The sequence below is a fragment of the Mesorhizobium sp. M6A.T.Ce.TU.002.03.1.1 genome (genome assembly GCF_003997275.1).
Classification (GTDB): Bacteria; Pseudomonadota; Alphaproteobacteria; order Rhizobiales; family Rhizobiaceae; genus Mesorhizobium; species Mesorhizobium mediterraneum.
Genome location: NZ_RZTI01000002.1, coordinates 69,355 through 126,466, shown reverse-complemented (window position 1 = coordinate 126,466; position 57,112 = coordinate 69,355). Strand labels below are relative to the sequence as shown.

54 protein-coding genes (2 of these 54 running past the window's edge) are annotated in these 57,112 nt (G+C 63.5%); 30 read left to right on the top strand and 24 right to left on the bottom strand.

The genetic code is table 11. The annotated features are described in order from the left end of the window. The 5 genes from EOC93_RS01510 to EOC93_RS01490 form a co-directional block, all read right to left on the bottom strand. On the bottom strand, nucleotides 1–1,071 hold the 5' portion of the coding sequence (locus EOC93_RS01510; protein ID WP_127203674.1) for an ABC transporter ATP-binding protein. It extends 48 nt beyond the left edge of the window; 1,071 of the gene's 1,119 nt are visible here — the first part of the coding sequence; its start codon is at nucleotides 1,069–1,071; its stop codon lies beyond the left edge, outside the window. A gap of 5 nt (nucleotides 1,072–1,076) precedes the next feature. Then, a complete protein-coding gene (locus EOC93_RS01505) occupies nucleotides 1,077–1,934 on the bottom strand; it encodes a carbohydrate ABC transporter permease (RefSeq protein ID WP_127203673.1) in 858 nt (285 codons plus the stop codon). Nucleotides 1,935–1,943: 9 nt separating this feature from the next. After that, nucleotides 1,944–2,867, bottom strand: a complete 924-nt coding sequence (locus tag EOC93_RS01500; protein ID WP_127203672.1) for a sugar ABC transporter permease — start codon at nucleotides 2,865–2,867, stop codon at nucleotides 1,944–1,946. Between the two features lie 205 nt (nucleotides 2,868–3,072). After that, the gene (locus EOC93_RS01495; protein ID WP_127203671.1) at nucleotides 3,073–4,518 is read right to left on the bottom strand and encodes an extracellular solute-binding protein; all 1,446 of its coding nucleotides are present in this window, start codon (nucleotides 4,516–4,518) and stop codon (nucleotides 3,073–3,075) included. 44 nt (nucleotides 4,519–4,562) lie between these two features. Beyond that, nucleotides 4,563–5,537, bottom strand: a complete 975-nt coding sequence (locus tag EOC93_RS01490) for a sugar-binding transcriptional regulator (protein ID WP_127203670.1) — start codon at nucleotides 5,535–5,537, stop codon at nucleotides 4,563–4,565. 218 nt (nucleotides 5,538–5,755) lie between these two features. On the opposite strand from EOC93_RS01490, the gene EOC93_RS01485 reads away from it, so the two are divergent. From EOC93_RS01485 to EOC93_RS01445, 8 genes are all read left to right on the top strand, one after another. Then, nucleotides 5,756–6,814 carry a substrate-binding domain-containing protein gene (locus EOC93_RS01485; RefSeq protein ID WP_127203669.1) on the top strand — a complete coding sequence of 353 codons (1,059 nt, stop codon included), beginning with the start codon at nucleotides 5,756–5,758 and terminating at the stop codon, nucleotides 6,812–6,814. 37 nt (nucleotides 6,815–6,851) lie between these two features. After that, complete coding sequence (locus tag EOC93_RS01480; protein ID WP_127203668.1) at nucleotides 6,852–8,117, top strand: ABC transporter substrate-binding protein; 1,266 nt, start codon at nucleotides 6,852–6,854, stop codon at nucleotides 8,115–8,117. A 76-nt stretch (nucleotides 8,118–8,193) separates the two neighbouring features. Further along, entirely contained in the window at nucleotides 8,194–9,039 is an 846-nt protein-coding gene (locus tag EOC93_RS01475; RefSeq protein WP_127203667.1) for a sugar ABC transporter permease, read from the top strand. Continuing rightward, on the top strand, nucleotides 9,036–9,878 hold the full coding sequence (locus tag EOC93_RS01470) for a carbohydrate ABC transporter permease (protein ID WP_095483834.1): 843 nt from the start codon (nucleotides 9,036–9,038) through the stop codon (nucleotides 9,876–9,878). Before EOC93_RS01475 ends, EOC93_RS01470 begins: the two co-directional genes overlap by 4 nt. Nucleotides 9,879–9,899: 21 nt before the next feature. Beyond that, on the top strand, nucleotides 9,900–10,940 hold the full coding sequence (locus EOC93_RS01465) for an ABC transporter ATP-binding protein (RefSeq protein ID WP_127203666.1): 1,041 nt from the start codon (nucleotides 9,900–9,902) through the stop codon (nucleotides 10,938–10,940). 59 nt (nucleotides 10,941–10,999) lie between these two features. Further along, on the top strand, nucleotides 11,000–12,373 hold the full coding sequence (locus tag EOC93_RS01460; protein ID WP_127203665.1) for a trehalase family glycosidase: 1,374 nt from the start codon (nucleotides 11,000–11,002) through the stop codon (nucleotides 12,371–12,373). 186 nt (nucleotides 12,374–12,559) lie between these two features. Further along, nucleotides 12,560–13,978 carry an FAD-binding oxidoreductase gene (locus EOC93_RS01450; protein WP_127203663.1) on the top strand — a complete coding sequence of 473 codons (1,419 nt, stop codon included), beginning with the start codon at nucleotides 12,560–12,562 and terminating at the stop codon, nucleotides 13,976–13,978. Then, a complete protein-coding gene (locus EOC93_RS01445) occupies nucleotides 13,975–17,445 on the top strand; it encodes an indolepyruvate ferredoxin oxidoreductase family protein (protein ID WP_127203662.1) in 3,471 nt (1,156 codons plus the stop codon). The genes EOC93_RS01450 and EOC93_RS01445 overlap by 4 nt, the downstream gene beginning before the upstream one ends. Here the strand turns inward: EOC93_RS01445 and EOC93_RS01440 are convergent, their stop codons facing one another. From EOC93_RS01440 to EOC93_RS35285, 5 genes are all read right to left on the bottom strand, one after another. Further along, on the bottom strand, nucleotides 17,446–19,572 hold the full coding sequence (locus EOC93_RS01440; RefSeq protein ID WP_127203661.1) for an acetate--CoA ligase: 2,127 nt from the start codon (nucleotides 19,570–19,572) through the stop codon (nucleotides 17,446–17,448). It lies immediately after the preceding gene. 3 nt (nucleotides 19,573–19,575) lie between these two features. Beyond that, a complete protein-coding gene (locus EOC93_RS01435) occupies nucleotides 19,576–20,397 on the bottom strand; it encodes an enoyl-CoA hydratase/isomerase family protein (RefSeq protein WP_127203660.1) in 822 nt (273 codons plus the stop codon). 70 nt (nucleotides 20,398–20,467) lie between these two features. After that, nucleotides 20,468–21,397 (bottom strand): pseudouridine-5'-phosphate glycosidase, encoded by a 930-nt coding sequence (locus EOC93_RS01430; RefSeq protein ID WP_127203659.1) that lies wholly within the window; start codon nucleotides 21,395–21,397, stop codon nucleotides 20,468–20,470. Between the two features lie 30 nt (nucleotides 21,398–21,427). Then, the gene (locus EOC93_RS01425; protein WP_095483825.1) at nucleotides 21,428–22,537 is read right to left on the bottom strand and encodes a carbohydrate kinase; all 1,110 of its coding nucleotides are present in this window, start codon (nucleotides 22,535–22,537) and stop codon (nucleotides 21,428–21,430) included. 139 nt (nucleotides 22,538–22,676) lie between these two features. Continuing rightward, entirely contained in the window at nucleotides 22,677–22,811 is a 135-nt protein-coding gene (locus tag EOC93_RS35285; RefSeq protein ID WP_280953349.1) for a hypothetical protein, read from the bottom strand. On the opposite strand from EOC93_RS35285, the gene EOC93_RS01420 reads away from it, so the two are divergent. From EOC93_RS01420 to EOC93_RS01400, 5 genes are all read left to right on the top strand, one after another. Then, a complete protein-coding gene (locus tag EOC93_RS01420; RefSeq protein WP_127203658.1) occupies nucleotides 22,810–23,793 on the top strand; it encodes a 2-oxoglutarate and iron-dependent oxygenase domain-containing protein in 984 nt (327 codons plus the stop codon). The two genes, EOC93_RS35285 and EOC93_RS01420, sit on opposite strands and share 2 nt — an antisense overlap. Nucleotides 23,794–23,859: 66 nt before the next feature. After that, a complete protein-coding gene (locus EOC93_RS01415) occupies nucleotides 23,860–24,897 on the top strand; it encodes an ABC transporter substrate-binding protein (RefSeq protein WP_095483823.1) in 1,038 nt (345 codons plus the stop codon). A 94-nt stretch (nucleotides 24,898–24,991) separates the two neighbouring features. Next, a complete protein-coding gene (locus EOC93_RS01410) occupies nucleotides 24,992–26,053 on the top strand; it encodes an ABC transporter ATP-binding protein (protein ID WP_095483822.1) in 1,062 nt (353 codons plus the stop codon). Then, nucleotides 26,050–26,916, top strand: a complete 867-nt coding sequence (locus tag EOC93_RS01405) for an ABC transporter permease (RefSeq protein ID WP_127203657.1) — start codon at nucleotides 26,050–26,052, stop codon at nucleotides 26,914–26,916. The genes EOC93_RS01410 and EOC93_RS01405 overlap by 4 nt, the downstream gene beginning before the upstream one ends. Next, entirely contained in the window at nucleotides 26,913–27,695 is a 783-nt protein-coding gene (locus EOC93_RS01400) for an ABC transporter permease (RefSeq protein WP_095484012.1), read from the top strand. The genes EOC93_RS01405 and EOC93_RS01400 overlap by 4 nt, the downstream gene beginning before the upstream one ends. Before the next feature lie 39 nt (nucleotides 27,696–27,734). On the opposite strand, the gene EOC93_RS01395 is transcribed toward EOC93_RS01400, so the two are convergent. Then, nucleotides 27,735–28,592: a MurR/RpiR family transcriptional regulator gene (locus tag EOC93_RS01395; RefSeq protein ID WP_127203656.1), complete on the bottom strand. Its 858-nt coding sequence runs from the start codon at nucleotides 28,590–28,592 to the stop codon at nucleotides 27,735–27,737. Nucleotides 28,593–28,771: 179 nt separating this feature from the next. Between EOC93_RS01395 and murA the strand changes: the two genes are divergently transcribed. The 9 genes from murA (at nucleotide 28,772) to EOC93_RS01350 (ending at nucleotide 39,626) form a co-directional block, all read left to right on the top strand. Continuing rightward, nucleotides 28,772–30,028: a UDP-N-acetylglucosamine 1-carboxyvinyltransferase gene (gene murA / locus EOC93_RS01390; protein WP_127203655.1), complete on the top strand. Its 1,257-nt coding sequence runs from the start codon at nucleotides 28,772–28,774 to the stop codon at nucleotides 30,026–30,028. Further along, entirely contained in the window at nucleotides 30,025–30,915 is an 891-nt protein-coding gene (locus tag EOC93_RS01385) for an N-acetylglucosamine kinase (RefSeq protein WP_127203654.1), read from the top strand. Before murA ends, EOC93_RS01385 begins: the two co-directional genes overlap by 4 nt. 191 nt (nucleotides 30,916–31,106) lie before the next feature. Continuing rightward, nucleotides 31,107–32,030, top strand: coding sequence for an N-acetylmuramic acid 6-phosphate etherase (gene murQ, locus EOC93_RS01380; RefSeq protein ID WP_127203653.1), 924 nt, complete (start codon nucleotides 31,107–31,109; stop codon nucleotides 32,028–32,030). 113 nt (nucleotides 32,031–32,143) lie between these two features. After that, nucleotides 32,144–33,682, top strand: a complete 1,539-nt coding sequence (locus EOC93_RS01375) for an ABC transporter substrate-binding protein (RefSeq protein WP_127203652.1) — start codon at nucleotides 32,144–32,146, stop codon at nucleotides 33,680–33,682. Between the two features lie 43 nt (nucleotides 33,683–33,725). Continuing rightward, a complete protein-coding gene (locus EOC93_RS01370) occupies nucleotides 33,726–34,685 on the top strand; it encodes an ABC transporter permease (RefSeq protein WP_127203651.1) in 960 nt (319 codons plus the stop codon). After that, the gene (locus EOC93_RS01365) at nucleotides 34,685–35,524 is read left to right on the top strand and encodes an ABC transporter permease (protein WP_127203650.1); all 840 of its coding nucleotides are present in this window, start codon (nucleotides 34,685–34,687) and stop codon (nucleotides 35,522–35,524) included. The genes EOC93_RS01370 and EOC93_RS01365 overlap by 1 nt, the downstream gene beginning before the upstream one ends. Beyond that, entirely contained in the window at nucleotides 35,521–37,266 is a 1,746-nt protein-coding gene (locus EOC93_RS01360; protein WP_127203649.1) for an ABC transporter ATP-binding protein, read from the top strand. Before EOC93_RS01365 ends, EOC93_RS01360 begins: the two co-directional genes overlap by 4 nt. Before the next feature lie 232 nt (nucleotides 37,267–37,498). Next, nucleotides 37,499–38,503 carry a serine hydrolase gene (locus EOC93_RS01355; protein WP_127203648.1) on the top strand — a complete coding sequence of 335 codons (1,005 nt, stop codon included), beginning with the start codon at nucleotides 37,499–37,501 and terminating at the stop codon, nucleotides 38,501–38,503. Nucleotides 38,504–38,510: 7 nt separating this feature from the next. Further along, nucleotides 38,511–39,626: an anhydro-N-acetylmuramic acid kinase gene (locus EOC93_RS01350; protein ID WP_127203647.1), complete on the top strand. Its 1,116-nt coding sequence runs from the start codon at nucleotides 38,511–38,513 to the stop codon at nucleotides 39,624–39,626. Nucleotides 39,627–39,728: 102 nt separating this feature from the next. On the opposite strand, the gene EOC93_RS01345 is transcribed toward EOC93_RS01350, so the two are convergent. Further along, nucleotides 39,729–40,154: a GNAT family N-acetyltransferase gene (locus EOC93_RS01345; RefSeq protein ID WP_127203646.1), complete on the bottom strand. Its 426-nt coding sequence runs from the start codon at nucleotides 40,152–40,154 to the stop codon at nucleotides 39,729–39,731. Nucleotides 40,155–40,316: 162 nt separating this feature from the next. Further along, entirely contained in the window at nucleotides 40,317–41,489 is a 1,173-nt protein-coding gene (locus EOC93_RS01340; protein WP_095483809.1) for an MFS transporter, read from the bottom strand. A 48-nt stretch (nucleotides 41,490–41,537) separates the two neighbouring features. Between EOC93_RS01340 and EOC93_RS01335 the strand changes: the two genes are divergently transcribed. After that, on the top strand, nucleotides 41,538–42,077 hold the full coding sequence (locus EOC93_RS01335; protein ID WP_127203645.1) for an Lrp/AsnC family transcriptional regulator: 540 nt from the start codon (nucleotides 41,538–41,540) through the stop codon (nucleotides 42,075–42,077). Nucleotides 42,078–42,141: 64 nt separating this feature from the next. Here EOC93_RS01335 and EOC93_RS01330 read toward each other — a convergent pair whose 3' ends face one another. From EOC93_RS01330 to EOC93_RS01305, 6 genes are read right to left on the bottom strand one after another with little or no spacing between them, the layout of a single operon-like run. After that, on the bottom strand, nucleotides 42,142–43,401 hold the full coding sequence (locus EOC93_RS01330; RefSeq protein ID WP_127203644.1) for an ABC transporter substrate-binding protein: 1,260 nt from the start codon (nucleotides 43,399–43,401) through the stop codon (nucleotides 42,142–42,144). Between the two features lie 53 nt (nucleotides 43,402–43,454). Continuing rightward, on the bottom strand, nucleotides 43,455–43,883 hold the full coding sequence (locus EOC93_RS01325) for a DUF4440 domain-containing protein (RefSeq protein WP_127203643.1): 429 nt from the start codon (nucleotides 43,881–43,883) through the stop codon (nucleotides 43,455–43,457). A gap of 8 nt (nucleotides 43,884–43,891) precedes the next feature. After that, a complete protein-coding gene (locus EOC93_RS01320; protein ID WP_127203642.1) occupies nucleotides 43,892–44,947 on the bottom strand; it encodes an aldo/keto reductase in 1,056 nt (351 codons plus the stop codon). Beyond that, nucleotides 44,944–45,303, bottom strand: coding sequence for a TIGR04076 family protein (locus EOC93_RS01315; protein WP_095483805.1), 360 nt, complete (start codon nucleotides 45,301–45,303; stop codon nucleotides 44,944–44,946). The genes EOC93_RS01320 and EOC93_RS01315 overlap by 4 nt, the downstream gene beginning before the upstream one ends. Continuing rightward, nucleotides 45,304–45,792: a DUF3830 family protein gene (locus tag EOC93_RS01310; RefSeq protein ID WP_127203641.1), complete on the bottom strand. Its 489-nt coding sequence runs from the start codon at nucleotides 45,790–45,792 to the stop codon at nucleotides 45,304–45,306. Then, nucleotides 45,789–46,526: a GntR family transcriptional regulator gene (locus EOC93_RS01305; protein ID WP_095483803.1), complete on the bottom strand. Its 738-nt coding sequence runs from the start codon at nucleotides 46,524–46,526 to the stop codon at nucleotides 45,789–45,791. Before EOC93_RS01305 ends, EOC93_RS01310 begins: the two co-directional genes overlap by 4 nt. A gap of 128 nt (nucleotides 46,527–46,654) precedes the next feature. Here EOC93_RS01305 and EOC93_RS01300 point away from each other — a divergent pair, with 128 nt between their 5' ends. The 7 genes from EOC93_RS01300 (at nucleotide 46,655) to EOC93_RS01270 (ending at nucleotide 52,423) form a co-directional block, all read left to right on the top strand. Next, nucleotides 46,655–47,455: an ABC transporter ATP-binding protein gene (locus EOC93_RS01300; RefSeq protein ID WP_127203640.1), complete on the top strand. Its 801-nt coding sequence runs from the start codon at nucleotides 46,655–46,657 to the stop codon at nucleotides 47,453–47,455. Continuing rightward, nucleotides 47,452–48,219 (top strand): ABC transporter ATP-binding protein, encoded by a 768-nt coding sequence (locus EOC93_RS01295; RefSeq protein WP_127203639.1) that lies wholly within the window; start codon nucleotides 47,452–47,454, stop codon nucleotides 48,217–48,219. The genes EOC93_RS01300 and EOC93_RS01295 overlap by 4 nt, the downstream gene beginning before the upstream one ends. Further along, nucleotides 48,216–49,124, top strand: coding sequence for a branched-chain amino acid ABC transporter permease (locus EOC93_RS01290; protein WP_095483800.1), 909 nt, complete (start codon nucleotides 48,216–48,218; stop codon nucleotides 49,122–49,124). The genes EOC93_RS01295 and EOC93_RS01290 overlap by 4 nt, the downstream gene beginning before the upstream one ends. Continuing rightward, a complete protein-coding gene (locus EOC93_RS01285) occupies nucleotides 49,121–50,098 on the top strand; it encodes a branched-chain amino acid ABC transporter permease (protein ID WP_164759010.1) in 978 nt (325 codons plus the stop codon). Before EOC93_RS01290 ends, EOC93_RS01285 begins: the two co-directional genes overlap by 4 nt. Next, nucleotides 50,095–51,393, top strand: a complete 1,299-nt coding sequence (locus tag EOC93_RS01280; RefSeq protein WP_127203637.1) for an FAD-binding oxidoreductase — start codon at nucleotides 50,095–50,097, stop codon at nucleotides 51,391–51,393. Before EOC93_RS01285 ends, EOC93_RS01280 begins: the two co-directional genes overlap by 4 nt. 183 nt (nucleotides 51,394–51,576) lie before the next feature. Beyond that, nucleotides 51,577–51,771, top strand: a complete 195-nt coding sequence (locus tag EOC93_RS01275) for a hypothetical protein (RefSeq protein ID WP_127203636.1) — start codon at nucleotides 51,577–51,579, stop codon at nucleotides 51,769–51,771. Then, entirely contained in the window at nucleotides 51,764–52,423 is a 660-nt protein-coding gene (locus EOC93_RS01270) for a GDSL-type esterase/lipase family protein (protein WP_127203635.1), read from the top strand. The genes EOC93_RS01275 and EOC93_RS01270 overlap by 8 nt, the downstream gene beginning before the upstream one ends. Nucleotides 52,424–52,577: 154 nt before the next feature. Here EOC93_RS01270 and EOC93_RS01265 read toward each other — a convergent pair whose 3' ends face one another. From EOC93_RS01265 to EOC93_RS01240, 5 genes are all read right to left on the bottom strand, one after another. Further along, entirely contained in the window at nucleotides 52,578–53,414 is an 837-nt protein-coding gene (locus tag EOC93_RS01265) for a GNAT family N-acetyltransferase (RefSeq protein ID WP_095484009.1), read from the bottom strand. A gap of 5 nt (nucleotides 53,415–53,419) precedes the next feature. Continuing rightward, on the bottom strand, nucleotides 53,420–54,166 hold the full coding sequence (locus EOC93_RS01260) for an aspartate/glutamate racemase family protein (protein ID WP_095484008.1): 747 nt from the start codon (nucleotides 54,164–54,166) through the stop codon (nucleotides 53,420–53,422). Nucleotides 54,167–54,174: 8 nt separating this feature from the next. Next, nucleotides 54,175–54,993, bottom strand: coding sequence for an ABC transporter permease (locus EOC93_RS01255; RefSeq protein ID WP_095483797.1), 819 nt, complete (start codon nucleotides 54,991–54,993; stop codon nucleotides 54,175–54,177). Between the two features lie 4 nt (nucleotides 54,994–54,997). Next, complete coding sequence (locus tag EOC93_RS01250) at nucleotides 54,998–55,912, bottom strand: ABC transporter permease (RefSeq protein ID WP_095483796.1); 915 nt, start codon at nucleotides 55,910–55,912, stop codon at nucleotides 54,998–55,000. 245 nt (nucleotides 55,913–56,157) lie between these two features. Beyond that, a protein-coding gene (locus EOC93_RS01240; protein WP_095483794.1) for a PotD/PotF family extracellular solute-binding protein crosses the window boundary here: on the bottom strand, nucleotides 56,158–57,112 show its 3' portion. It continues 335 nt past the right edge of the window; only the last 955 of its 1,290 coding nucleotides appear in the window; the start codon falls outside the window, past its right edge; the stop codon is at nucleotides 56,158–56,160.

Below are 57,112 nucleotides of genomic sequence, written 5' to 3'. Positions count from 1 at the left end.
GCGATCGCCGCTTGCACGATCGAACAGCAAGGCGCTTTTGCCGTCGACGGCGATATGGGCCCTGCCCTCGCTCTGACCCGGTGTTCCGGCCGGCCGCGAGACCAGGATTTCGCGGCCGCGCACGGTGCGCACGAGCGTGACGATCTTTTCGTTGAGCGGCGTCTCGGCCTCGACCGTCACCGGAATGGCGGCCGGCGTGCCTTCATCGACAAAGCTCAGCGCTTCCGGCCGCAAGCCGATCACGCAATCGTGGCCGACCGTCGCATCATAGGCGCCCGTCAGATGGACCTGGACGTTCGACAGGCCGACATAGATGCCCTTGGCATCGCGCGACGGCTTGACGTCGAGCAGGTTGATGGTTGGATCGCCAAACAGCCGCGCGATCTCGATGTTCGCCGGCTCACGATAGATCTGCTCGGGCGTGCCGAGCTGCTTGATGACGCCTTGCGACATCACCGCGATGCGATCGCCGAGCGCCATGGCCTCCTTATAGTCCTGGGTGACGTAGACGACGGTCGCGCCACGGTCGGCCAAAAGCCTTGGCAATTCGAGCCGCATTTCGAAGCGCAGTTTGGCATCGACGTTGCGTAGGGGATCGTCGAGCAGGAGCACCGGCGGCGAGCCGACCAGAGCGCGGGCGAGCGCGGTGCGCTGCTTCTGGCCGTTGGACAGCGCCCGTGGCTTGTGGCTGAGCACATGGCTGATCTTGAGCAGCTTGGCGACGCTTTGGACGCCCGCCTTGATCGCACTTTGCGACGAACGGCTGGCTTCCAGCGGTGTCGCAATATTGTCGAAGGCGGTCATGTGCGGAAACAGCGCGAAATTCTGGAACGCCATGCCGACGCCACGGAACTCGGCATCGAGGTCGGTCATGTCTTCGCCGCCGATGAAGATCTTTCCTTCATCGGGGTCGATGACGCCGGCGACCAGCCGCAGCAGCACTGTCTTGCCGGCGCCGGACGGTCCGAACAGGACCAGGGTTTCGCCGTCGGCGACGGTCAGTGACAGATTGTCGAGAACAGTCTGGCTCTTGTAGCGCTTGACGACGTTTCGCAGTTCGAGGCTGGCCATGAGAACTATCCCTTTACCGCGCCGAGCGACAGGCCTTCGACGAGATAGCGCTGCGCATAGAGGGCGAGCGCCAGCGTCGGCGTGATCGACAGCACGATCGCCGCCGAGATCTGGCCATACTGGATGCCGGAGGAGGTGATGAAAGCCAGCGCGCCGACCGTCACCGGCTGCTTGTCGGCCGAGGCGAGCACCAGCGCGAAGACGAAATTGTTCCAGGCGAAGATGAAAGCGAGCAGGCCGGCAGCCGCAATACCCGGGCCGGCAAGCGGCAGCGCGATCTTGCGGAAGGTGGCGAACCAGGAATGACCGGCAATGCGATAGGCGTATTCGATATCGGCCGGGATGTCCTCGAAATAGCCGCGCACGATCCACAGGATCAACGGCAGGCAGATCAGCTGATAGACCCAGATCAGCCCGATATAGGTGTTGGCCAGTCCAAGCTTCTGGAAATAGAGGGTCAGCGGCAGGAGCACCAGCAGCGCTGGCGCAAACCTGAACGACAGCAGCGTGAAGGCGATGTCTTCCGAGCCGCGAAACTTATGCCGCGCAAAGGCGTAGGCCGCGGGAACGCCGAGCAGCAGCGCGACAGCGACCGAGGTGACCGACAGGAACACCGAATTCCACAGGTTGCGCATGAAGGCGATGTCGAGCGTGCCGGCCGCCGTCGTCAGCTTTCCGGTGATCAGCGCAGTGTAGTTGGCCAGCGTCGGCTTGAAGACAAGCTGCGGCGGAATCCGCAGGATGGTCTCGTTGGTCTGGAACGACATCATGAAGATCCAGACGATCGGGAACATGAAGAAGATCACGACCAGCGTCAGTGCTATGCCGCGCAGGATGCGTTCGAGAAGCGAGGTGTGTTCCATCTCAGCCTCCTATGCCTGGCCGCGGGCGCGTTCGCGCAGGCGCAGCCAGTTCTTGATGAAAATATTCGACAGGAAATAGGTGATCGCCCACAGGATGATCATCAGCGCCGCCGAGCGGCCGACATTGGTCGACTGGAAGAAGTTGAGGTAGGCCTCGACCTGGAAGACGGTCAGCGTATCGCCCGGACCGCCCTGCGTCATGGCATAGATGATGTCGAACTGCTGGATGGAATCCAGCAGCCTGAACAATGTCGCCGTCAGGATGTAGGGCGTCAGCATCGGCAAGGTGATGCGGAAGAACACGAAACTCCTCGGCACACCGTCAAGTGCCGCCGCCTCGAAGGGCTGCGTCGGCAGGCTGCGCAGCCCGGCAAGCAGCAGGATCATGATGAAGGGCGTGTAGACCCAGATGTCGACAAGAACCACGGTGAAAAGTGCGGTCGACGGCGACGAGGCCCAGCGGAAATCCTGCAGTCCGATCAGGCCGGCGAGATAGCTCAGCACGCCGAAGCCGGGATTGGTCATCAGCTTCCACATCAGCGCGGCAAGCGCCGGCGCCGTCATCAGCGGCATCAACAGCATGATCGAGATGAAGTTGTTCAGCGTCGAGCGCTTCTGCAGCAGCAGGGCGATGCCGAGACCGAGGAGCAGTTCGAGCAGGACGGTGATACCGGCATAGAGCAGCGATATCTCCAGCGTGTTCCAGAACCTCGGGTCAGTGAAAAAGGAGATATAATTGTCGCCCCAGTTGAACTGCCGCGCCCAGGGCTGGCTCAGCCGGTAGCGCTGGAACGAATAGACGACCGATGTGAAGAACGGGATCAGGATGCCGATGCAGACGAGCAAGGCCGGCAGGCTGAGCACATAGGGCAGCACCCTCTTGCTGATCCTGAATCCGGAAGGCCTGTTTCTTTGCATTGTCGCCGCAGTCATCGTGGTGTTCCGTCATCTCTGTTGCTTCGCCCTGCCGGCCGCCCAGGGAGCTAGGCAGCCGGTTGGGCGAGTGGCGGCACCGCCAGTATTTGAGCATCGGATTTTCCCAAAACCGGTTTCCACTTTTGGGTCCGATGCTCTAGGCGCCGCTTCGCAGTGGAATGGCCGGCTGGCCCGCAAAAGCGGGCCAGCCGTTCGCCAGGACTCAGCCGAGCCCGGCTTCCTTGAGCTGGCCGTCGACGCTGGTGGCCAGCATGTCGAGGCCTTCGTCGACCGGCACTTCCTTGGCCACCATCTTCTGCAGCGTCGCCGCCCATTCGGTGGTCAGATCGAAGAACAGCGGCTGCGGAGTGAACTTGATGCTGGCGCCCGGCGCCGAGACGTCGAACATCTCAACATAGCCCGGATAGCTTTTGTTGAGCTTCTCGCGGAACATCTCGTCCTTCCAGACCGACTGACGGACCGGATTGACGAAATCCATCTTGGTCGCGCCGAACAGCGCATGCTCGGGCCCTGATGCCCATTGCATGAAGTACCAGGTGGCGTCCTTGTCCTTCGAGAAATTGGACATCGACAGCGACCAGATCCAGATGTTGGGCGTCGGCGCCTTGGCGGCGGGATTGGCCTTGAAGGCGGAAAAGGCGAGCTTGCCGGCCATCTTGTTGTCGCCGCCGTTCATGAAGTAGCCGAGGATGTCGGCGTCGAAGATCATTGCCGAGGCGCCCGCACCGAGATCGGTGCCGACCTGATACCAGGTGTAGGTCGACCAGTCCTTGGGGCCGCTCTCCTGGATCATCTGGACCCACTGCTTGTGGAAGGCCTTGGATTCGGCGGTGTTCATCGCGGCCGACAATTTGCCGTCAGCCGAGACATTCAGGTCCTTCTGGTCGAAGTTGGCGTAAGCCGACAGGAAGCCGGGATGGATCGTCGCCCAGGAGCGCGAGCCGCGCACGCCGATGCCGTAGACGCCGCCACCAACATCCTTGGTGAGCTTCGCCGCCGTAGCGACCATCTCGTCCATATTGCCGGGAACGCTGACGCCGACCTTGTCAAACATACCCTTGTTGTAGGTGATGTTGTTCTGTTCGAAGCCCCACGGAATGCACCACTGCTTGGCGTCGTCGGAGCCGAGCACGCCGCCAGGCTGGCCGTTCCAGGCGCAGGACTTCCTGACACCGGGCAGAAAGTCGTCCCAGGCATAGTTCACGTTGGTCTTGGTCGGATCCTTGATCCACTCGTTGAGGTCGGTGATCCAGCCGGCCGGGCCGTAGGTCCAGGTCATGTAGGCGCCGGTCATGAAGGCATCGTATTCGGGCGAGCTGGCCGACAGCGCAGCGGTGACCTTGTCGAAATAGACGTCTTCTGGAAACACGTCATAGACGACTTCCATGCCGGTCAACTTCTTGAAGTTTTCGAGGTTGGCGATCATCGCATCCGCATAAGGATGCTTGTTGAGCAAGAGCTTGATGGTCTTGCCCTTGTGCGCCTGCCAGTCGAAATCCGCGGCGAGCGCGCGGGTCTGCCCCATATTGAGCAGCGTGCCGGCCGTGCCGGCGGCAAGGCCCATTGCGCCAAGGCCCTTGATCAGCCCACGACGATCGACTTGTCCGCGCAGGAACGCATCGATCAGGTCTTTTTCTTTCTCATGCATTTGTCTTCTCCTCCACAGGGTAGTTTCAATCGAATGGTTGCCGGCTACCCGACCGGCGTCTGCTCCACGAGTGATCGCGCCGTCCGCTCATCGGTGACCAAGCCCTTGAGATAGCGGCCCTCCAACACCGATTTGATGGCACGAACCTTCACCTTGCCGCCGGCAACGGCGACAATCCTGCGATTGCTGATATCTTCTCGCGCCAGCGCCAGCGCCCGGTTGGAAAGCGTCGTCTCGACCGCTTTTCCAGCATCGTCGAAGAAATGGCCGAGTAATTCGCCAACGCCCCCCTTGCGACGGATCTCCTCCATTTCGCCCTTCTCGATCATGCCGGTGGCGACCAGCGACGCCTCGCGCTCGGCAGTGCCGATACCGGCAATGAGCAGGTCGGCGGCCTTGCCGAGATCGAAGACCTCGCTGATGCCCTTCTGCCCGAGCAGCACGGTTCGATCCTCGACCGTGTTGGCGAACATCGGCACCGGCATCACATAGGCTTCCGCGCCGGTCCGTTCGGCCAGGCGGTGAATGACATCGTGAGGATTGGCCGAGAACTTGCGCGTCAGTCCGCCAAGCAGCGAGACGAAGCGGGTCCTTTCGGCCGATATGCGCGGCAGATACTCCACGCAGGCGGCGAGCGTGCGGCCATGGCCGACGCCGATCAGCGTATCCTCGCCACGTTCGATCTCACGCTTGAGAAACTGCGCGCCGGCGATGCCGAGCGCCTTGAGGGGCAAGTCTTCGCCATCGAAGTCGGGAACGACCTCGCAGTAATCGAGGCCGTAGCGGCTGGACAACTCGTCTTCGAGCGCCACGCATTCCGACACTTCGCCGTCGATATAGACTTTGACCAACCCTTCCTGATTGGCCTTGGTGATGAGGCGATGCGCCTTGAGGCTGGTCAGGCCCAACCGCTTGGCGACCTCCGACTGGGTCAGGCCGCCAGCATAATGAAGCCAGGCGGCACGCGTCGCCATGCTGGTTTCATCGTCGCGCAGGAGGCCGTTCCCAAAACCAACCATTTCCACCCTAAGATATTTTTATCAGTTGGTGCAAAATTTTTCACAAGGCGTCGCCGGAGTCAAGCGCCACGTGGTTCAAATCACGCTAAGTGGCCAAAAACCGGCCATTGGCTGCCGTGGAGCGAAAGACCCTCAATTGACTCGGCTTGGATTTAAAACGTTTGCAATCTGACTGAAACGCATTACAAACGCTTCAAACACTTCGATCTGGAGGAACGGTGCCGGCCCGCGTCACCACGCTCAAGGAACTTGCAGCGCAGCTCGACCTGTCGATCACCACGGTGTCGCGGGCTCTTGCCGGCCATCAGCAGATCGCCTTGAAGACGCGCGAGCGCGTCACTGAAGCCGCGCGCCAGGCGGGCTACGTGCCCAACACGGCGGCCCGCACGCTGGTCTCCGGTCGCAGCGGTTTTGTCGGCATCGTGCTGCCGGTCCGCGGCTCCAATCTCGTCGATTCCTTCCTCGGCGAATTCGTCACCGGGCTTGGCGAAGGGCTGGTTTCGCATGGCACCGACCTGATCCTCGCCGCCGTGGCGCAAGGCCAGTCGGAACTTTCCGTGCTTCGCCATGTTGTCGGATCCGGACGTGCCGATGGCGTCGTCGTCACCCGCATCGCCGAGGTCGACGAACGGCTCGCCTATCTGCGCCAACGCAATTTCCCGTTCGTCGCCCATGGCCGGCTGCTTGACACCGACTTCGCCTACAACTGGCTCGACACCGATGGCGCGCACGCCTTCGGTGAAGCCTTCGATATGCTCTACGATCTCGGGCACCGCCATTTCGGCCTGGTGACGATCGCCGAGCCGATGACGTTTCGCCATCTGCGGCAAGACGGGCTCGCCGCAGCGATCGCGCGCCGAGGCGATCCGTCGGTCAGGCTCGATGTGGCGACGGCGCCGCGCTTCGATCGCGGCGCCCGCATCCAGGCCATCAACCGGCTGTTGCATGCTGACGAGCGGCCGACGGCCATCGTCGCGCTGTTCGACGAACTGGCGCTCAATGTCATGGAAGAGGCCACCCGCGCCGGCCTGACCATCCCTCGCGACCTCTCGGTCATCGGCTTCGACAACATCGCCGCCTCGGCCTATGCGCCGCCGGGCCTCACCACATTCGATGCCTCGATCCGCCAATGCGCGCGCGAGATCGGCGAGATGCTGTTGACCGTCATCGGCGACGGGTCCGCCGCGCCGCTGACGCGGCTGATCCGGCCGACCTTGGTTTCGCGGGCAAGCCATGGCCCAGCACCCACAGGACCGGCACCCATAGGAAAAAACTGATGCCGGGGGCGGCGCACAACCAGTGAGGAAGACCAAGATGAATGCGTTGAAGATATTGGCCGGCGCCGCACTCGCGCTGTCGATCGCGATCGGCGGCGCGCAAGCCCAGGTGCTGTTCTGGTCGACGCAGGCGCGGCCTGTGGAGGAGACACAGAAAATGCGCAGCGAAGTGCTGAAAGCGTTTGACGGCCAAGTCGACTACCAAGTCGCCGAGGACGGGCCGTGGCTCACCCGCCTTCAGGCCGAGCTGCAGGCCGGCTCCGGCACCATCGGCGTGCTTGGCGGGCTGCACGGCGACTTCTCCACGGTCGGTGCGGACCTTGTCGATCTGTCCGGCGTCGATGTGGGGGGTGTCAAGCTCAACGAAGCCTACAAGAAGCTCGGCGTGCTCGGCACAGGCGAACAGAAATATCTGCCGTGGATGCAGGCCACCTTCCTGATGGCAGCCAACAAGCAGGCGCTGCAATATCTGCCGGCAGGAACCGATCTCAACACCATCACCTATGACCAACTGATCGAATGGGCGAAGAACATCGCCGAGAAGACTGGCTCGCCGAAATTCGGCTTCCCGGCCGGACCGAAGGGGCTGAAGCACCGTTTCTTCGAGGGTTTTCTCTACCCATCCTACACCGGCTCGATGGTGACGAAGTTCCGCTCGGCGGAGGCAGAGACCGCGTGGAACAAGTTCAAAGAATTGTGGCAGTACACCAACCCGAATTCAACCAACTATGCCTTCATGCAGGAGCCGCTGCTGACCGGTGATGTGTGGGTGGCGTTCGACCATGTGGCGCGGCTTGCCGATGCGTTCAACCAGAAGCCCGACGAGTTCGTCGCCTTCCCAGCGCCGGCCGGCCCAGCGGGTCGCGGCTACATGCCGGTGGTCGCCGGCGTCGCCATTCCGAAGACCTCGCCGGACGTGGACAAGGCCAAGGCACTGGTCGCCTACATGATGAAGCCGGAAACGCAGATCGCGACGCTCAAGGCCACCAACTTCTTCCCCGTGGTCGACGTCAAGCTGCCCGACGACATGCCGGCCTCTGTGAAAGCCTTTGGCCCGGTGATCGCCACCATGACCGGCGCTCCGGATGCGCTGCCGGCGCTGCTGCCAATGGGGCTCGGCGATCTCGGCGGCAAGTTCAACCAGGTCTACACAGACAGTTTCGAGCGCATCGTGCTCGGCGGCCAGGATGTGCGTGGCGTGCTCGAGGAACAGGCGACGGCGCTCAAGGCGCTCATCGACCAGTCCAAGGCACCGTGCTGGGCGCCCGACAAGCCATCCGAAGGCGCCTGCCCGGTCGACTAGAATCCTCCCGAGGGGCGTCCGGAAGCTGTTGCGCTCCGGGCGCCCACCCTTTCATACGCCGCACCGAGAACACACCATGCACGGCAAGGCCCTGCCCTATCTGCTGCTGATGCCGGCGACGCTGTTTCTGTGCGTCTTCTTCCTCTACCCGTTCGCGCTGGTCGCCTTTGAGGCTTTCACCCGCGATGGCGGCTTCACGCTGGACAATTTTCGCACCATGACCGGCAACTGGAAATTCCCGGTCGCATTCTGGAACACAATCCTGCTCGCAGCTATCGTCGTACCGATCCAGCTGGTCATGGCGCTGTTGATGGCCACGGTGGTGTCTAGGCTCGAAACCGGGCGGGGTGCGGCGCTCTACATCTTCGCCATTCCGCTCGGCATCTCCGATCTCGCCGCCGGGCTGATCTGGCTGGCCATCTTCGACCAGTCGGGCTTCCTCAACACGCTGCTGTCGAACCTCGGCCTCGTCGACAGGCCTGTCATGTTCCTCGGCTACCAGAGCAAGCTATCCATCTTCATTGCCGTGATACTGGCCGAGATTTGGCGCGCGACGGCAATCATGATGGTCATCCTGGTCGCTGGCATGGGGTTCATCCCCCGGGAATATCACGAGGCAGCCGAAGTCTTTGGCGCGAGCCCGTGGAAGCGCTTCGTCAAGATCACGCTGCCCTTGTTGCGCCCCAGCCTGCAGACGGCGATCATCCTGCGCGTCATCCTCGCCTTCGAGGTTTTCGCCGTGGTGGCGGCGCTCGGCGGCACCAATTTTCCGGTGCTGATGGGTGAGACCTACAACTGGCAATTCTCGTTGCAGGACCGCAACGTTGCCGCCGCTTTCGCGCTGCTCATCCTTGCCATCTCGGTCGGGCTCACGCTGTTCTTCCTGCGAGTGCTGCGCGTGCCGAAGGAAGCACGCATATGAGCGCCGTCGCAGAGATGCCAATCGCCGCGCCCGCGGCCCGTAAGGCCGGCAACTGGCTGCTGGTCGCCACCGTCATCCTGCTCTCCGTCTGGGTGCTGCTGCCGATCTATCTTCTGATGGTCAACGCCTTGTCGTCGCCGGAAGAGGTCACTGCCTTTCCGAAACGCTTCTTCCCTTCCTTCGATTTCGGCAGCCTGTCTTTCTTCATCAATTTCGCCGGCGTCGGCAGGGCGCTGTGGAACTCGGTCCTCGTCGCCACGCTGACGATGATCCTCTCGATCGGCTTCGGCGCGCCCGCCGGCTACGCGCTGTCGCGCTTCGATTTTCCGGGCAAGGGCACGTTCCGTTTCCTGGTGCTGATGACCCGCGCCTTTCCGCTGCCGCTGCTGGCGCTGCCACTTGCGGTGATGTTCATCCGCACCGGCCTCGACGACACCGCCATCGGGCTGGCGCTGGTCCACACCACGCTGGCGCTGCCCTTCGCGGTGCTGATCACCTTTTCACTATTCTCAGGCATTCCGGTAGAGCTCGAGGAAGCGGCTTGGACGCTCGGCTGCACCCGCCTACAGGCTTTTCGCAAAGTCATCCTGCCGCTGGCACTGCCCGGCATCGCGGCCTCGGCGGTCTTTGCCTTCACCATCTCCTGGAACGAGGTGTTTGCCGCCGCCGTGCTCACCATAGAGAACCGGACGCTGACCGCCTTCCTGCTGCAGAGCCTCGGCGAGTCGCCGCTCTATCTCAAATTCGCCGGTGGGGCGGCACTGGTCATCCCAGCGCTGATCTTCATCTTTGCCGTCCGCAAATACCTGTTCGCCATGTGGGGGATCGCCAACCGATGACGCGCGAGAGGGAGAAAGCCGATGGCTGAGATCGCCATAAAACAGGTGGCCAGACGCTTCGGCGGCTTCACCGCGCTGCATTCGATAGACCTCACCATCGCCGACCAGGAATTCATGGTGCTGCTCGGCGCCTCGGGCTGCGGCAAGACGACATTGCTCAGGATCGTCGCCGGATTGGAAACGCCGAGCCAGGGCGAGATTTGGATCGGCGGCCGTCGCGTCGATCATCTGCCGCCGCGCGACCGCGGCATCGCCATGGTGTTCCAGAACTATGCGGTCTTCCCGCATCTGACCGTATTCGAGAACATCGCTTTCGGTTTGCGCATGAAGAAATTGCCGCAGCAAGAGGTCGAACGCCGCGTCACCCGCACCGCCGAGCTCATGCATATCGAGCAATTGCTGAAACGCTATTCGGGCCAGCTTTCCGGTGGCCAGCGCCAGCGTGTAGCGGTGGCGCGCGCTCTCGCCATGGAGCCCGACGTCATCCTGATGGACGAGCCGCTGTCCAACCTCGACGCGCTGCTCCGGCTCGAAATGCGCGCCGAGCTCAAGGGCGTGCTCGCTGCATCGAAGACCACCACCATCTATGTCACTCACGATCAGGTCGAGGCGATGAGCCTCGCCGACCGCATCGCCGTCATGCATCAGGGCCACATCGTCCAGGCCGCCTCGCCGGTCGAGGTCTATCGCAACCCGGCCGCACGCTTCGTCGGTTCCTTCATCGGCAACCCGCCGATGAATTTCATCCCCGCGACGAAGACTGCGAACGGAAGCTGGACCGTCGCCGGCCTGACGCTGCCCGGCCCGAAATCGGACAAGCACAAAATTGAATTCGCCATTCGCCCCGAAGATGTCGACGCAGGTGACGAGGGGCTGCATGCCACCGTGCGCGTCGTCGAGCCGCTCGGTCCGCATACGCTGGTCACCTGCGACGTTGAGGGTGGGCTGTTTCGCGCCATCCTCGAATCGAGCGCTGCGATCGCCGTCGGCGACCACCTGCGACTTGCGCCCAAAGCCGATCGCATCCGCTGGTTCGACCCTGAAACCACCAACGCCCTTTGATCCCGCCAACGCCCTTCAATCTGCCAACGCCCTTCAATCGCGAAAGTACGAACGCTTCAATGATCTCTCTTGCCGTCAACGAAACCATCGCCCGTGCCGTCGAGGTGCTCAGGGAAAACGACCACGGCGACTACACCATCCCGACCAAGGGCCTCTATCCTTTCCAGTGGAATTGGGATTCCTGCCTGACCGCTCTCGGTCTTGCCCACTATGACGAGGCGCGCGCCTGGACGGAGATCGAGACGCTGTTCGCCCATCAATGGCCGGACGGCATGGTGCCGCATATCGTGTTCCATGTCCTGAACGACAGCTATTTCCCCGGGCCGGAGGTCTGGAGAACCAACCGCCCGACTGCCACCTCCGGCATCACCCAGCCGGCGGTGGCGGGCTTTGCCGTGCGCCGCCTGTTCGACCGGGCCAAGGATAAGAAACTGGCGGCCGAGCGCGCCCGCGCGCTGCTGCCGAAGATCGACGCCTGGCATCGCTGGTTCTACGAAAACCGCGATCCAAGGGGCGAAGGACTGGTCGCCATTATCCATCCTTGGGAGTCCGGCCGCGACAATTCCATCGACTGGGACGACGCCTTCGAGCGCGTGCCGACCGAAGGCGTCGAGCCTTACACGCGCCGCGACACCCTGCATGCCGACCCGGCGCACCGGCCGACCAAGGCGCAATATGACCGCTACCTCTGGCTGCTGCAGCATTTTCGCGCACTTGGCTGGGACAATGCAAAGCTGCACGATGCCTCACCCTTCCAGATCGTCGATCCCGGCTTCAACGCCATCCTGATCCGCTCAGCGGCCGACCTTGCCGATCTCGCCGAGACGCTTGGCGAAATGGAGATCGCAAAAGCCAATCGCGCCCGCGCCGAAAAAGGGCTTTTGGCGATGGAGCGGCTGTGGAGCGATGCGCACGGCCAATATCTCTGCCTCGACCGCGTCATCGGAAAGCTCGTCGACAGCGCTTCGGTGGGCGGCATCCTGCCGGTCTTCTCGGCCATCCCGAAACCCCGTATCGCTGCAATCGCCGCCACCATCGAGCGTATCGCCGGCAAGGCACGCTATATCGTCCCGTCGCACGACCTCGATGATCCGCGCTTCGACGCCAAGCGCTATTGGCGCGGGCCGGTCTGGCTGGTGGTCAACTACATGATCGCCGACGGCCTTGCCGCCTCTGGCCACACGCAGGTTGCGCAGCGGATCACGCGGTCGAGCGTCGACCTGATCGCCGAGAGCGGCTTTGCCGAATATTACGATCCGCTCAGCGGCGAACCGCTCGGCGGCGGCCGTTTCACCTGGACGGCGGCAATGGTGATCGAGTTCCTGAGGGTGAGAGATGAGTCAAATGGGGTTCTTGCCAAAGACCCCATTTCAGCGTGCCATCCAGAATGGCCGAGCGGATGCTGTCGGCAACCTGCTTTGCTGCCCCCATAGGTTTGACAAATAGCAGGCCGCGCCTATGGTCGACCTGTTACAGGAGCGACGCATGACGAAGACAACCGGCTGGATTTTTGGCGGGTTTTCCGCTCGTTTGCCGGACGACAGAAATCGGTCGCAGCCCTCGCCCTTCCCTCTTCCGGCCGTGCCGCTGCGTCCGGCCTATTTGCGTCCTTGAGCCTCATGTCCCAAAGGATTGCCGAACTCCTGTCGAGACTGGAAAAGCGGCTGGACAGGTCAGCGATTGTTTCGGCCGAAGAGGCCGGACCGCGCTATCAGGAAGACCCGGACGGCAAGGACGGCGCCCCGCCGGCGATCGTCCTGCGTCCGCGCACGGCCGGCGAAGTGTCCGACATTCTGCGCCTGTGCAATGAGGTCGGGCAGCGGCTTGTCGTCCAGGGCGGCCGGACCGGGCTTGCCGGTGCGGCGCGCATCCAGCCCGGCGAAGCGGTGCTGTCGCTGGAGCGCATGACGGCGATCGAGGCTCCCGACCGCGAAGCGGCGACGATCATCGCCGAGGCCGGCGCGCCGCTGCAGATGTTGCAGGACGCGGCCGATGCGGCCGGCTTGCTGTTCGGCGTCGACATCGGCGCGCGCGGCACGGCCACGGTCGGCGGCAATGTCGCCACCAATGCCGGCGGCATCCGCGTGCTGCGCTACGGCATGTACCGCGCGCAGGTGCTCGGCCTGGAAGCGGTGCTTGCCGACGGCAGCGTGCTCACGTCGCTCAAGGGCTTGCCCAAGGACAATTCCGGCTATGATCTCAACCAGCTCTTCATCGGCAGCGAAGGCACACTCGGCGTCGTCACGCGCGCCTGCCTGCGGCTGCACCCAAAGCCGGCCACCGAGGTCAATGCCTTCTGCGCGCTCGCCTCGCTGGATGCGGCGATCGCGCTGCTCGGGCTGCTCAGGCAGAAGCTCGGACCGTTGCTCTCGGCCTATGAGGTCAATTTCGCGCCGCTCTACGGCGCCATGGTCGCCGGCATGGATGCGCCGGCGCCACTGCCGGTCGGCTCGCCCGTCTACGTGCTCGCCGAGATACAGGGCCACGAGCCCGACCGCGACGGCGAACGGTTTGCCGCGGTGCTGATGCAGGCGGTTGAAGACGGCGTGATCGACGACGTGGTCGTCTCGCAGTCGCCGCGCGAATTCCGCGCGCTCTGGGCGGTGCGAGAGGACGCCAATCGTTTTCTGTTTTCGATGAAAGGCCTGATCGGCGTCGACATCAGCATTCCGCTGGCGAGGATGGGCACTTTCCTGCAAGCGGCAGAAGCCGCGATCCGCGCAATCGACCCCAGCGCCGACATCTATGTCTTCGGCCATCTCGGTGATGGCAATCTGCACTATCAGGTTGGCACCGTGGATCCGGCCGCCGCATATGACATCGTTTATAGGGGCGTGGCCGCGGCCGGCGGCGGCGTCTCGGCCGAACATGGCATCGGCCTCGACAAGAAGCAATGGCTGCACCTGGCGCGCAGCGATGCCGAGATCGCGGCCATGCGGCGCTTGAAAGCGGCCTTCGACCCGAACAATATCCTCAATGCCGGGCGGGTCTTTGATCTCGCGCCGGCGGATGTTGCGCGTGAAGGAGTGCCCCGATGACGGCTGCCGCTCTCCCGAAAAGCGGACAAGCGAATGCGGTTCCGGCCAGCCTCGACGATCGCTATGCGCTCGAACGCGGCCGCATCCTGGTCTCGGGCACGCAGGCGCTGGTACGGCTGCCGCTTGTCCAGCGCCAGCGTGACCTTGCCGCCGGCCTCAACACGGCCGGCTATGTCTCGGGCTATCGCGGCTCGCCGCTGGCCGGTTTCGACCGCGAGATGCAGCGCGCCGGCAAATATCTCAGGGCAAACCACGTCGTCTTCCATCCCGGCCTCAACGAGGACATGGCCGCGACCGCCGTCTGGGGCACGCAGCAGACCGGCATGTTCGCGGGTTCGCGCTATGATGGCGTCTTTTCCATGTGGTACGGCAAGGGTCCCGGTGTCGACCGGACGATGGACGTCATCCGCCATGCCAATGCCGTCGGCACCAACCGACATGGCGGCGTGCTGCTGCTGGTCGGCGACGATCACGGCGCCGTCTCGTCAACGCTGCCGCACCAGAGCGAGCACAATCTGATCTCGGCCATGGTGCCGCTGCTGTCGCCGGGTGGCGTCGGCGAATATATCGACTACGGCCTGCTCGGCTGGGCGATGAGCCGTTATTCCGGCGCCTGGATCGGCTTCAAGTGCCAGACCGAGATCGTCGAATGCACGGCGACCGTCGACGTCGATCCGGCGCGGCTTGGTATCGTTACACCAGAATTGCCACTCCCCGCCGACGGCCTGTCGCTGCGCTGGCCGGATGGCCCGCATGCGATGGAGCGCCGCATCGAGCACAAGATGGCGGCGGTGCATGCCTTTGCCCGTGCCAACGGCATCGACCGCATCGTGCATGGCAGCGGCAAGGCGCGGCTCGGCATCGTCTCGACCGGCAAGTCATGGCTCGATCTGCTTGGCGCGCTGTCGGCGCTCGGGATCGACGAGCGGCGCGCGGCCGAGCTCGGCATCCGGCTGTACAAGGTCGGCATGGTCTGGCCGCTCGAGCCGGAGGGGCTAAAGGCCTTTTCGCAAGGGCTGGAGGAAATCCTCGTCGTCGAGGAGAAGCGGCCGGTGCTCGAGGACCAGATCAAGGCGCTGCTGTTCAACGCACCGGATCGCCCGCGCGTCTTCGGCAAAATGGACGAGCGCGGCGCGCCGCTGCTGCCTTCCATCGGCGAGATCAGCGCCGTTTCGGTCGCCCGCGCCATCGTCTCGCGGCTCGGCGCGCCGGACGCGGAGCTTGGCCTGCATCTGAAGACAATCGAGGCCGTCGCGGCGTCTGCCCCCGGCGAGGTGATCGCGCTGAAGCGCGACCCCTATTTCTGCTCCGGCTGCCCGCACTCGATCTCGACCGTGGTGCCCGACGGCAGCCGCGCCTCGACCGGCATCGGTTGCCACATGATGGTCATCGGCATGGAGCGTGAGACCTCCACCTTCACCCAGATGGGCGGCGAAGGCGGCGCGTGGATCGGCCTGTCGCCCTTCACCGACGAGAGGCACATTTTCGTCAATATGGGCGACGGCACCTATTTCCATTCCGGACTGCTGGCGATCCGAGCTGCCATCGCCGCCAAGGTCAGCGCCACCTACAAGATCCTCTACAACGACGCCGTCGCCATGACCGGCGGCCAGCGTCATGACGGCGAGGTTTCCGTGCCCTCCATCGTCGAGCAGACGCTGGCCGAGGGCGCGAAACGCGTGGTCGTGGTGTCCGAAAAGCCTGAGGCCTGGGCGGGCGTCCTGCCGCGGTCCGTGACCATCCACCATCGCGACGAGCTCGACGCCGTGCAGCGCGAGCTCAGGGAGATCAAGGGCGTGACGGTGCTGGTTTTCGACCAGGTCTGCGCCGCCGAAAAACGCCGCCGCCGCAAGCGCGGCGCCTACCCGGTCTCGCCAAAACGGGCCTTCATCAACGAGCTGGTCTGCGAAGGTTGCGGCGATTGCTCGGCCGTCTCCAACTGCATTTCGATCGAGCCCGTGGAGACCGAGTTTGGCCGCAAGCGGAAGATCAACCAGTCGAGCTGCAACACCGACCTGTCCTGCATCAAGGGCTTTTGCCCGAGCTTCGTGACCGTGGAAGGCGGCACGATCCGCAAGCCGAAAGCGCGCGCGGTGACGGCTGGTTCCGGTGAATTGCCGATGCCGGCGCTGGCGGCGCTCGACCGCCCCTACAACATGCTGCTGGCCGGCATTGGCGGCACCGGCGTCATCACGGTCAGCGCCATTCTGTCCCAGGCGGCGCATCTCGACGGGCTCGGCCTTCTGACCCTCGACCAAACCGGGCTGGCGCAAAAGAACGGCGCGGTGACCTCGCATATCAGGCTGGCGCGCGACCCCGACTTGCTCAACACGGTCAGGATAGGCCCAGGCGAGGCCGATCTGGTGCTTGGCTTCGACATCGTCGTCTCTGCGTCCGCGACATCGCTCTCGACCTTTGCGCATGGCCGCACAACAGCCGTTCTCGACGATCATTTCGCGCCGACCGCCTCCTTTGTGCAGAACACCGCGATCGACTTCCGCCAGGAAGCGACGCTGAAGCAATTGCGCCGGGCAGCCGGCGAGGAGGCGGTCACGCTGGTTTCGGCGACGAAGCTTGGCCTGGCGCTGATGGGCGACGCCATCGCCGCCAACATGTTCCTGCTCGGCAATGCCTGGCAGCGCGGACTGGTGCCGATCAGCCTGACATCGATCGACAGAGCGATCGAGATGAACGGCGCGGGCGTCGCCATGAACCGCGCCACCTTTGACTGGGGCCGCCGCGCGGCGGTCGACCTTGCGGCGGTGCTGAATGCGGCGCAGACAGGGAGCGCAGAAGCGCCGAAGCCAGAGACGCTCGACGACATGGTTGCCCGCCGGATGTCCTTCCTGACCGATTACCAGAATGCTGCCTACGCAAACCGCTACCGCAAGCTGGTGGAGACCGCCCGCGCGGCCGAAGCCGGGACCTCAGCCGGCTCCGAGGATTTTGCCAAAGCCGTGGCGGTCGGGGCCTTCAAGCTGATGGCCTACAAGGACGAATATGAGGTGGCGCGGCTGCATCGCGATCAATCCTTCAGGAAAAAGCTGGCCGGACAGTTCGAGGGCGATTTCAGGATCAGGCATCATCTCGCTCCGCCGATGATTTCGCGCATCGACCCACGCACCGGCCATCCCGGCAAGATCGCTTTCGGCACCTGGATCAATCCGGTTTTCGCCATGCTGGCGCGGCTGAAGGGCCTGCGCGGAACACGCTTCGATCCGTTTGGGCGCACCGAAGAGCGGCGGATGGAACGGCGCCTGATGGAGGAATATGAAGGCCTGATAGCAGATCTTTCGGCGCGGCTGACGCAGGGCAATCATGCCGTCGCGACCGAGCTTGCCCGGCTGCCGGAAGAGGTGCGCGGCTTCGGCCACGTCAAGATGGCGGCGGTCGAACGTTTCGAGGCAAGGAAGAAAGCGCTGCTGGCAAAATTGGGCAGGGAAAGCCGGTTGGAGACGGCGGCGTGACTATTCCGCTCTCGGAATGACCAGCGCATCGAGAACGCAGACGCCCTTCTCGAACACGACGACCGGATTGAGGTCGACAGCCTCGATCAGATGGCCGTAGCGGCCGGCGAAATCGGACAGCGCCAGGATCGTCTCGACCAGTGCTTCCCGGTCGGCCGGCGGCGCGCCGCGATAACCCTTGAGCAGAGCGCCCAATCGTGTCCGATCGATCAGCGCCTCGGCCGACTTGCAATCGATCGGCAGCAGATCGAATGCGGCGTCCTTGACCAGCTCGACAAGAACGCCGCCGATGCCGACGACGATACCGAGGCCGAATGGCTCGTGCCGGATGAGGCCGACCAGCACTTCGACGCCGCGCCCGGCCATTTCCTGCACCACCACGCCACGCAGTTCCGCATCCGGTGCGTAGGCCCCGGCATTTTGCATGATCGCCTTGAAGGCTTCGGCAGCTTCGGCTGCACTGCCTATGCCGAGCTGCACGCCGCCGGCTTCGGTCTTGTGGAGAATGTCAGGCGATTCGATTTTCAGCACGACCGGAAAGCCGATCGCCTCTGCAGCCTCGCCTGCCTCTTGCGCCGTTACCGCCTGACGCTCGCGCGTCACTCTCAGACCGTTCTCGGCCAGCAACTGCTTGGCCTCCCGCTCGGTCAGCTTCTTGCCGGCAGCAAGACGCTTTGCCCACGGATCGTTTTCGCCGGCCGGTTCGATCGCCGGGGCGTTCGGTATCGTGGCGCCGGTCGCGTCCAGCAGCCGCCGCACGGCACGCAGCGCAGCACGTGTGCCGTTGAGCACCGGCACGCCGGCAAGCCTGTCCCGGACCACGGGATGGTGTCCGGAGGAGAGATTGCTCATGAAGATGACGAGAACGGTCGCATCCTTTGCGTAAGCGGCAACGGCGTCGGCAATGCCGACATATTCGGCAGCGCCGCCGGCATCGAGGCCGACAGGCGCGTCTTGCGCGGCGACGATCAGGCCGACGGCGGGATCCTGCGCCAAGATGTCGAACACGCGGCGATAGATCGCGCCATCGGCGAAAACCACGCCCGTGGTGTCAACCGGATTTTGCGGCGTCGCGAAAGGCGGCAGCACGGCCTTAAGCCGCGCGATGGTTTGTTGCGAAAATTCCGGCAGATCGATGCCGACCTGTTCGGCGATGTCGGACACATGGGCGACCCCACCGCCGCTGACGCCGACGACCGCGACGCCCTTTCGGGCCGGCCTGGCTTTCAGCGTGAGGCAGAGCGCGGCGGTCTCGACGAACTCGTCCATGTCGGCGACCTCGATCACGCCGGTCCGCCGGAAGAAGGCTTCATAGGCCTCGTTGGCGGCAGCGAGCGAACCGGTATGCGCGGCGGTGGCTTCCGCACCCTTGCTCGACTTGCCGGCGCGCAAGGCAATCACTTGCTTTCCGGCGGCATGCACCGCCTGCATCGCCGAGGTGAAGGCGGCGGGATCGCGGATCGCTTCCACGACAAGTCCGACGACGCGCGTCGCCTCATCGTCGGCGAGATAAGAGAGATAGTTGGGAAGATCGGTCGCCGCGCTGTTTCCGCAAGAGACGATGTGGCTCAGGCCGAAGCGCCCGGAATTGGCGAGCGCGATGGCGCTGGCACCGGAATGCGACAGGATGGCGAGCTGGCCTTTCCTGAGATTGGGCGACAGCGTCGAGGAGTAAAGGGCCGCACCGCTTTGCAGATTGAACAGGCCGAGGCAGTTCGGCCCGCAGATCGCCATGCCGTATTTTCGCGCGATCCCGACCAGCGCCTGCTGGCGCGCCTTGCCCTCTTCATCGGTCTCGGCAAAGCCGCTGGCCAGCACGACGGCCGCCTTGACGCCGTCCTTGCCGGCTTCTTCAAGCGCACTCAGAACGTGTGCCGCGCCGATGCCAATCACCGCCACGTCCGCCGGCGCATCGAGCCGGTCGAGCGACGGAATGGCCGGAATGCCGAACACCTTTTCGGCCTTCGGATGCACGGGGATGATGGTGCCGGAGAATCCGAACGCCATCAAATTGCGCATGACGTAGCTCGACGACGCGTCAGCCCGTTCCGTAGCACCGATGACGGCGACCGAACGCGGCGCCATCAGCGCCCGCATCGCCTCATGCGAAGCGGCGAGGCCGGTCACGGCTCAGTCGAGGCCCTTGAACGGACCGTCACGGAAAGCGAGATATTCCTTGAGGCTCATCTTGGCGAGGTTGGCCATCCATTCACGGCCTTGCTTGGTGACATGCAGTGCTGCGATCGCCTCGATATTGTATTGGAAGGACGGCAGCAGCCCGGCCACCATCTGCTGGTTGTTGATCGACGCCTTGGTGAACTTCAGCGCCGGAACCGGCATGCGCGCCAGCTTGCGGGCGAGGTTTTCCGTCTTTTCCTTCAACTGATCGGCCGGCACGATCCGGTTGATCAGATGCATGCGCAGCGCCTCCTCGGCGTCGACAAGGTCGCCCGTATACATCAGCCAACGCACGTCGCGCGTGGCGAGCAGCCAAGGCATCATCAGCGCCGGCGGCCCGGAATTGTGGCGCACCTCAGGCTCGCCGAATTTCGCATTGTCGGCGGCGATCGCCAGGTCGCAGCACATCATCAGTTCCAGCGCACCGGCCAGCGCATAGCCGTTGACCGACGCGATGACCGGGATCGGCGCGCGCCAGATGTTGAGCAGCGCTTCAGCGTTCTCGCCCATGTCCTCGCGCCAGAAATCGATGTCGACATCGAAGTCGCCGCCCTGCAGATCGTAGCCGGAGGAGAAGGCACGGCCGGCGCCGGTGATCACCAGCGCGTTGATATCAGGATCGGCAACGGCGGCGGCGAGTGCCTTGTCGATCTCGCGGATCACCGTCTTGTTCATCGCATTGAGCTTGTCGGGACGATTGATGGTGATCGTCGCGAACTTGTCGGTCGCGTCCTTCTCGTAAAGGATCGTCTCGTAGGTGGCCTGCTCGCTCATGCGGTTCTCCTGGTATTTTCGGCAGTCGGAAATCGGAGGTCAGTGAAGCCGGGCTGAGAGTTGACCTTGTCTACGCTGCCATGCGCTTCAGCCGCGCATGCGCCACGGCGATGCGAGCGGCGAGCTCGGCGTTGTTGCGGACCAGCGCGATATTGGCCTTCAGGCTGCGGCCCTGCGAGAGCTCGTTGATGCGGGCGAGCAAGAACGGCGTCAGCTCCTTGCGGCCGATGCCGCGTTTTTCAGCTTCCGCCACGGCCGCAGCGATCGTGCCATCGATGAAGGCTGGATCGAGCGCATCCACTTCCGGAATTGGATTGGCGACGAGGATGCCGGTGCCCGAGCCGATCTGCTCGTGCAGCAGCATGGCCCCAGCAATGTCCTCCGGCGTGTCGAGGCGGTGATCGGCTTTCAGTCCGCTGGAGCGCGTATAGAAGGCCGGAAAATCATCGCTCTGATAGGCAATCACCGGCACGCGCTGGGTCTCCAGATATTCCAGCGTTTTTGCAATATCGAGGATCGATTTCACGCCGGCGCAGACGACCGTGGTGCCGGTCTGCCCGAGTTCGGTCAGGTCGGCCGAGATATCGAAAGTGGCCTCGGCGCCGCGATGCACGCCGCCGACGCCGCCCGTCGCGAAAATGCCGATGCCTGCCAATGCAGCGATCCGCATCGTCGCCGAGACCGTGGTGCCGGCCGATCCGCCGCCCACCATGATTGCCGCGAGGTCGCGCCCGGATGCCTTGACCACGTCTTTTGCCGCTGCCAGCTTTTCCAACTCAGTGTCGTCGAGCCCGACCTTGATCTTGCCCGCAACCACCGCGATCGTGGCGGGAACAGCGCCGTTCTCGCGCACCACGGTTTCAACACCGCGCGCGGTCTCCAGATTGGCCGGATAAGGCATGCCATGGGTGATGATCGTCGATTCCAACGCCACCACCGCACGGCCTTCCCGAAGTGCTGCCGCAACTTCGTCGTTCAGGTGGAGAAGGGAAGTTTTCATCGTCGTCTCGCTTTCAGGGTCGTCTCGCTTTCAAGCGGGAATGCGGTACATGCCGGCGGTGAGGAAGCGCGGCGACAGATCGGGATGAACGCTGGATTCACTCTCGGTGGTCAGCGTGGCGAGCAGCGCGCCGGTGCGCGCTGCGTGGGGCACGGGATCGCCCGAAAGCACCTTGTACATGGTGCCGGCAATCATCGCATCGCCGGCGCCGGTGATGTCGACGGCCCGCGCTGGCACGGAGCGCATCGTCGCCACGCCGCTCTCGGTCGCCACAGCAAATCCATGCGCGCCCATGGTCACGATGACCTCGGCAGCACCGGCCGCGCGCAAGGCAGCGGCAGCGTCTTTCGGCTTCAGCCGCTTGTCGGCATCGGTGATGCCAAGCATGGTGTTGGCCTCGTCGTGATTGGTGAACAACAGGTCGATGCCGGTCAGGTCCTTCGGCAGGCGTGCCGATTTCGGCGACGACACCGTGTCGACGGCGAGCTTGAAACGCGCGCCCTGCTTGCGTGACATCAGCGCTGCGATCGTCGCGGCCGGTAGGTTGCAGTCGATGAACACCCAAGTCGCCGAAGCCAGATGCGGCCAGAAGCGGTCGAGATAGGATGGTGAAAACAGATCGAAAATCTCCATGTCGGCGATGCCGAGCACGAGATCGTTGTTGAGATCGAGGATGGCCGCGTATTCCGCCGTCGGCCGCTCCGTTGTGGTGATCACCTGGCTGACGTCGGCGCCGAGATCGCGCAGATGCCGCACCAGCGAGCGGCCGGTTTCGTCGTCGCCGACAATCGAGACGAAGCTGACGTCGACGCCGAGGCGGACAAGGTTCTCGGCGACGTTGCGGGCGACCCCGCCGAAGCTGCGATAGCCGTCGACCGGGTTCGACGTCTCGAAGATCAGATCCTTCTTGGCGTGGTACTTGCGGTCCAGGACCGCGCCGCCGATGCAGATCATGCGCTTGGAAGCCGGCAACACATAGCCGCGGCCGAGAATGTAGCCCTTGTTGACGAGTTGCACGATGTGGGCCGCGACGGTCGAACGGGCAATGCCGAGCGCGGTCGCTATGTCCTGCTGGCCGGCGAACGGGTTCGCCGCGATGAGGTCCAGAACCGCTTGTTCCTGTGCTCCAAGGTCGTCCATAGTCTCACCCGGCCCGTCCAATTCGTAGCTGAACATTTTCGATATGGACAACAACAGATGATCTTGTCAACATTCGTTTGTAGCTATAACGTCCATCAAACCGGCGTTTCCCCGGCTTCTCTCGAAGCGGGACAAGGCACTAGAGAAGGCACAGCGATGCGCATGCGAGATCATCCGCCCTGCCCGCTTTCACTGCTTCAACACCCTGAAGCGGCCATGCCTGGATTTCGCCTTCTGCGTTTGACAATTCCAACAGGAAGGTGATCGAGATCATGCAGCCTGCGCCTCAAGTCGAAGCAACAGATCAGGGCGAAGCAACAGATCAGGGGATTCCCGTCATCGATGTCGGGCCTTTCATCCGCGGCGAGGCCGGCACCGGCGCTGTCGTTAGGGCTATCGAGACCGCCTGCCGGACCACCGGTTTCTTTCTGGTCACCGGCCATGGCGTGTCGCCCGAGAGGACGATGCGGCTCTATAATCTGGCGCGCGCGTTCTTCGATCTTCCGGAGGACTACAAGCGCAGCCATGGGCGCGGAACCGGCTTGAACGGCGGCGTCGCGTTCTCGCCGATCGCCGACGAGGCGCTGGCCGCCACCAAGGGCATCAAGACACCAGGCGATTACAAGGAAAGCCTGAATTTCGGCCTGCGCCTCAACGGCGACACCTGGCCGGACCAGCCCGAAGGTATCGAGAGCGCCTTTCGTGATTATTTCTCCGAAATGGAGTCGCTTGCCGGGCATCTGCGCCGGATCTTCTGCCAGGCGATCGGCCTCGAGCCCGACTATTTCGAGCCAGCTTTCGAGAACCATCTGTCGGCATTGCGGGTCATCAATTATCCCGAGCAGGAATTGGACCCCCTGCCCGGCCAGCTTCGCGCCGGCGTCCACACCGACTACGGCTTCATGACCATCCTGCGTTCGGAAGCATCGTCCGGCGGCTTGCAGGTGCAAACACGCGACGGCCGCTGGCTCGATGCGCCGTCGATCGACGGCGCCTATGTCGTCAACATCGCCGATGCCTTCATGCGCTGGAGCAACGACGAATGGGTCTCGACGCCGCACCGCGTCGCCAATCCGCCGCGCAACAGGAAAGGCAGCTCGCGCCGCCAGTCGATCCCGTTTTTCGTCAACCCCAGCAAGGAGACGGTGATCTCTTGCCTGGAGCCGTTCTGCACGGACGGCAAGCAGGCCAAATATGAGCCGATCACCTATGGAGACTATATCGAGCTGAAGACCCGACAGGCTTTCGGCCGCTGAACGATGGAGCGCTTCGGCCGTCCCAAAGAACGAATTGATTCAAAAAAATCAACAAGGGGAATTGTGATGACGAAATTCACCAGACGACAGACGCTTGCCGGCATGGGCGCGCTCGGCGCCGCCGGGCTCATCGGAATGCCAGCCATCGCACAGGAGAAGACGCTGATCGTGCCGACGCTCGGCGGCGTCTGGGAACAGTTCTGGCGCTCGACCATCGCACCGGCCTTCGAGAAGGCCTCGGGCGCTAAGGTGACGCTCGATGTCGGCAATGGCCGCGTCTTCGGCGCCAATTTGCGTGCCGCCGGCGTCGACAAGCCGCCCTACTCCATCATCATGACCAATGAGGTGTTCGCGTCCGGCCTGCGCAAGGAGGGCTTCTTCGAAAAACTCGATCTGGCCAAGCTGCCGAATTACAACGACCTCTATCCGCTGGCCAAGATCGCCGACGGTTTCGGCGCCACCGGCGCCATTTCGCCGATCGGCATCGGCTACCGCACCGATCTGGTTCAGACGCCGCCCAAGGCCTGGAAGGACCTGTGGAGCAACGAGGAGTTCAAGGGCAGGATCGGCCTCTATAATTTCGCCAACAGTGCCGGCAAGATGGAGCTGCTGCTGGCCTCAAAGATCTTCGGCAAGGACCAGTACGATGTCGATGCCGGCTTTGACGCCCTCGCCAAGCTGGGCCAGGTGATCCAGGTGGATTTCAATCTTTCCACGGCTTTGTCTTCGGGCGAAATCGTCGTCGCGCCGTTCGATTTCGGCGAGATCGCGCGGCTGCGCAAGCAGGGCCTGCCGGTCGATTGCGTCGTTCCCGAGGAAGGCATGTTCATGTTCGACCAGACGGTCTCGATCCTGGCCAACGGTCCGGAGAAGGAGCTGGCCTATCAATATGCTGACTTCCTGCTGTCGCCGGAAATCCAGATGCTGATGGCGAAGGAATTCTTCGTGTCGCCGACCAACTCCAAGGTGGTCATTCCGGACGACCTCAAGGCAGATGTGCCGGTCTCGGGCGAGGCAATGACCAAGATCCTCACCTGGGACTGGGATTTCGTCAACGAGAAGCAGGGCGAGCTGGCCGAGCGCTGGGCCAAGACGATCCTTTAAAGATCGAGATGGCGCGTCTCGCTTTCGGGGCGCGCCTCCCGCCAGCCGCGCCGCACCTGCGGTGGCGGTCGATCGCCTGTGAAGTGGAGCATTCATGACCGAGGTTAGCATCGAGCGGCTGACCAAGACCTTCGGCACCGCACGCGCGGTCGACGGCATCTCGATCCGTATCGCCGATGGCGAGTTCATTTCGCTGCTCGGTCCGTCGGGCTGCGGCAAGACGACGACGCTGAAGATGATCGCCGGCTTCGAGGAGGCGAGCGAAGGCGCGATCCGCTTCGACGGCAAGGACGTCGTCAACGTGCCGGCCGAAAAGCGCGACATCGGCATGGTGTTCCAGAACTACGCGCTGTTTCCGCACATGACGGTGGACCAGAACCTCGCTTTCGGGCTGGAGATGCGCAAGATCGCCAAGCCCGAAATGCGCAGCCGCATCGCCAAGGTGCTCGATATGGTGCAACTCGGCGGCTATTCCGAGCGCTTTCCGAACCAGCTTTCCGGCGGCCAGCAGCAGCGCGTGGCGCTGGCTCGGGCACTGGTCATCGAGCCGAAGATCCTGCTGCTCGACGAGCCGCTCGCCAATCTCGACGCCAAGCTGCGCGAGGAAATGCGTGTTTTCATCCGCGATCTGCAGCGCCGCGTCGGCATCACCACCGTCTATGTCACGCATGACCAGGCCGAGGCGATGACGATGTCCGACCGGGTCGTGGTCATGTTCGGCGGCCGCATTGCCCAGATCGGGGCGCCGTCCGACATCTATGAGCGCCCCGAAAATCTAGAAATCGCGCAATTCGTCGGCCAGGTGAACCTGATTAAGGGCACGATCATCGGGGCGGCGGAAGCCGGCAAAAGGCGCGTGGCGTCCGTCTTCGGCGAAGTCGCCGTCGACAGCCGCGAAGACTATGCGCCGGGCACCGCCGTCACACTGTCGCTGCGCCCGGAGGCGATCGAACTCAGGCCCGAAGGTCAAGGCGGCGCAGCAGGAAAGGTCACCGCGCGCTACTATTCCGGCAGCATTATCGATTACCGCGTCGCCCTCGATTCCGGAGAGACGCTGCACGTCCAGACCTTTCCGAACATTCGGATTGCCGAAGGCGACCGCGTCAGCGTGCACGCGCCGGCGGATGGGTTCTGGCTGCTCGGGGCAGCAAAATGAGGGCGGCGCGCCGCAAGGGCCTTGGACCGCTGGTCCTGATCGCGCCGGCGGCGGTGCTGCTCGGCATCTTTCTCATCCTGCCCTACCTCAACATCGTGGTGATGAGCTTTCGCATGCCGGGGCAAGGCACGCCTTACGGCCCGGGCTTCACGACAGGCAATTACACCAATTTCTTCGCCGACAGTTTCTACCTGCACCAGGTCGCCAACACGCTGTGGATCGGCCTGCTCACCACCGCGATCTGCCTTGTCGTCGGTTTTCCCGTCGCCTGGCAATTGGCGCGCGGCACCATGCGCTTTCGCGCACTGGCCTACGGGCTGGTGCTGTCGCCGCTGCTGGTCGGCATCGTCATCCGCTCCTATGGCTGGACGATTCTTTTGGGCAATGCCGGCCTCATCAACCGCACGCTGACCGGCATGGGCCTCATCGATCGCCCGCTGCCGCTGATGTACAATGCGCTCGGCATCGTCATCGCGCTGGTCCATGTCTTCCTGCCCTTCATGATCCTGCCGATCATGGCGGGGATCCAGGGCGTCGACCCGTCGCTGGAATCGGCGGCGCGCTCGCTCGGCGCCTCGCGCTTCACCGCCTTCCGCCGCATCGTCCTGCCGCTGTGCACGCCAGGCATCCAGGCCGGCTGCATCCTCGTCTTCGTGCTGTCGCTCAGCGCCTATGTGACGCCGTCGCTGATCGGCGGCCTCAGGGTCAAGACCATGGCCGTCACCGTCGTCGACGCGCTGATCGACACGTTCCAGTGGCCATGGGGCTCGGCGCTGGCGCTGATGCTCTCCGTCACCGGCGCGCTCTGCGTCGTCATCTTCGCGCGGCTGACGCGCATGAAATGGAAAGTGGCGCGACCATGAAGCGGCCGGTGCTCACGCTCTACTGCCTACTGGTCTATGCCTTCCTGCTGGCGCCGATCCTGGTGGTCGTCGGCGCCTCCTTCAACGCCGGTAATTTCCTGACGTTCCCGCCGCAGGGCCTGTCGCTGCGCTGGTATGTGACGTTCTTCCACAATGACGTATTCATGCGCGCGATCCGCACCTCGCTGTGGGTGGCGGCGGTGGCGACCGTCATTTCCGGAACCATCGGCACCATGGCCGCGCTCTACTATGTCCAGCATGCCGGCCGCTGGAAGGAGACGGTGCGCGTCGCCATGCTGGCGCCGCTGCTGCTGCCGGAAGTGCTGACGGCGATCGCGCTGCTGTTCTTCGTCTATGCGATCGGCATCGGCACCACGACCATGATCGGCATGGTCGCCGGCCATGTGCTGATCACGCTGCCCTTCGTCTTCATCAACGTCTCGGCCTCGCTGGAAAGCTTCGACCCGTCCTGGGACATGGCGGCGCGTTCGCTGGGCGCAGACCGCCTGACCCGCTTCCGCCGCATCATGCTGCCGCTGATCAAGCCCGGCGTCATCGGCGGCGCGCTGTTCGCCTTCATCATATCCTTCGACACCTTCACCATCTCGTTCATGCTGAAGGGGATCGGGACGTCGACACTGCCGATCCAGCTCTTCGACTACCTGCGCACCAATTTCACGCCAGAAGCCGCAGCCGTCTCGACCGTATCAATCGTGCTGACGCTGGTGGTGGTGATCGTCTCGGAGAAAGTGCTGGGGCTGCGCATCCATCGCTTCTGAGCTGATGCTGTGCTTGTCATCTGCAACACACCGGCAGCGCTATGATCGATCCGCCTTCAGCACCGAGACGGCCACTTCGCTGTTGTGGACATATTCATTGGCGTCCGGCTGCTTTTGCACGAGCAGGATGAACAGCAAGTCCGTCAGTGTCAGCTGCGCATCGCGTGCGGTGATGGACGAGGAACGTGCACGCTCTTCGTCGGCGATAGTGTAGAGACGGATGTCGGCGACGCGGCTCAACGGATTGTCATGCAGGCCGGTGACGGCGATCACCGTCGTGCCGCGCTTGCGGGCAAGTTCGGCCATCCGCAAGGTTTCGATGCTGGCACCGGAATAGGAGAGGGCGAACAGCACGTCGCCGGGTCCGAGCGTCGAGACATTGGCCATCTGCACATGGCTGTCGCTGTCGTGCAGCACATGACGGCCGAGCTTCATCAGCTTGTAGGAGAAATCGCGCGCCACCAGCGAGGAGGCACCGACACCGACCAGATGAATGCGACGCGCGCGGTCCAGCATTTCCAACGCCCTGGAGATGATCCGCTCGCTGTTGGCGGCGACGGTCTGCTGCATCGACAGAAGCTTGCTGCCGGTCAGCTTCTTCAGGATGATCTGGAAGCTGTCGCCAACCTCGATCGAGCCGTGGATCACTCCAGCCGGCACTTGCCATTCCTGCGCCTTGGCCTCGCTGACGGCGAGCTTGAGTTCCTGATAGCTGACATAGCCCAGCTTCTGGCTGAACTTGACGACGCTCGACTGGCTGCGGCCGATCTCGGCCGCGAGAGCCGCCGTCGACAGGCGCAGCATCTGGTCCGGGTTGTCGATGATGAATTGCCCGATCTGGCGATCACCGGGCGCCATGGTTTCGAGCTTGGCCTCGATCTTCTTCAGGACGGACATGCGTTCCCTTGTCGCCAGTTGCAGGCAATGCCAGCCAAGGAATAAATTATTCCGGCCACGATTGACAGCCAGGAATGATCCATCGACTCTCGAGCCGATGAGACCGGCCAAGATTCGGGCATGAAAGATCGCCTGCGAGCGCGTAAGCTCGTACACATATCAGGTCAGGTTCCAGAGCCATGGACAAATTGCGGATCGCCGGCGGACACAGGCTGCAAGGCGCGGTGACCATCTCCGGCGCCAAGAACGCAGCTTTGCCGCAGATAGCGGCCGCCCTGCTCAGCCCCTATCCGCTGGAGCTGACGAACCTGCCTGATGTGACCGATGTGGAAAATATGCTTGGCGTGGTGAGACTGCACGGCGCCGAGATCACCAGATCAGCCCATGCCGCCACCATCGATACAAGTGCTGCCCTCTCGAAGGAGACATCCTACGACACGGTGAGGCGCATGCGCGCGACGGTGCTTGTTCTCGGCCCGCTGCTTGCCCGCTTCGGCCATGCCAGGGTTTCGCTGCCCGGCGGATGCGCGATCGGCGCACGGCCGATCGACATGCATGTCGCGGCGCTCGCCGCCCTTGGCGCCGACATTGCCATCGAGAACGGGCTGATCGTTGCGTCGGCGTCGGGCGGATTGAGAGGCGCGCGTATCGTGCTGAGCTCGCCGTCGGTCGGAGCGACGGAGACCGCGATGATGGCCGCGACCGCGGCGAAGGGCGAGACCGAAATCCTCAATGCGGCGCGCGAACCGGAGGTGGCGGACCTCGCCGCCTGCCTGAACGCCATGGGCGCCCGGATCGAAGGTGCGGGCACGCACCGCATCCTGATCGAGGGCAGCAGCAATTGGCGTGCTGCCACGCACGACATCATCCCGGACCGGATCGAGGCCGGCACCTACGCGATTGCCGCAGCCATCACCGGTGGCCAGCTCGAGCTGACCCATGCGCGGCTCGAGCACATGGCATCGGTGGTGCAACTGCTCGAGGCCACCGGCGTGAAGGTCTGGCCCGGCGATCGCGGACTGATCGTGTCGAGGGACGGACCTCTGAGGGCGGTCGACGTGACGACGGAACCCTATCCTGGCTTTCCGACCGATCTCCAGGCGCAGTTCATGGCGCTGATGTGCTGTGCCGACGGCGCCTCGCTGTTGCGCGAGACGATCTTCGAGAACCGTTTTATGCATGTGCCCGAGCTGATGCGGCTCGGCGCCAACATCAAGCTGCAAGGGACCATGGCGCTGGTGCGCGGAGGCGAGAAGCTGAAAGGCGCGCAGGTGATGGCCACCGATCTGCGCGCTTCCGTCTCGCTGGTGCTGGCGGCGCTGATCTGCGAAGGCAAGACAGTCATCAACCGCGTCTACCACCTCGACCGTGGCTATGAGCAGCTGGACCGCAAGCTCCGCCTGTGCGGCGCCCAGATCGAGCGGATAAGCGGATGAGCGCCAGCGCGGCGTCTGCGCATTATTTCCTGGGCGTCGACGGCGGCGGAACCGGCTGCCGCGCCCGCATCGAAGACGAAGCGGGAACGGTGCTGGGGCAAGGCTTGTCGGGCCCGGCAACAACGCGGCTCGGCATCGACGCGGCCTGGGCCTCCGTTGCCAAAGCGTTTGACGCGGCGATCGAGGAGGCGGGTTTCGAGGCGGCTGAAATCGCCCGCATCCACGCGGGCATTGGCCTTGCCGGCATCGGGCGCAAGGGTGCGCTGGAGGCGTTTCGGGCGATCGCACATCCCTTTGCCAGCATCGACTTCGTCAGCGACGGCGTCGGCGCCTGCCTTGGCGCCCATTCGGGCCAGGACGGCGCCATCGTCATCGCCGGCACTGGCTCGATCGGCATCGGTTTTGTCGACGGGCACGAGCTGCGCGTCGGCGGCTACGGTTTTCCGATCTCCGACGAGGGAAGCGGCGCCGATCTTGGACTGAAGGCCGTGCAGCTCGCCTTGCGCGCCCACGATGGCCGGCACGAGCGGACAGCACTTCTGGCAGAGGTCATGCAGCGTTTCAAGGACGACCCGATCGAGGCGGTCGCCTGGATGGACCGCGCCACAGCGACCGACTATGCGGCCTTCGCACCCATGGTGATCCGCCACGCCGACCAGGGAGATCCGGTCGGACGACGCATCGTGCAAGGTGCGGCCGAGCAAGTTGATACTTTCGTGCGGGTGCTTTTCGAAAAAGGCGCGCCACGGGTGACGTTGCTGGGAGGGTTGTCCAGCCCGCTCGAGCCGTGGCTTTCTCCCGACGTCCGCCGGCGTCTGAACCCCGCCGATGGCGACGCGGTTTCAGGGGCCATCATCCTGGCCAAAAAGTCTCTTGGCGGCCGATAGCGTCCCAACACAAGGAATAGAATATTATATTCCACTGTCCGTTGACACTGCGAATAATCAATTCTAGAAAGTTAACAAAGCAGAAACCGGGACAGCCGACACGAAGCCAATGCCAACCACTGGCACTGGTCGACGCTTGGCGCGGCATCACATTAGTACTTGCTGGCGGCAAGAACTTTGAAAGCAAGTGGATGAGCGAACAAGGGTTGATGTCGGAGCTGGAGCGGTTGGTTTCCGAGGATCGGAACCCGAAGACGATGGATATCGACCTGCTGCCGACCATCGATATCCTGCGCAAGATCAATGACGAGGACAGAGGCGTTCCGGCCGCCATCGAGAAGGTCATTCCGGAAATCGCCGCCGCCGTAGACCGGATTGTGGCTGCTTTCCAGAACGGTGCGCGGCTTGTCTATATGGGTGCCGGCACGAGCGGCCGGCTGGGGGTCCTCGATGCCTCGGAGTGTCCGCCCACCTTCGGCGTGCCCGAGAGCATGGTGGTGGGCCTGATCGCAGGCGGTCCCGATGCGCTGGTGCGGTCCGCCGAGGGCGCGGAGGATGATCCAAAACAGGGCATGAAGGCTCTGCAGGAGATCAATCTCACCGCCGACGATGTGGTGGTCGGCATCGCGGTCAGCGGGCGCACGCCCTATGTCATCGGCGGCTTGACCTATGCAAGGCAGGTGGGCGCGACGACCGTGGCGCTGTCCTGCAATCCCAGGTCGATCATCGCCGGCCTTGCCGACATCGCCATCTCTCCGCTTGTCGGCCCCGAGGTTCTCAGCGGCTCGACCCGGCTGAAGTCGGGAACGGCGCAAAAGCTCGTCCTCAACATGCTGACGACCGCCAGCATGATCCGCATCGGCAAGAGCTATCAGAACCTGATGGTGGACCTTAACCCTAGCAACAAGAAGCTCGTCGCCAGGGCCGTCCGGATCGTCATGCAGACGACCGGTTGCGCGGCGCAACAGGCACGACAAGCACTCGACCAGACCGACAATGACGTCAAGCTGGCGATACTGGTGACGATCACCGGCATGGGCGTCGAAGAGGCGCGCGAGGCGCTTGGCGCTGCCGGAGGGTTCCTGCGAAAGGCGATAGGCGAAAAGACGGTGTGAAGCCGCATGGATACTGGGCCGACAGACTGGGCCGACATTCTGGGGACGCGTGTCTCTTTGAAGCGGTCCGGGGAACTGCAAGGCATCGAGTTCGATCATAATGGGAGACGACGATGGTACAGCACCTTACCAAGAAACTGCTTTCCGGCATGACGCTACCTGGCATTGCCTTGGCGGCGATGCTCGGCATTGCGGCAGTCCCGGCGCAGGCGGATGCGGCGACGCTGCGTATGGCCTGGGCGCAGGACGCCACGGGGCTTGATCCGCACAAGCAGACGGCCTTTTCGTCACTGCGGCTGCTGGAGCTGATCTACGAACCGCTGGTGCGGCTCGACGCAAGTTTGCAGATCACGCCGGCCATCGCCGATTCCTGGCAGTTCTCGGCGGAAGGCAAGGAGCTGACCTTCAAGCTCAATCCGAAAGCAAAATTCCAGAACGGCGCGGCGGTGACGTCGGCCGATGTAAAGGCATCGTTCGAACGGATACTCGACGAGAAGACAAGCGCTGCCGCCCGCGCCAACTTCCTTTCGATCGCCAGCATCGATACGCCAGATCCAGCCACCGTCGTGTTTCACCTGTCGCAGCCGGATGTTCCGATCCTGACGGCGATGAGCGACATCAACGCAGCCATTGTTCCGGGTAGTGAAATCGCCGCCGGCTCGATCGGCACGACGACGATCGGCTCGGGTCCGTTCAAGCTCGAGAAATGGGATCCGAATTCCAAGGAAGTGCTTGTCGCCAACAAGGACTGGGCCGGTGGCGCGACCGGCGTCGACGGCATCGACATCTCGGTGCTGCCGGACGAAACGGCGATCCTGGCGGCGCTGCGCACCAAGCAGATTGATTTCGCGCTGCTCAACGACCCGCTTGTCGCCACGCTGGTTCCAAAGGAAGCTAGCCTGCAATTGAACCGCGTGCCGGTGCTTGCCTATCACGTGCTGCAGCTCAATCCGTCACGCAAGCCGATGACCGAGCTCAAGGTGCGTCAAGCCATCTCTTGCGCCATCGACCGGCAGGAGGTGCTGGACACCGCCTCGCTTGGCGAAGGCAAGATCACCGGTCCGCTGACGATCCCTGCTCTGGCGACCGATCCGAACCAATTGTTCTGCTACACGCGCGACGTCGAGAAGGCCAAGCAACTGATGGCCGAAGCCGGCTATGCCGACGGCTTTTCAGCAAGCGTGATCGGCGCCACCGGCGAGCCGCCGACGGCGGCGGCCGAAGCCCAGGTCATCCAGTCGCAGCTCGCCGAAATCGGCGTCAAGCTCGACATCAAGATGATGGAGCTCAATGTCTATGTCGATGCCTGGCTGAAGGGCGATTTCGACATGGCCATCGCCTTGAACGGCGGCAGGGCCGATCCCTACACGATGTACAATCGCTACTGGACCAAGGCCGGAAACCTGCAGAAGGTGGCGAACTATATCGACGACACGCTCGACGGACTGATGCAGAAAGGCCGCACCGAGACCGACCCGGCGGCACGCAAGGTGATCTTTGGCGATTTCGAGAAACATATCACCGAGATGTCGCCCTGGATCTGGCTCTACACCTCGTACAGCTATACGGCCCAGCAGAAGAATGTCGGAGGGTTCGTGCCGGTGCCGACCGGATCGCTGTTCAGCCTCGCCAAGGTAACGCTCCAGCAGTAACCAACTCCGGCTTCGGACCTATCGCCCGAGAGGTATTCTTCGCGTGAACTATCTGATGCGACGGCTGGCGACATTTCCTCTCGTCCTGATTGGCGTGTCCGTTCTCGTTTTCGTGGCGATCCGGATGGTTCCGGGCGACTCGATCACGGCGATGCTGGGGACCGAAGCCGGCCTCCTTACGCCCGCGCAGCGTGATGCGCTTGCAGCCTATTTCGGCATCGATCAGCCCTGGTTCATCCAGTACTGGCGCTGGCTGCTCGGTCTCTTGCACGGCAATCTGGGCATCTCGGTCACCTATGGCAAGCCGGTCCTCGACGTTATCCTCGAGCGCTTCCCGCTCACGCTCGAGCTGGCGCTGCTGGCGATGATCATCGCGCTTGCGGTCGGCATGCCGGCGGGGGTTTTCGCCGCCACGCACAATGAGAAGCTATCGGATCTCGGCGTGCGCGTGGTCGCGATGATCGGTCAGTCGACGCCGAATTTCGTTCTTGCCCTGCTGATCATCTATACGCTGTCCGCCGGCTTTGGCGTGCTGCCGGCAATGGGCGCTTTTTCGCCGCTGTGGCAGGATCCGCTGCGCAATCTGAGCCAACTGCTGCTGCCCGCGGTCACGCTTGGATTTGCCTTCGCGGCCTCGGTAACCCGCATATCGCGTTCGGCCATGCTCGACGTGCTGAGCGACGACTATGTTAGGACGGCCCGCAGCAAGGGCGCCTCCAATCGCGCCGTCATCTGGCGCCACGCTCTGCCCAATGCGCTGATCCCAGTCGTGACGCTGAGCGGCATCGAGTTCGGCTACCTCCTGGGCGGCGCCGTCATCGTCGAGCAGATCTATGCGCTGCCGGGTCTCGGACGCATGATCCTGGATGCGATCCTGCAGCGCGACTATGCGCTGGTGCAGGGAAGCGTCCTGTTCATCGCCTTCAACTTCATGATCGTCAACCTCCTGGTCGACCTCGCCTATGTCGCGCTCGATCCGCGCATCCGGCTGGGGGAGCGCTGATGCGTATTCTGCGCGCCATCTTCGCGCATACCAGCGGCCGGATCGGCGGCGCGATCGTCGCGCTCTATCTGCTGCTTGCGATCCTCGGAATGCTGGGACTGACGCCGCACAATCCGCTGATGCAGTATCGCGTCGACCGGCTGCACGCGCCCGACAGCGCCTACTGGATGGGCACGGACCTGTTCGGCCGCGATGTGGCAAGCCGGCTAATGACCGGGATCGGCCAATCCTTCACGGTGGCGTTCTTCTCGGTCGCTTTCGCAACGCTCGCCGGCACCGTTCTCGGGCTGGCGGCAGCGTGGTTCGGACGCCGCTGGGACGGCCTGCTGATGCGCATCATGGACGTGCTGCTGGCGTTCCCGGCGATCCTTCTGGCGCTGCTGATCGTCACGGTTGCAGGGCCGGGAACATGGACCAGCATCGTTGCCATCGCCATCGTCTACACGCCGATTTTCACGCGCGTCGTGCGCGGCCCTGCGCTGTCGCTCAAGGCGCGTGAATTCGTCGACGCCGCGCGCACTTTCGGCTCCAGTTCAAGCTACATCCTGACCCGGCATCTGCTGCTCAACCTGGTGGCGCCGTTGACCGTCCAGGTTACTCTGGCGCTGGCCTGGGCATTGTTGACGGAGGCCGGCTTGAGCTTCCTCGGCCTTGGCACACAGCCGCCCGCCGCGTCGCTCGGACTGATGCTGAGCGACAGCCGCAACCTCATGGAAACAGCTCCCTGGCTGATGATCTTCCCGGGTCTCGCCATCATGGTCAGCATCCTGGGCTTCAACCTGCTTGGCGATGCCTTGCGCGATATTCTCGATCCGAAGATGCGGAGGTCGATCGCGTGATGCCGCTTCTGTCCATCACCGACCTGCGCGTCGGCTTCGGCCGCAACCCTGAAGCCAATGAGGTCGTTCGCGGCGTCGGTTTCGACCTCGCCGAAGGCGAGACACTGGCAATCGTCGGCGAAAGTGGCTCGGGCAAGTCGGTCACCGCGCTGTCGATCAACCGCCTCGTCGACTATGGCGGCGGCCGCATCACCGGCGGCTCGATCAAGCTGAGACGGGCCGACAACAGCGTCTTCGACCTGTTGACGGCGACCGAGCCGCAACTGACAAAGATCCGCGGCGCCGAGATCGGCATGATTTTCCAGGAGCCGATGACCTCGCTCAATCCGGTGCTGACCATCGGCACGCAGATCGAGGAATCGTTTCGCCTGCATCGCGGCCTGACCGGCCGGCAGGCTACGGCTGCAGCGAAGGATGCGCTCGATCGCGTGCGCATTCCGGATGCGGCGCGGCGGCTGGAATACACACCGAACCAGCTGTCGGGCGGGATGCTGCAGCGCGTGATGATCGCCATGGCGCTCGCCTGCAATCCGCGCCTGCTCATAGCTGACGAGCCGACGACGGCGCTTGACGTGACGGTGCAGGCGCAGATCATGGCGCTGCTCGCCGAGCTCAAGCGGGAAACCGGCATGTCGATGATCTTCATCACGCACGACATCGGCCTGGTCGCCGGCATCGCCGACAAGATCATGGTGATGCAGGGCGGCGAGGCCGTCGAGCAGGGCGAGTTGAACCAGATACTCGACCATCCGCAGCACCCCTACACGCAGCATCTGCTGCACGCCGTGCCGCATTTCGCCAGCGGTCGCGCGACGCGCTCGGACGGGCGACGCGAACAGGACAAAGGCACCGAGCCGGCGCTGAAGGTCGACGGCCTGGTGGTGCGGTTTCCGGTCAAATCAGGTTTCTTCGGCCGCGCCAGCGGCGCCGTGCATGCGGTCGACGGCGTCGATTTCGACCTGATGCCCGGCGAGACACTGGCCATCGTCGGCGAGAGCGGCTCCGGCAAATCCACCACCGCGCGCGCGATCCTGGGGCTTGTGCGGTCGACGCGCGGCACATTCTCGGCCGGCGCGCGGAAGGCTGCCGCCGAGCAGAGCGCCCTGCCAGTGCAGATGGTGTTCCAGAACCCCTACGCTTCGCTCAATCCCAGGCTCAGCATCGCCAGCATTCTGGCGGAACCGGTGATCGCCACCGGCCGTGTGAACGCGCAGACGCGGGAGAAAATGGCCGCGCTGCTGAAGCGCGTCGGCCTGCCGGAAAGTAGTCTTGAACGATACCCGCACGAATTCTCGGGCGGCCAACGGCAAAGACTGTGCATCGCCCGCGCGCTGATGCTCAATCCTTCCGTCGTCGTCCTGGACGAAGCGGTCTCCGCGCTCGATGTCTCGGTGCAGGCCAGGGTTCTGGAGCTGTTGGTCGACCTGCAGCGCGAGTTCGGGCTGGCCTATCTGTTCATTTCGCATGACATGGCTGTCGTCGAGCGGATCGCCCACCGCATCGCGGTCATCTATGCCGGCCAGATCGTCGAGATCGGCGACGCCACATCGGTGTTGTCGGAGCCGAAGCATTCCTACACGAAGAAGCTCATTGCGGCGGTTCCCACCATCGACCGGCGGCGCGAGCATTTCGAACTGGACACGCGCCAGGTCCCCTCGCTTGTGCGGCCGCTGGGATTTGAACCGGAGCCGGCGAGGTGGGATGAGTTCGGGCCGGATCACAGAGCGAGGGTGGAAGCGTGATGCATGTCGCCCAAAATTATCCAGACGCAGCGGGACAGCGCCCCCCTCTGTCCTGCCGGACATCTCCCCCTCAAGGGGGGAGATTGGATATCGCCTTCGGTTTCGCCAATTTTCAACGCGGAAAGAAATGGACGGCGGCGCCAAAACTGCCAATCTCCCCCCTTGAGGGGGAGATGTCCGGCAGGACAGAGGGGGGTGTCGTAAAGCGCCAAGTTTCGAGCGGAGGCTGGCATTGACCGACCTCGCCCACTTCTTCGACCGCGCCTTCGCCCCTCTCGAAGCGGCGGTGGCTGCCTCACGCATTCCCGGCGGCGTGCTCGGCATGGTCGATCGGCATGGCGACCGCTTCGTCCGGGCAATCGGCTCGGCTCAAATCGTGCCGAAGGTGCGGCCGATGCATGTCGAAACCTGGTTCGATCTCGCCTCGTTGACCAAAATCATCTTCACCACGCCGCGCATCCTGGCGCTGGCCGAAGACGGCGTCATCGATCTCGATGCACCGCTGATCTCGGTTCTATCAGATATTCGCCAGTATGATGAAAAGGCCTGGGAGCGGAAGGTGACGTTTCGCCAGTGCCTCGGTCATCAGACACAGTTTCCCGCCGTCGCGCCAATCTACACCTACGGGCGCGACCCCGAGCTGTTGCGCGCCTTCGTCCTGCAGCGCGAATGGCAGGCCGGGGAACCGGTCTATTCCGATATCAACTTCATCCTGCTCGGCTTTGCCCTGGAGCGCGTGTCGGGAAAGGCCATCGGCGACATGGACCCCGGCCCGGGCTTTGCGTTCTCCGCCGAGCCGGATGCCTCGGCGGCTACGGAAGACTGCACCTGGCGTCATCGCGTGCTCTGCGGCGAGGTCCACGACGACAATTGCTCGGCGCTGCAAGGTGCGGGTCATGCCGGGCTGTTCGGAACGGCGGCGTCTATCCTCGACTTTGCACAAGGGTTGCTGGACGGGACCGGCGCATCCGAGCGTTCGATCGCGCTGATGCGCATGCCGCTCTCTCCGACGCGCACCCATGGCTGGGAGCGACCCTATGAAGGCTGGTCCGGCGGCCGGCTGTGCAGCCCTGGGACGATCGGGCATACCGGCTTTACCGGCACCGGCCTGTGGATCGACTTCGACAAAGGCAAGGCATGGACCTTGCTCACCAACCGGATCCATCCGACACGTCATTTCAACAGCGGGATCGCAGCGCTTCGCCAATCGATCGGCGATCTCGTCAACGGAGCCTAGGATAGTTATGGAACCAATCTGGGCCGTCGGTCTGATGACCGGCACCGTCCTTGACGGCAATATCGATGTTGCGCTGATCAAGACCGACGGCGAGCGGATCGCGGATTTCGGCACCTACACGCTGGCGCCCTACCCCAGGTCGATCCGGACCCTGCTGGAGGAGACGCTAGATCAGGCCAGGGTGTGGAATTTCACCGGACCGGAACCGGCGATTTTTCGCGAGGCCGAAGAGGCGCTGACGCGCGCCCAGTCCGCGGCGGTCAAGGACCTGGTCGAAAGCTACGGTCTGACGATGGCCGATATTGGGATCGTCGGCTTCCATGGCCAGACGGTGCTGCATCGCGCGCCGCAAGTCGGCCGGCTCGGCCAGACCCGCCAGCTCGGCGATGGCGCTTTGATGCATGCCATTCTGGGTACCAAGGTGGCCTATGACTTCCGCTCGGCCGACATGCGCGCCGGCGGGCAAGGCGCGCCGCTGTCCGCCGCCTATCACGCGGCGCTTTTGCGCGATGCCGATACCAGCGGCGACACGGCTGTGCTCAATCTCGGCGGCGTTGCCAACATCACCTGGTGGGACGGCAAGGACAATGTCGTCGCTTTCGACACCGGGCCTGCCAACGCGCCGCTGAACGATTTCATCAAGTCGAAAGGTTTGGGTGAGATGGACCGCGACGGCGCATTGGCCCGCGCGGGCACCGTCGACGAAGCCCGGCTGGTCAAGCTGTTGCAGCATCCCTATCTGGCCAAGCCCTATCCAAAATCGCTGGACCGGTTCGATTTCGGCGCGGCCATGGCGGACGGGATGAACGCTGAGGATGGCGCAGCACTTCTGACGGCATTCACGGCCGCAGCCGTCGGCAAGGCACTCGACCTTCTGCCGCGCCGGCCGACGCGGCTGGTGGTCAGCGGTGGCGGCCGCCACAATCCGACGATCATGGCCATGCTTGCCAGCCGCGCCGGCGTCGAAGCCGTGCCGGCGGAGGCGCTCGGCTGGAAGGGCGACGCAGTGGAGGCGGAGTGCTTTGCCTTCCTTGCGGTTCGCATGCTCAGGGGCCTGCCGATCAGCTTCCCGACCACCACCGGTGTGCCACAGCCGATGCGCGGCGGGCGCCTTGCCGGCTAGAGCGGTTCATCGTTTCACGGAAACGCCGAACCGCTCTATCTCTTTGTTTTTGCGCAATTCCGGACGGAAAACCGTTTCACACTTTTCCTGGAATTGCTCTAATTAAGCCAACAATTTCTTCTGCAGGAAGACGCGGCTGCGGCCGACGGGAAAATCGGGAAGCACGCCGAAAGGCCGGTATCCCTGACGCTCATAGGCCTTGGCCGCTTTCGGATTGAACGTGTCGATCAAGGCGCCGTGACAGCCGCGCGCGACGGCTTCCTGTTCGGCCGAATCCAGCATATTGCCGGCCATGTGCTGGCCGCGCAGGCGCTCATCAACCCAGAGCCATTGCACATAGAGCCAGCCCCAGGCGGTGTATCCCGAGATACCGGCGACAACGGCGCCATGCTCATTGCGCACGAACACCGCGAGCGCCTTCCTGTTGGCCGGACCGACATCGCTGTCGTTGAACGCGCTGAGCCGCTCCCCGAGAAAAGCGAGCTCTTTCGGCGAAGGGTCTGCGGTGGTTTCAAGCGTCGTGTTCATCCCATGTCCAGACGGGCTCGCAGCCGGATATCCGTATACAGGGCCGCGCGTCCTTCCGGACTGTGGCACTTTCATTTGCATTTATCGAAGGACAGGAGGGAGGCGCAAGCTCTGCCGCTTGCCGCCGCGTGGCTTAAACCGGCGACTTGCGATGGTCCGCGACTACCGCGGCGAATGCCACGCCGCCGCCGAAGCGGCAACCAGCATGAGCAACGCTGCGACCACGGCCGATGCCGCAAAGCCAAAGCTGGAATAAAGCGGTCCGAAGGCCGTGGTGCCGACAAACACCGCGAGATAGGTCACCGCGCTGTTCAAACCCATGATCGTGCCGCGCCGCGCCGGATCGAGCGCCGAAAGGCGCATCACCAGGACGTTCAGCCCGAAATGATTGGCAAGGCCCCAGACCGCCACCATCGCGATGGTCAGATGAAAACTACTGCTTGACGCGGCAAGCGCGACATAGACGATCGCGACCAGAAGATAGGCGAACGGCATGACGCGGCGCGCTCCAATGCGATCGATCACGCCGTCAAGAAGTGCCGCTGTGCCGAAGCCGGCGCCATAGGCGAGCGCGGCCAGCCCATTGGCGCTGACCGGCCGTCCCAATCCATTGTGAAGGTGATCGCCGAGATAGCCATAGACACCGTAAAAGGCGGTCATGAAGGCGCCGCAGGCCACCAGAAGCGGCACTATGCCGGGAACGGCCAAAGCGCCGAGCGGTGTCGGCGCCGGACCGCTCTTCCTGACGTCGCTCAGCGACGTCAGCGTAAGGCCGGTCAACGCGAGCGCCGCAAGGACCGCGACCGCCGCAAAAACGGCGCGCCAATGCAGCAGATCGGCAAGCACCGCCGATAGCGAAACGCCGGCCACCATGCTCAGCGTCCATCCGGTCAGCACGACGCCGATCGTCCCGCTTTCGCGGCCAAGTGGCGCGATCGCTGCGGCGCTGGCATAGATTGCCGGCATGGCGATACCGGCGGCGATGCCGGCGAGAAGCTGGGCCGCAACCAGCGCCGTCACCGTCGGCGCGGCGGCGCTGGCGAGAAGCGCTATCGCCAGCAGCAGCAAGGCCCCTTGCAGCATGCGGCGAGCGCCAAGCCGATCGATATAGCGCGCCAGGAACAAGGCGCTTGCGGATGTTCCGAGGCCGAACGCAGCGGACGCGATCATGACGGCCGGCACGCTTGTCGCAAACGACGCGGCCACCGCCGGTGCTATCGGACCGAGAACCAGCGAGTTGGAGCCGATCACGGCGATACATCCAGTGAGCAGATAAGCGAGCGCCGGGATAGGCGGCCTTGCCGTCAACGTTGCGACTTGATCACTGTTCGACATACGGCGATAGTGGCCGTATTAAATTCTGTATCAATAAGGAATTTCATTATGGATGAAGAAACAGATGGCATTCCGCAGAACAGGCCTGCTGCCCGCGATGTCGACGCAACCGACCGAAAAATATTAGGCGTTCTGGTCGACGACGCCACGATCAGCTATGCCGAGCTCGGCGATCGCGTCGGCCTGTCGCCGCCGGCAGCCCACGAACGGGTGAAGCGGCTTCGGCGCAGCGGCGCCATCCGTAACACCGCGGCGATCATCGATCCCAAGGCGGTGCGCAAGCCGTTGCTTGCTTTCGTGCACATCGACACCAAGGGCTGGGGAAAGACCCCAGAACTGATGGCGATTTCCGAGCATCCCGAAGTCGAGGAGATTCATTCGGTGGCCGGAGACACCTGCATGCTGATCAAGGTCCGCACCGAGGACACGCGGGCGCTCGAAGGCCTGCTGTCGCGTCTTTACGAAACGCCCGGCGTCACCTCGACGCGAAGCTACGTGGTTCTATCGACCTATCTGGAGCGGCCGGTGCAGCCCGGGATCACGACCGAATGGCCGACGCCCCGGCATATGGCCAAGCCGCTCTACTAGCCGAAGCGCGCAAATACGATGTCCGGCATCAACATCGATGAAATGATGCCGGACAAGAGGTGCCTTACTGAAGCTTCGCCTGCAGGGCGTTGACGTCATCCGTCGTCATTTCGCCATCGGTCGTCACCTTGCCGTCGACGATCTTCCAGAGGCGGAACGGGCCGGTGATGTCGCCGTATTTGTCGAAGGCGACCGGGCCGATGACGCCTTCGTAGCGGATCGGCTTGCCATCCTTGATCAGGCCGAGCGCCTTGGCGAACTCGTCCTTGCCGGCATAGATCGGCGTGCCGGCCGGATCGACCGCCTTGTACATCGCGTCCTTGATCTTGGCCGGATCCTCGGACCCGGCAATGGCGATTGCCAATCCGACGATGGCGCCGGCATCATAGGACCGGTCGGCCGCCGGGTTCGACGGTTCGATTCCCGAAAATTCCTTGTAGTTCTTGGTGAAATACTCGGTCGATGCGGTCGGGCTGGTGCCCGAGGAAGTGCCATAAGCGTCCTTCAAATAATCGGCGCCGACGGATTCGATGAAGTCCGGGCTGTTCATGCCGTCATTGAGCAGGAATTTCTGGACACCGCCCTGCGAGATCCAGGTACGGGCGATGGTCGCGCCATCGACAGGCGTGCTGACGAGATAAAGCCCGTCGGGCTCGCCGGCCATTGCCGCCGTGACTTCGGACGCATAGCTCGACTGCTTTTCATTGTAAGGCGTGTCGGAGACGATGGTGCCGCCGAGCGCCTTATAGGCGCGCGAGAACTCCGCCACCATGTTGACGCCGAAGTCGTTGTTGACGTGGATGACCGACAGCTTCTTGAAGCCCTTGTCGATGGCATATTTGGCCGCGGCGACGCCCTGCAGCGCATCCGAGGTGATGGTGCGGAAGAAGATGCCGTTGGTCTTGCCGTCGCGCCCGAGCGCCGTCAGCGTCGGTGACGAGGAAGCCGGCGAGACCTGGACGATCTTGGCCGGAGCGGTGACAGAGGTCAGGATCGGAATCGACACCGAGGAGATGATGCCGCCGATGATCACCGGCACCTTCTTGACCTGCACGAGCTGGGTCGCGGCGTCGACCGCGATGTTGCCCTGGCTCTGGCTGTCGCGCGTGTCGGTGGCGAGGTCGCAACCGCGCACGCCGCCGGCGTCATTGATATCGCGGAAGGCCATTTCGACCGACTTGGCGCCGGCCTGGCCGTATTCGCCGGCCGGGCCGGTCAGTTCCATGACGAGGCCGACCGTGATCTTGCAATCGGAGGCTTGCGCTGCTCCGGCGGCTGTCAGCAGAGCCAGCGCGGTGGTGATCTGAAGTAGCGTCTTTGTCATTGTTGTTCCCCTTTCGTTACACGACACTGATTCAATTCATGTCTTGAGCCTGTTCAGTCTTCCGGCATCTGCATCCAGGTTTCATGCAGATGTCGCCATTCAACGCCATTGGGCGCCGATGAACTGGTGGTGAAAACGGCACTCGAGCGACGGCGGCTGTGCTTGCCGGCGCGCTGCTGCGTTTCGACGTAGCAGACGACGATCGCGTCGTCGGCCTGCCAGCCGGCCCGGATGTCCTCGATCGAAATAGTGAAATCGCCATCGCAGGTAGCGCGGCTTGTCCTGACGTGGTCGAGCACCGCGTCACGATCGAGAATCTGGCCGTCCGGTGCAACCATGCAGAAACTTTCGTTCATGACGCGTTCGAAGCGGCTGAAATCTGCCCTGTCCGCCCTCCCTGCAACGAACCAGTCGACGAAGAAGCGGTGGAGATCGACGACCTCGGCGCTCGCGCGGGAAAGCAGAGAGGACTTCTCGTCCATGGCGGCGCTCATATCCGGCCTGCGTTCAAATTGTAGTGCATGATCGAGCCGTGGCGGCCGTGGCGGTCCCGTTCCAGCGTGTAGACGTCACCTAATGGCCCACGGCTTTGCGCGATCACGGCGGCGATCCGCGCCCGGTCGTCGGCGTCGAGCACCACGTCCATAATCCTAGCATTGGCAAGGGCGTGCGCCTGGTTGCGGGCGCCGACGATGACGGCCGCCACTTGCGGCTGCTCCAGCACCCAGGCACTGGCGATGGTGGCGATGTCGACGCCATGGCGGTCGGCGACGGCCTTCAATGTGCGAAGCAACTCCTGGAAAAGCTCCCAGCCACCGAAGTCGTCGATGATCAGCTTGTATTTGACCAGCGACCGGTTTTCGAGGGGCGTCTGCGGCTCGGCAGCATCAAGCCATTTTTCGCTCAGGAAGCCGCCTGCCACCGAACCATAGCAGAGGAAACTGACGCCGTTTTGCTTGGCGAGTGCCGCGAGGCTGTTGGCCGGCCGCTGGTCGAGCACGGAGTATTGCAGTTGCTGACTGACCAGCGGCACCCCGGCGGCCAGGATCGCGGCCAAATGCGGCGTATCGAAATTGGTGGTGCCGACATTGCGCACCTTGCCTTCCAGGCGAAGGTCATTGAGCCAGCCCATCGCGTCGACATAGCCGGGCAGCGCATAATCCCACCAGTGGAACTGCACGAGATCGAGCCGCTCCGTCTTCAGCCGCCGCAGCGACTGGTCGACGATGCCCCTGATATAGTCGCGGCTGATGTTTGCAAGCCTTTCCAGGTCAGGCACCAGCTTGGTGTGAACCTTCATTTTGGCGGCGGCGTCGAGACCGCGCTCATTGGCGAGCCGCAGCCGCGCCGCGCCGATCAGCTCCTCGACACCGGTATAGATATCGGCGCAATCATAGGTCCTGATGCCGGCATCGAAAGTGGCGATCAGGTCGCTCACCGCCTGTTGGCGGTCGATCGCGCCGTGCCCGCCGGCAAGCTGCCAACCGCCGCGGATGACGCGCGAGATCGTATAGCCGGGGCTGAGCTCGAAGGACTTTTCGGTCATCTCTGGTCATTCTCCTTCGGCAGCGGCACCGCCGTGGTTTCGGCATGGCTGAACCGCCGCTTGCCCGTCCTGACGATCCTGAGCCGACTGGCGCAATTGGGATCGGGACAGGCGATCTCGGCGTCCGAGGTCATCCAGTCGTTCTTGTGGGTTGGGCGCTGTTTAGCCGCGAGCAGCGGCAACACGGCTGATATCGAATAGATCGAAAAACCCTGCCCCGCCGGCATCGACAGCATCTCGCCCTTGAGCTCGAAATAGTCACCCGCCTTGGCACCGCAATAGATCGGCTTGCCCTCAGGAATGACCGCCTCGACACGAAGATCGAAGAGTTCGAAACTGTCGTCGTCCTCAGCCATTCATATCTCCACACGAGTGAAGGTGATGTCGCAGGCGCCGTTGCGGCGGATCACGCCGCAGGCGGCGGCGAAGCGGTCGCGCTCCTCGGGACGCACCTGCGCCACCACGCTTCCGGCAAGCCAGCCGATCGGGAACAGCAGGCGCGCGCCCTGTCCGTAAAACAAGCCGATGTCGAAAATCGCATTCGGACTGCCGCCCCACATGCGGGGCGGCACGTAGGATAGCACGATGTCGCCCGGCTGCGGCGTCAGCGTTGCATTCTCCGCCGGCAGGGGCCTGGCATAGGTTTGGCCCTCAAGATCCGCTGATGGAACCGGGCAGGAGATCTCCGGCCCCGTCCACATCGCATTGATGCCGGCAACGACGCGCGGCTGCTTGAGATAGGCCAGCAGGAAGGCAGCATTGTCGGGCGCCTTTTCAGGCAACAGCAACGCCGTCACGGAAAGCTTTGAGCGTTCCTCGGTGATCCAGATGGCGGGCGTCGTCATGCCCTCAATCCTTCTTTGCTTGCGGATTGCAGCTTGTCGCGCAGGAAGGCGAAAGGCCGGCTGATGTCGGCCACCAGCGCCTCGCGCGCCGCTTGCGCATCCTGCCTCGCAAGCGCTGCGACGATGCTGCGATGGTAGTGGGCGGTGTCGACCTCGCCGGCGTCGGAAAAGGCATAGATAGCAACGCGGATGCAGGGTCCTGATTGCAGCCAAAGGCTCTCGATCATCGGGATCAGCACGGCGGAACCGCAGCAGCGGTAGATCTCGAAATGGAAGCTCTGGTTGAGCGTCGCCTCGCGGTCGATATCCTTCTTGTGTTTCAGCGCCCGCATCTCGTCCCACTCGCCGAGCATGGCCTCGACCGAAGCAATCTGGCGCGGGTTCATGCGCGTGGCGGCCAGCGCGATGGCTTCGCCCTCGATCAGGGAACGGGCGCGCAAGAGATCGTCGATCCGCTCCAGCGTGATCGGCGGCACGCGCACGGAGCGGTTGGGAAGCGCTTCCAGCGCCTTCTCTGTGATCAGACGTCCGAGCGCCTCGCGCACTGGCATGGTGCTGGTGACCAGCGCGTCGGCGAGGCCGCGGATGGTCAAAACCTGGCTCGGCTCGAAAAGGCCGCCGATCAAGGCGCGACGCAGCTCCGAATAGACGCGATCCTGCACGGTCTCGCGGCCGACCGGCGTAAGCTGGGCTGCGATCGTTTCGTTGTTCCGTTCGATGGCGGCCTTCTGCATGGGCAGTCCCGGTCTTTGGCCGTTTTCGGCTTGCGGAAGAAATTAAAGCCGAATAGCGTGATCAAAGCAAGTGTGATCACAAATCAAAACCAGAAGGCGGCGACGATCGCTTTCGGCCAGAGGGTTCCATGAGTGACACAACCGCACAACAGCGGGCGGAGACCCGCACGCCGGTTCTGACGGCCAGGAACGTCGTCAAGCGCTTCGGCGGTCTCGTCGCGGTCAACAATGTCTCGTTTGAGGTCCAGCCGTGTGAGATACTCGGCCTCATCGGCCCGAACGGCGCCGGCAAGACGACGATGTTCGACCTGCTGGCCGGCAGCATCCTGCCGACCAGCGGCGAGATCCTTCTCAACGGCACACTGGTGTCGGGGGAAGCAGCGCATCGCCGCATCGGCCGCGGACTCGGCCGCACGTTCCAGATCCCCCGGCCGCTGCCCAACCTGACGCTGATCGAAAACGTCATGCTGGCCGCGCAGGGACAGGCCGGAGAACGGCTGCTCGCCAATTTCCTGACGCCACGGCGGGTCGCCACTGAGGAAAGGGCTGCCGAGGCGAGAGCCATCGAATTGCTCGAGCTCGTCACGCTTGCCCGCCTCGCACATGAACCGGCGCGCGTGCTTTCCGGCGGCCAGCGCAAGCTGCTCGAGCTCGCCCGCGTCATGATGGCCAACCCGGCGATCATCCTGCTCGACGAACCGGCGGCCGGCGTCAACGCGACGCTGCTCGAAGTCATCATCGACCGCATTCGCGACATCAACAGAGGCGGCATCACCTTCCTGCTGATCGAGCACAATATCGACATGGTGACGCGGCTCTGCCACCGCGTGCTGGTCATGGCGAGCGGCCAGCTTCTGTGCGAAGGCAGCCCGGACGAGGTGGCGCGCGATCCGCGCGTCATCGAGGCCTATCTCGGAGGCGCGGCATGAGCCAAACGGTTCTCGATGTCCGCAACCTCGAAGCCGGCTACGAGCCAGGCGTTCCGATCGTGCGCGGCGCCTCGATCACCGTCGACAAGGGCGAGATCGTCGTCGTTCTCGGCCCCAACGGCGCCGGCAAATCGACCTTGATCAAGGCGATCGCCGGCCTTGTCCCGATCACCGGCGGCACGGTGCTGCTGGACGGCAGCGACATCACCGCCGCACCCGCCCACACCATGGTCCGCCTCGGCCTCGCCTTCGTGCCGCAGACCGAAAACATCTTCCCGCTAATGTCGGTCGAGGACAATCTGAAGGTCGCCTGCGGCATCCTGAAGCCGCGCGAGATCCCTGCCCGCATCGGGGAAATGTATGCGGCCTTCCCCGATCTCGCCCGTCAGCGCAAGACCGTCGCCGGCAACCTTTCGGGCGGACAGCGGCAGATGCTGGCCGTCGCCCGGGCATTGATCGTCCATCCCAAGGTGCTGGTGCTCGACGAGCCGTCGGCCGGCCTGTCGCCGAAATTCGTGGCGATGGTGTTCGAGATGCTGGCCGGTATACGCATATCCGGCGTCACTATTCTGCTGGTCGAACAGAACGCCAAGGCAGCGCTTGCCATCGGCGACCGCGCCTATGTGCTGGTCGAGGGCAAGGACCGGCACGAGGGCGTCGCCTCCGAACTCTGGAACGATCCGGTCGTCGCCGAGCTCTATCTTGGCCAGCGCCGCCTCGATGCTGAAAGAGACCGGCACTCCGGCAAAGGAAGCGCGGCATGAACCTGCAATTTGTCGTCGACGGACTGCTGGCAGGTTCGATGATCGGCCTCGGCGCCATCGGCGTGACGCTCACCTATTCGATCTTGCGCTTCTCGAACTTCGCGCATGGCGACTTCATGGCCTGGGGCGCCTATGCGACGCTCGCCGCCGTCGGCGCCATCGGCGCGATGTTCGGCAAGATCGCGCCGATCGCTCCGCTCTCCTTCGGCTGGCCGTTGATCGCCGCGGTGGTGATCGGCATGGCGATCACCGGCCTGCTGGCGTTGCTGCTCGACCTGATGCTTTTCGCGCGGCTGCGGGCCAAGGGCCAGGCAATCATCGTGGTGATGGCGAGCTTCGGCGCCTCGATGGCGCTGAGAAGCCTGCTCGAATTTATCTTCACCTCGCGTCCGACCTATTTCAGCCGGGCCATCCAGATCGCCATGCCGGTCGGCTTCGGCATTCGCATCACCCCCGACCAGATCGCGCTGCTGCTTCTGACCGCCGTTCTGGTGCTCGGCGTGCATCTCCTGATGACCCGCACCCAGACCGGCCGCTCGATGCAGGCACTGAGCCAGAACGCGGCATTGGCCCGCATTGTCGGCATCGACGTCGCCAAGGTCGTGCGCGTCACCTGGATCGTCGGCGGGGCGCTAGCCTGCGTCGCCGGCGTCATGATCGGCATTCTCATCCAGATCCGCCCATTCATGGGTTTCGACATGCTGCTGCCGATGTTCGCGGCCGCCATCCTCGGCGGCATCGGCAGCGTGCCTGGCGCCGTTCTCGGCGGCTTGATCATTGGTCTCGCCGAAGCCGGCGCAGTGCAGTTGATCGGCGCCGAATGGCGGGCGGCCGTCTCCTTCATCATCCTGATGACCGTGCTGTTCGTGCGGCCCATCGGCCTTTTCGGAGTGAGAGAACGCTGATGGATCTGCTCGGCTACGGCGCTTTCTTCCTGACCACCGCGCTGATCTTTTCGCTCGTCACGCTCGGGCTCAACCTGCAATGGGGGCTGACCGGGCTTTTCAATGTCGGGCTCGCCGGCTTTGTCGCCATCGGCGCCTACACCTCGGCGCTGCTGACCACGCCCGACGATGCCGCACGCCTCGGCGGCTTCGGCCTGCCGATCCTTGTCGGCTGGCTGGGCGCGATGGTCGTTGGCGGGGTCGCCGCCGCGATCACCGGCATCGCCACGCTGCGCCTGAGATCGGACTATCTGGCGATCACCACCTTCGGCGTTGCCGTCGTCGTGCAGCTGGTGGCGCTCAACGCCCAAAAACTGACCGGCGGCCCCTTCGGCATCGGCTTCATTCCGCGTCCCTTCGGCGGCCTCGCGGAGACGCCGTTGCTGTTCAACCTGTCGAACCTAGCCGTCGTCTCGGTGGTGACACTGATCGTCTATCTCGCGCTGGAGCATCTGTCGCGCAGCCCGTGGGGGCGCGTGTTGAAGGCGCTTCGCGAGGATGAGCGGGCCGCGATATCCCTGGGGAAAAGCGCGCGTTTCTACCGCGTCCAGGCCTTTGCCGTCGGCGGCGCCATCATGGCACTGGCCGGCGCGTTGCAGGCGCATTTCACAGGCTTCATCGCGCCGGACAATTATTTGCCGGCGCTGACTTTCCAGGTCTGGGTGATGCTGATCGTCGGCGGCTCGGGCAGCAACATCGGCGCCGTCATCGGCAGCATCCTGGTCTGGGCGATTTGGGCCGGATCGGGAGCCTTGACGAGCGTCTTGTTCTCGCCGGAACAACAGGCGCGCGCCGCCTCGCTGCAGATCGTCGCCATCGGCGTGATGCTGTGCGTCATCCTTCTGGTCAGGCCGAACGGCCTGTTTGGCGACAGGCCGCGGCGTCCAAGGTTCGGCAAGCGTGCACGCGTGGCCCCGAGCGAGAGCGGCTCATGAGCGCTGAGATCCGGCCGCACGGCATTTCCCTTTGGCATGCCGTCAGCCGCAATCGCCGTGATCGGCCCGCGCTCGAAGGCGCACTCGATGTCGATCTGGCAATTGTCGGCGGCGGGTTTTCAGGCCTTTCCACCGCGCTGCACAGCGCCGAGAAAGGCATCTCGGTCGCCGTCCTCGAAGCGGAAATCATCGCCTGGGGAGCAACCGGCAGGAATGCCGGCTTCGTCGTGCCGAATTTCGCGAAAAGAGACCCCGACGATATCATTGCCCAGCTCGGGCCAGAACGTGGCGAACGCCTCATCGATTTCGCGGCCGGCAGCGCCGACCTCGTCTTCGACCTGATCAGGCGGCACGGCATCGAGTGCGATGCCGTCCAGAGCGGATGGATACAGCCAGCCCATTCGCAGGCTGCTCTCGAAAAAACCAGATCGCGCGCCGAACAATGGGCGAGGCGCGGAAGACCGACTGTTGCGCTGGACAGGCGGGCGGTCGAAGAGCTGACCGGCGTTCGCGGTTATGTCGGTGGCTGGATGGACCGTTCGGGCGGCGTCCTCAATCCGGTCGAATATGCGCGCGGATTGGCCGACGCTGCGGAAAAAGCCGGCGCGCGCATCTTCGAGCATACGCTCGTTACATCGATCGATCGCATTGGGGATGGCTGGGTCTTGAAGACGGCGTCGGGCTCGGTACGCGCCGGAAAGGTGCTGATTGCCACCAATGCCTATGGCGGGCCGCTAAACCGCACGCTTGAGCGAACCTATTTCCCGCTGAAAATCTTCCAGATCGCGACGGCTCCGCTGCCACGCGAATACCGCACTCGCCTGCTTCCAGGCGGGCAAGGCGTCGGCGACACAAGACGCAATCTTTTCACCTTCCGCTTCGACAGCGAAAACAGGCTGATTACCGGCGGCATGCATAGTTTTGGTCCGGGCGCCGAAGCGCGGGTGCCGCAGGCGATCTGGGGGCGGCTGGCAAAACACCTCGACCTCCCGGAGATCCCACCGCTCGAATATAGCTGGTCGGGGATGGCCGCCGTCGAGCCCGACTTCCTGCCGCACCTCGTCGATCTCGGGCCCGGCCTGATCGCGGGCTTTGCCTGCAACGGACGCGGCATCGCCATGACCACGAGCCTGGGCAAGGTGCTTGCGGATTGGGCTGATGGCGCGAAGCCGCAGGACTTGCCGCTGCCGTTTGCGCCGCCGTCGCCGATCCCGTTCCACAGCCTGATGCGGCATGCGCCAAACATGCTGCTTCCCCTAAGCATGCTGCGCGACCGGCTGGATGAGGCGGGCTAGTGTATGTCGCCCAAAAGTGCGCAGCGGTTTTGGGACAACGACATGCACTATGCAACGCGCAAGATTGGATAGCTCTGCCGCACTCGGCCCTTTCTTCTACCTAGACCCGCCATACTTCGGCAGCGAGGGCGACTACGACAAAGAGCTATTCGTGCAAAAGAAGGCGTCTGGAGTAGGTTCCTCGTGTCGGAGGAGACCGGAAAACTGGTCTTCGACAAAACCATTCTTGCTAATCTAGAGCAACGCTTGAAGGAGATCGATGAGCAGTTGCCGAACGCCTCGCCGAGAATGAGAGCAAAACTTGGCAATGACGGGTTGGCCATGGCGCTCGATTCCTTAAAGTATCTGCTCCGTGTATGCGAGCCGCGAGATGCCTAAGTGCTTCATCCATCCATCGGCAGCGCTGATCTTTGGCGCAATGCTGTCGATTCTGTTGGCGACGGCCCTTGCTACGCGGTCCGAAAACGCCGCGTGGCAAGCCAAAGTCGACGAGTTCCGTCAATTCAAAGGACATGCCGACATCGTCATGTTTGGCGATTCTCTCACTGCGAGTGGCCATTGGCAGGAGATGTTTCCCAGACTATCGATTATCAATCGAGGCATATCTGGCGAACGCGTCGGCAGCGCGCTCCTGAGGCTCGACCAGATTACGGCAGCGCAGCCCCGACTGGTTTTCATCATGCTCGGGATCAACGATATTCGCAGGTCAACCAGCCCCGACGACGTGGCTGCATCCTACGACAAGATCATCGATCGGTTGGCGGATGTGGAGAGCATCGTCGTCCAGTCGACGTTGCTCACGAACAGCGAGGTCCACAACGCCGCGATAAAGCGATTGAACAGTGCGCTCATCGCCCTGTGCTCAAAGGCTGCAAACTGCCGATTCGTGGATCTTAACGTGCCTCTCTCCCGAGATGGCAGCCTACGACCGGACCTCACGACTGACGGGATCCACCTCAACGGCGCCGGCTATCGGGTTTGGGAGAACCAGCTCCGGCCGATGATGGCTGCGGTTTCAGCGGAACGATAAACAATAGTCACGGATCTCCCCAACAGGAGTGTTTGACCTGTGACGTTGGGCTTTAAGGCACCGTTAACGGCCGTAGAAAGCGCGCGAGTTAGTGCCAAGTGAAGTTGCGCGGAGGTGCCAACCGACTTTGCGCGTTACAAATAGACGCTCCGCCTCAACCAAGCTCCAAGGTCGTCATCGCAAAGACCCCGGGCTGCGTGAGCTGCGGCGCTTTTCCCTTGTACATTCGAGCGGTTTCGAAGCCCGGTTGAAGACCGGCGGCCGTCAGCCGGGCTGCAAAGTCCCCGCTGGTCTCGGGAACGTCGAGATGGATATTTCCGGGTCCGGAAGCATTGGCGAGTGCGGCGAAGAGACGGCTTGCCGCGCCCAGGCTGTCGGCAAAGAGCGGGCCGATCTTGTGACCGTCCCGGCATCGGCGCGCGACGCCGTATCCCTCGATTGCGCCGTCCCTGACGATCGCAAGCGCGATGTGCGGCGGGCGCAGCCAGTGTTCCAGGAACGACCGTCTCGGAGCGGGAAAGAACCGGCTGTCGTAGCCCAAGAGATCCGCTATGAGGTCAGGGCCTATGGCACGGATGTCACTGTCGGTGCCTGCCGAAACATTCGGCGCTCCGACGAACCGGATCGTCCGGTAGACCGGCGCAAAGCCCATGCTGCGGTAGTTGGCCTGCTGTTCAACGACACCATCGAGGCCGATCGTGCGGCTGCCGAGCCGCGCCGTGCCGGCATCCCAGACCGCCTTGCCATGGCCCTCTCCGCGCCTGTCCGGCCGACAGATGTACAGGCCGATGAAGCCAAAATCGTCGCCATAGGCCACGGCCGAAATACCGGCCACCATCTCGCCATCGACAAAGGCGCCAATGAAGCCGTCGGGATCCGCCGCGTGGAACGCTGCGGCATCGCCGAGGCCGGGATTCCAGCCCTCCGCTGCCGCCCAGTCGACAAGCGTTTCCACTTCTTCAAGTGCGAGCGTTCTGATCGTTCGGGACATTGCGATCACTCGGCGGCAACTATACCGGGGGCGAAGGATTTCAAGGCGCCACGATAAGGCTTTGCCAGTGGGTTTGCATAGGCACCACGCTTGGATGTCGACAGGCCAAGCGCGATCAACGCCTCGGCCTGTTTCACGGCGGCGCCGACACCGTCGATGACCGGAACGCCGAACTCCCGCTGCAGCGCAGCCGCAAGATCGGCCATGCCGGCACAGCCGAGCACGATGGCCTCGGCGCGATCCTCCTCGAGTGCGCGCGCGATCTCGCCGCGCAGCTTCAGGATCGCGTCCGATGCCGGGTCTTCGAGGGCAAGAACCGGAATGTCGGCGGCGCGCACGCGTGCCCGCCCCGCCATGCCATAGCGCTGCACCAGCCCTTCGACCGGCACGCGCGAGCGCTCGGTCGTGGTGACGACGGTGAAGCGCTGGGCGATGAACGAGGCCGTGCTGAGCGCTGCCTCGCAGATACCGATGACCGGGATGTTGGCCATGGCGCGCGCGGCATCGAGGCCGGTGTCGTCGAAACAGGCGACGATCGCAGCCTGCGCGCCCGAGCGCTCGCCAGCGGCGATCTCGACCAGCAGGCCCGGCACGGCAAGCGCCTCGTCATAATAGCCTTCGATCGAAACCGGACCCATCGACGAGGTGACGGCGACGATTTCCGTGCCGGCGCCGGCCACGAGCCGCGCCGCCGCTGCAATGGTTTCGGTCATGCTGGCGGTGGTGTTCGGATTGACAACGAGGATCTGCACTGCGGTTCTCAAATACGTGCCCGGCGACGGCCGACATAGACGATTGCGCCGAGCGTCAGCAGGATCACCAGGAAAGAAAACACTGATGTCACCGTGCCCAGCGCATAGAGCACCGGCGTCGTCACATTTGTCGTCATGCCATAGATCTCGAGCGGCAGCGTGTTGAACGTGCCCGAGGTCATCAGCGTGCGGGCGAACTCGTCATAGGACAGCGTGAAGCCGAACAGGCCGACACCGATCAGGCTGGGCGAGATCATCGGCAGGACGACATGCGCGAAGGTCTGCCAGGACGATGCTCCGAGGTCGCGCGCGGCTTCCTCATAGGCCGGCGAGAACCGGTTGAAGACGGCGAACATGATGAGCACGCCGAAGGGCAAGGTCCAGGTCAGATGCGCCCCGAAGGCGGACGTGTACCAGGCGGGGCGAAAGCCGATCTGCTGGAAGACGACGCCAATGCCGAGCGAAATGATGATCGACGGCACGACGAGGCTGGCGACGGCCAGATAGAACAATGCGGTGGCGCCACGAAACTTTTGGCGGAAGGCAAGACCGGCAAGCAGCGACACGATAACGGTCACGATCATCACCATAAGGCCAAGGATGAAGGAGCGTTTGAAACTGCCGCCGAAATCGCCGACCGCCTGGCGCTCGAACAGATTGGCGAACCAGTGCAGCGAAACGCCGTTCAGCGGAAAGGTCAGCCCGCCATTCTCGCCCTGAAACGAAAGAATGAGAATCGCCGAAAGCGGGCCGTAGAGAAACAGCACGAAAATAGCGAAGAAGGCTGCCAGCACGTAGAATTCGAGGGAGCGCTTGTCCTGGCTCATCGCTTCACAGCTCCTTGCGGATGTCGACGATGCGCAGGATGCCGGCGACCATCAGCAACACCAGCACCAGGAGCACGACCGCGTTGGCGGCAGCCGCCGGATATTGCAGCAGCGACATCTGGTTCTTCATCATCAGCGCGACGGAGGCGCTCTGCCCGCCGGACATCACCTGCACGGTCGAAAAGTCGGCCATCACCAGCGTGACGACGAAGATGGTGCCGATCGCCATTCCGGGCTTGGCAAGCGGGATGATGACGTTCCACAACACCTGCCAGCCGGACGCGCCGGCGTCACGCGCGGCCTCGATCAGCGACTTGTCGATGCGCATCAGCGTGTTGAAAATCGGTGTCACCATGAACAGGGTGTAGAGATGCACCATGGCGAGCACCACGGCGAATTCGGAATAAAGCAGCCATTCGATCGGCTTCGGGATCAGCCCCATCTGCACCAGCGTCGAGTTGACCAGGCCATTGCGGCCAAGAACCGGAATCCAGGAGATCATGCGGATGATGTTGGAAGTCAGGAACGGCACCGTGCAGACAAGGAACAGCACCATCTGCATAGCAGTGGTCCTGATATGGAAGGCGAGGAAATAGGCGACCCAGAAGCCGATCAACAGCGTCAGCGCCCAGACGATGGCGGCGTATTTCAGCGTATTCAGATAGGTTTTCCAGGTGACCCAGGAGCCGAGCGTGTCGGCGTAGTTGGTGGTCAGGAAATCCGGGTACATCGCCGCGAAATCATAGTCCCAGAAGGAGACCACGGCGATCATCAGGATCGGCAGCAGAAGGAACGTGCCGAGGATCAGCGCCAGCGGCGTCGCCTGGAGGTAGGGGGCGAGGGTGCCGATCGAGAGCCGGCGGCGTCTGGCGGGGTTTGCGGCGGTGGTGGCTACAGGCTGGTTGAGGACCACGGTCATCTGGAACAGCCCGGGCGTGTCGCGGAGGGCCGACAATCTGGCAAGCTGTGATCCTTCGCGCCCCCCTCTGTCCTGCCGGACATCTCCCCCACTTGGGGGGAGATTGGCAGCTTCGCTGTTGGCGCCTCTTCTTGCGAAGTTGGAGATTGGCGAAAGCAGCGGCGACGGCCGATCTCCCCCCAAGTGGGGGAGATGTCCGGCAGGACAGAGGGGGGCGCGAAGGAATGCAACATCTCAGCCTTGCATCAAGCCGCGATGAATTCGTTCCAGCGCTTCACCATGTAGCGGTCCTCGTCCATGACCGAGTTCCAGCAGGCGACCTTGCCCATGCGCTCGACGAAGGAGCCGCCGTCGCGCACGGCGCCCGCCTTTTCCATGACCTTGCCGTCCGGCGCCATGATATCGCCCTTGGCGGCCTTGCCGTCGACCCAGTAGCCCCATTCGTCCTCGGACATGAACTGCTTGGCCGTGTCCATGGCGGCCGAGTAGTAGCCTTGGCGGTTGAGATAGGCGCCGACCCAGCCGGACAGGTACCAGTTGATATACTCGTAGGCGGCGTCGAGTTGGGCGCCCTCGAGATGCGCTGCCAGGCCAAGGCCGCCGCCCCAGGAGCGGTAGCCTTCCTTGAGCGGCTGGTATTTGCAGGCGATGCCCTTGGAGCGGACCGCAGCGACCGCAGGCGACCACATCGACTGGATGACCACTTCGCCTGAAGCCATAAGGTTGACGCTCTCGTCGAACGATTTCCAGAACGCGCGGAACTGGCCGTCCTGCTTGGCCTTGATCAGGAAGTCGATCGTCTGATCGATCTCCTCCTTGGTCATGTTGCCCTTGTCGGCATATTTGATGTTGCCCATGGCTTCCATGATCATCGCCGCATCCATGATGCCGATCGACGGGATGTTGAGGATGGCGGCCTTGCCCTTGAAGGCCGGATCCATGATGTCGGCCCAGGTGGTGATGTCGCGACCGACAAGGTCGGGGCGGATGCCGAGCGTGTCGGCATTGTAGATGGTCGGAACCATCGTCATCCACTGGGTCGGTTCCTTGGCGAAGGTCTTGGCGTCCTGTGCCTCGACGAAGCCGACGGTGTGCGGCGCGGTGCCTTGCGCGATGGCGCTGTCGGGCGTCAGCTTGCCGGTGATGAAAAGCGGCACGATCTTGTCGTAATATTTCAGCTTCTTGACATCCATCGGCTGC

Coding starts and splice junctions, on each gene's coding strand:
- EOC93_RS01460 (WP_127203665.1), top strand. CDS start 11,000: ATGATCTCTCTTGCCGTCAACGAAACCATCGCCCGTGCCGTCGAGGTG.
- EOC93_RS01400 (WP_095484012.1), top strand. CDS start 26,913: ATGAAGCGGCCGGTGCTCACGCTCTACTGCCTACTGGTCTATGCCTTC.
- EOC93_RS01420 (WP_127203658.1), top strand. CDS start 22,810: ATGCAGCCTGCGCCTCAAGTCGAAGCAACAGATCAGGGCGAAGCAACA.
- EOC93_RS35285 (WP_280953349.1), bottom strand. CDS start 22,811: ATGATCTCGATCACCTTCCTGTTGGAATTGTCAAACGCAGAAGGCGAA.
- EOC93_RS01330 (WP_127203644.1), bottom strand. CDS start 43,401: ATGACAAAGACGCTACTTCAGATCACCACCGCGCTGGCTCTGCTGACA.
- murA (WP_127203655.1), top strand. CDS start 28,772: ATGGACAAATTGCGGATCGCCGGCGGACACAGGCTGCAAGGCGCGGTG.
- EOC93_RS01315 (WP_095483805.1), bottom strand. CDS start 45,303: ATGGCTGAGGACGACGACAGTTTCGAACTCTTCGATCTTCGTGTCGAG.
- EOC93_RS01430 (WP_127203659.1), bottom strand. CDS start 21,397: ATGAAAACTTCCCTTCTCCACCTGAACGACGAAGTTGCGGCAGCACTT.
- EOC93_RS01470 (WP_095483834.1), top strand. CDS start 9,036: ATGAGCGCCGTCGCAGAGATGCCAATCGCCGCGCCCGCGGCCCGTAAG.
- EOC93_RS01280 (WP_127203637.1), top strand. CDS start 50,095: ATGAGCGCTGAGATCCGGCCGCACGGCATTTCCCTTTGGCATGCCGTC.
- EOC93_RS01475 (WP_127203667.1), top strand. CDS start 8,194: ATGCACGGCAAGGCCCTGCCCTATCTGCTGCTGATGCCGGCGACGCTG.
- EOC93_RS01300 (WP_127203640.1), top strand. CDS start 46,655: ATGAGTGACACAACCGCACAACAGCGGGCGGAGACCCGCACGCCGGTT.
- EOC93_RS01395 (WP_127203656.1), bottom strand. CDS start 28,592: ATGTCCGTCCTGAAGAAGATCGAGGCCAAGCTCGAAACCATGGCGCCC.
- EOC93_RS01270 (WP_127203635.1), top strand. CDS start 51,764: ATGCCTAAGTGCTTCATCCATCCATCGGCAGCGCTGATCTTTGGCGCA.
- EOC93_RS01295 (WP_127203639.1), top strand. CDS start 47,452: ATGAGCCAAACGGTTCTCGATGTCCGCAACCTCGAAGCCGGCTACGAG.
- EOC93_RS01505 (WP_127203673.1), bottom strand. CDS start 1,934: ATGGAACACACCTCGCTTCTCGAACGCATCCTGCGCGGCATAGCACTG.
- murQ (WP_127203653.1), top strand. CDS start 31,107: ATGAGCGAACAAGGGTTGATGTCGGAGCTGGAGCGGTTGGTTTCCGAG.
- EOC93_RS01410 (WP_095483822.1), top strand. CDS start 24,992: ATGACCGAGGTTAGCATCGAGCGGCTGACCAAGACCTTCGGCACCGCA.
- EOC93_RS01385 (WP_127203654.1), top strand. CDS start 30,025: ATGAGCGCCAGCGCGGCGTCTGCGCATTATTTCCTGGGCGTCGACGGC.
- EOC93_RS01495 (WP_127203671.1), bottom strand. CDS start 4,518: ATGCATGAGAAAGAAAAAGACCTGATCGATGCGTTCCTGCGCGGACAA.
- EOC93_RS01435 (WP_127203660.1), bottom strand. CDS start 20,397: ATGAGCGAGCAGGCCACCTACGAGACGATCCTTTACGAGAAGGACGCG.
- EOC93_RS01375 (WP_127203652.1), top strand. CDS start 32,144: ATGGTACAGCACCTTACCAAGAAACTGCTTTCCGGCATGACGCTACCT.
- EOC93_RS01335 (WP_127203645.1), top strand. CDS start 41,538: ATGGATGAAGAAACAGATGGCATTCCGCAGAACAGGCCTGCTGCCCGC.
- EOC93_RS01265 (WP_095484009.1), bottom strand. CDS start 53,414: ATGTCCCGAACGATCAGAACGCTCGCACTTGAAGAAGTGGAAACGCTT.
- EOC93_RS01490 (WP_127203670.1), bottom strand. CDS start 5,537: ATGGTTGGTTTTGGGAACGGCCTCCTGCGCGACGATGAAACCAGCATG.
- EOC93_RS01450 (WP_127203663.1), top strand. CDS start 12,560: ATGTCCCAAAGGATTGCCGAACTCCTGTCGAGACTGGAAAAGCGGCTG.
- EOC93_RS01305 (WP_095483803.1), bottom strand. CDS start 46,526: ATGCAGAAGGCCGCCATCGAACGGAACAACGAAACGATCGCAGCCCAG.
- EOC93_RS01255 (WP_095483797.1), bottom strand. CDS start 54,993: ATGAGCCAGGACAAGCGCTCCCTCGAATTCTACGTGCTGGCAGCCTTC.
- EOC93_RS01320 (WP_127203642.1), bottom strand. CDS start 44,947: ATGACCGAAAAGTCCTTCGAGCTCAGCCCCGGCTATACGATCTCGCGC.
- EOC93_RS01480 (WP_127203668.1), top strand. CDS start 6,852: ATGAATGCGTTGAAGATATTGGCCGGCGCCGCACTCGCGCTGTCGATC.
- EOC93_RS01415 (WP_095483823.1), top strand. CDS start 23,860: ATGACGAAATTCACCAGACGACAGACGCTTGCCGGCATGGGCGCGCTC.
- EOC93_RS01500 (WP_127203672.1), bottom strand. CDS start 2,867: ATGACTGCGGCGACAATGCAAAGAAACAGGCCTTCCGGATTCAGGATC.
- EOC93_RS01425 (WP_095483825.1), bottom strand. CDS start 22,537: ATGGACGACCTTGGAGCACAGGAACAAGCGGTTCTGGACCTCATCGCG.
- EOC93_RS01345 (WP_127203646.1), bottom strand. CDS start 40,154: ATGAACACGACGCTTGAAACCACCGCAGACCCTTCGCCGAAAGAGCTC.
- EOC93_RS01365 (WP_127203650.1), top strand. CDS start 34,685: ATGCGTATTCTGCGCGCCATCTTCGCGCATACCAGCGGCCGGATCGGC.
- EOC93_RS01445 (WP_127203662.1), top strand. CDS start 13,975: ATGACGGCTGCCGCTCTCCCGAAAAGCGGACAAGCGAATGCGGTTCCG.
- EOC93_RS01325 (WP_127203643.1), bottom strand. CDS start 43,883: ATGGACGAGAAGTCCTCTCTGCTTTCCCGCGCGAGCGCCGAGGTCGTC.
- EOC93_RS01250 (WP_095483796.1), bottom strand. CDS start 55,912: ATGACCGTGGTCCTCAACCAGCCTGTAGCCACCACCGCCGCAAACCCC.
- EOC93_RS01405 (WP_127203657.1), top strand. CDS start 26,050: ATGAGGGCGGCGCGCCGCAAGGGCCTTGGACCGCTGGTCCTGATCGCG.
- EOC93_RS01290 (WP_095483800.1), top strand. CDS start 48,216: ATGAACCTGCAATTTGTCGTCGACGGACTGCTGGCAGGTTCGATGATC.
- EOC93_RS01340 (WP_095483809.1), bottom strand. CDS start 41,489: ATGTCGAACAGTGATCAAGTCGCAACGTTGACGGCAAGGCCGCCTATC.
- EOC93_RS01465 (WP_127203666.1), top strand. CDS start 9,900: ATGGCTGAGATCGCCATAAAACAGGTGGCCAGACGCTTCGGCGGCTTC.
- EOC93_RS01350 (WP_127203647.1), top strand. CDS start 38,511: ATGGAACCAATCTGGGCCGTCGGTCTGATGACCGGCACCGTCCTTGAC.
- EOC93_RS01310 (WP_127203641.1), bottom strand. CDS start 45,792: ATGACGACGCCCGCCATCTGGATCACCGAGGAACGCTCAAAGCTTTCC.